At 35.1% G+C, this 57,671-nt stretch carries 54 protein-coding genes, 1 other RNA gene and 2 pseudogenes (1 of these 57 running past the window's edge); 14 read left to right on the top strand and 43 right to left on the bottom strand.

All coding sequences use genetic code 11. From position 1 onward, the window contains the following. A protein-coding gene (gene glpK / locus Q0R51_RS05100; protein WP_122025930.1) for a glycerol kinase GlpK crosses the window boundary here: on the bottom strand, window positions 1-1,166 show its 5' portion. The gene continues 349 nt to the left of window position 1, outside the view; 1,166 of the gene's 1,515 nt are visible here — the first part of the coding sequence; the start codon lies at window positions 1,164-1,166; its stop codon lies beyond the left edge, outside the window. A gap of 144 nt (window positions 1,167-1,310) precedes the next feature. Between glpK and Q0R51_RS05095 the strand changes: the two genes are divergently transcribed. Next, on the top strand, window positions 1,311-2,189 hold the full coding sequence (locus Q0R51_RS05095; protein WP_294757161.1) for a LysR family transcriptional regulator: 879 nt from the start codon (window positions 1,311-1,313) through the stop codon (window positions 2,187-2,189). 21 nt (window positions 2,190-2,210) lie between these two features. Here the strand turns inward: Q0R51_RS05095 and Q0R51_RS05090 are convergent, their stop codons facing one another. The 13 genes and pseudogenes from Q0R51_RS05090 to comGA form a co-directional block, all read right to left on the bottom strand. Further along, window positions 2,211-3,413 carry an MFS transporter gene (locus tag Q0R51_RS05090; protein ID WP_294757160.1) on the bottom strand — a complete coding sequence of 401 codons (1,203 nt, stop codon included), beginning with the start codon at window positions 3,411-3,413 and terminating at the stop codon, window positions 2,211-2,213. A 1,039-nt stretch (window positions 3,414-4,452) separates the two neighbouring features. After that, a pseudogene (locus Q0R51_RS05085) lies at window positions 4,453-5,836 on the bottom strand (IS3 family transposase). A 58-nt stretch (window positions 5,837-5,894) separates the two neighbouring features. Beyond that, a pseudogene (locus Q0R51_RS05080) lies at window positions 5,895-7,303 on the bottom strand (IS3 family transposase). 98 nt (window positions 7,304-7,401) lie between these two features. Beyond that, window positions 7,402-7,767, bottom strand: a transfer-messenger RNA (tmRNA) gene (ssrA, locus tag Q0R51_RS05075). Between the two features lie 71 nt (window positions 7,768-7,838). After that, window positions 7,839-8,645: a Cof-type HAD-IIB family hydrolase gene (locus tag Q0R51_RS05070; protein WP_294757158.1), complete on the bottom strand. Its 807-nt coding sequence runs from the start codon at window positions 8,643-8,645 to the stop codon at window positions 7,839-7,841. Window positions 8,646-9,202: 557 nt separating this feature from the next. Next, window positions 9,203-10,387, bottom strand: a complete 1,185-nt coding sequence (locus Q0R51_RS05065; RefSeq protein WP_294757157.1) for an acetate/propionate family kinase — start codon at window positions 10,385-10,387, stop codon at window positions 9,203-9,205. A 45-nt stretch (window positions 10,388-10,432) separates the two neighbouring features. Next, a complete protein-coding gene (locus Q0R51_RS05060; RefSeq protein WP_294757156.1) occupies window positions 10,433-11,434 on the bottom strand; it encodes a class I SAM-dependent methyltransferase in 1,002 nt (333 codons plus the stop codon). Between the two features lie 190 nt (window positions 11,435-11,624). Then, entirely contained in the window at window positions 11,625-12,134 is a 510-nt protein-coding gene (locus tag Q0R51_RS05055; RefSeq protein WP_122025914.1) for a ComGF family competence protein, read from the bottom strand. Beyond that, window positions 12,118-12,393: a type II secretion system protein gene (locus Q0R51_RS05050; RefSeq protein ID WP_294757155.1), complete on the bottom strand. Its 276-nt coding sequence runs from the start codon at window positions 12,391-12,393 to the stop codon at window positions 12,118-12,120. Before Q0R51_RS05050 ends, Q0R51_RS05055 begins: the two co-directional genes overlap by 17 nt. Continuing rightward, window positions 12,383-12,805, bottom strand: a complete 423-nt coding sequence (locus tag Q0R51_RS05045) for a Prepilin-type cleavage/methylation protein (RefSeq protein WP_294757154.1) — start codon at window positions 12,803-12,805, stop codon at window positions 12,383-12,385. Before Q0R51_RS05045 ends, Q0R51_RS05050 begins: the two co-directional genes overlap by 11 nt. Further along, window positions 12,795-13,133: a competence type IV pilus major pilin ComGC gene (gene comGC / locus Q0R51_RS05040; protein ID WP_294757153.1), complete on the bottom strand. Its 339-nt coding sequence runs from the start codon at window positions 13,131-13,133 to the stop codon at window positions 12,795-12,797. The genes Q0R51_RS05045 and comGC overlap by 11 nt, the downstream gene beginning before the upstream one ends. Window positions 13,134-13,142: 9 nt before the next feature. Beyond that, window positions 13,143-14,147: a type II secretion system F family protein gene (locus Q0R51_RS05035; protein WP_294757152.1), complete on the bottom strand. Its 1,005-nt coding sequence runs from the start codon at window positions 14,145-14,147 to the stop codon at window positions 13,143-13,145. Further along, a complete protein-coding gene (gene comGA / locus Q0R51_RS05030; RefSeq protein ID WP_294757151.1) occupies window positions 14,113-15,087 on the bottom strand; it encodes a competence type IV pilus ATPase ComGA in 975 nt (324 codons plus the stop codon). Before comGA ends, Q0R51_RS05035 begins: the two co-directional genes overlap by 35 nt. Before the next feature lie 1,315 nt (window positions 15,088-16,402). Between comGA and Q0R51_RS05025 the strand changes: the two genes are divergently transcribed. Next, window positions 16,403-16,735, top strand: a complete 333-nt coding sequence (locus Q0R51_RS05025) for a helix-turn-helix domain-containing protein (RefSeq protein WP_294757150.1) — start codon at window positions 16,403-16,405, stop codon at window positions 16,733-16,735. A gap of 69 nt (window positions 16,736-16,804) precedes the next feature. Here the strand turns inward: Q0R51_RS05025 and Q0R51_RS05020 are convergent, their stop codons facing one another. Next, the gene (locus Q0R51_RS05020; protein ID WP_294757149.1) at window positions 16,805-17,533 is read right to left on the bottom strand and encodes a YebC/PmpR family DNA-binding transcriptional regulator; all 729 of its coding nucleotides are present in this window, start codon (window positions 17,531-17,533) and stop codon (window positions 16,805-16,807) included. A gap of 207 nt (window positions 17,534-17,740) precedes the next feature. On the opposite strand from Q0R51_RS05020, the gene Q0R51_RS05015 reads away from it, so the two are divergent. The 7 genes from Q0R51_RS05015 to Q0R51_RS04985 all read left to right on the top strand — a co-directional run bounded on the left by Q0R51_RS05015 (window position 17,741) and on the right by Q0R51_RS04985 (window position 26,354). Beyond that, complete coding sequence (locus tag Q0R51_RS05015) at window positions 17,741-19,402, top strand: APC family permease (protein WP_294757147.1); 1,662 nt, start codon at window positions 17,741-17,743, stop codon at window positions 19,400-19,402. Between the two features lie 180 nt (window positions 19,403-19,582). Next, window positions 19,583-20,395, top strand: coding sequence for a Cof-type HAD-IIB family hydrolase (locus Q0R51_RS05010; RefSeq protein ID WP_294757146.1), 813 nt, complete (start codon window positions 19,583-19,585; stop codon window positions 20,393-20,395). A gap of 46 nt (window positions 20,396-20,441) precedes the next feature. After that, entirely contained in the window at window positions 20,442-21,143 is a 702-nt protein-coding gene (locus Q0R51_RS05005) for an ABC transporter ATP-binding protein (RefSeq protein ID WP_046324661.1), read from the top strand. Between the two features lie 12 nt (window positions 21,144-21,155). After that, a complete protein-coding gene (locus Q0R51_RS05000; RefSeq protein ID WP_294757145.1) occupies window positions 21,156-23,948 on the top strand; it encodes an FtsX-like permease family protein in 2,793 nt (930 codons plus the stop codon). 188 nt (window positions 23,949-24,136) lie between these two features. Beyond that, the gene (locus Q0R51_RS04995) at window positions 24,137-24,901 is read left to right on the top strand and encodes an ABC transporter ATP-binding protein (RefSeq protein ID WP_294757144.1); all 765 of its coding nucleotides are present in this window, start codon (window positions 24,137-24,139) and stop codon (window positions 24,899-24,901) included. Between the two features lie 2 nt (window positions 24,902-24,903). Beyond that, window positions 24,904-25,635 (top strand): multidrug ABC transporter permease, encoded by a 732-nt coding sequence (locus Q0R51_RS04990; protein WP_294757143.1) that lies wholly within the window; start codon window positions 24,904-24,906, stop codon window positions 25,633-25,635. 110 nt (window positions 25,636-25,745) lie between these two features. Further along, entirely contained in the window at window positions 25,746-26,354 is a 609-nt protein-coding gene (locus Q0R51_RS04985; RefSeq protein WP_294757141.1) for an antibiotic transporter permease, read from the top strand. Window positions 26,355-26,418: 64 nt separating this feature from the next. Here the strand turns inward: Q0R51_RS04985 and Q0R51_RS04980 are convergent, their stop codons facing one another. The 6 genes from Q0R51_RS04980 to Q0R51_RS04955 all read right to left on the bottom strand — a co-directional run bounded on the left by Q0R51_RS04980 (window position 26,419) and on the right by Q0R51_RS04955 (window position 31,713). Continuing rightward, window positions 26,419-28,326 (bottom strand): copper-translocating P-type ATPase, encoded by a 1,908-nt coding sequence (locus tag Q0R51_RS04980; protein WP_294757140.1) that lies wholly within the window; start codon window positions 28,324-28,326, stop codon window positions 26,419-26,421. A gap of 13 nt (window positions 28,327-28,339) precedes the next feature. Continuing rightward, the gene (locus Q0R51_RS04975; RefSeq protein ID WP_294757139.1) at window positions 28,340-28,711 is read right to left on the bottom strand and encodes a cupredoxin domain-containing protein; all 372 of its coding nucleotides are present in this window, start codon (window positions 28,709-28,711) and stop codon (window positions 28,340-28,342) included. Between the two features lie 136 nt (window positions 28,712-28,847). Next, window positions 28,848-29,051, bottom strand: coding sequence for a hypothetical protein (locus Q0R51_RS04970; RefSeq protein ID WP_122037448.1), 204 nt, complete (start codon window positions 29,049-29,051; stop codon window positions 28,848-28,850). Window positions 29,052-29,150: 99 nt separating this feature from the next. Further along, window positions 29,151-29,933: an ABC transporter permease gene (locus Q0R51_RS04965; RefSeq protein ID WP_294757138.1), complete on the bottom strand. Its 783-nt coding sequence runs from the start codon at window positions 29,931-29,933 to the stop codon at window positions 29,151-29,153. A gap of 2 nt (window positions 29,934-29,935) precedes the next feature. Next, on the bottom strand, window positions 29,936-30,733 hold the full coding sequence (locus Q0R51_RS04960; protein ID WP_294757136.1) for an ABC-2 family transporter protein: 798 nt from the start codon (window positions 30,731-30,733) through the stop codon (window positions 29,936-29,938). Further along, entirely contained in the window at window positions 30,727-31,713 is a 987-nt protein-coding gene (locus Q0R51_RS04955; RefSeq protein ID WP_294757135.1) for an ATP-binding cassette domain-containing protein, read from the bottom strand. The genes Q0R51_RS04960 and Q0R51_RS04955 overlap by 7 nt, the downstream gene beginning before the upstream one ends. Before the next feature lie 497 nt (window positions 31,714-32,210). On the opposite strand from Q0R51_RS04955, the gene Q0R51_RS04950 reads away from it, so the two are divergent. Then, window positions 32,211-33,356 carry an IMP dehydrogenase gene (locus Q0R51_RS04950; protein WP_046324651.1) on the top strand — a complete coding sequence of 382 codons (1,146 nt, stop codon included), beginning with the start codon at window positions 32,211-32,213 and terminating at the stop codon, window positions 33,354-33,356. 59 nt (window positions 33,357-33,415) lie between these two features. Here Q0R51_RS04950 and Q0R51_RS04945 read toward each other — a convergent pair whose 3' ends face one another. From Q0R51_RS04945 to glmS, 7 genes are all read right to left on the bottom strand, one after another. Next, window positions 33,416-33,841: a MarR family winged helix-turn-helix transcriptional regulator gene (locus Q0R51_RS04945; RefSeq protein ID WP_110445897.1), complete on the bottom strand. Its 426-nt coding sequence runs from the start codon at window positions 33,839-33,841 to the stop codon at window positions 33,416-33,418. A 4-nt stretch (window positions 33,842-33,845) separates the two neighbouring features. Then, window positions 33,846-35,243 (bottom strand): DHA2 family efflux MFS transporter permease subunit, encoded by a 1,398-nt coding sequence (locus Q0R51_RS04940; RefSeq protein WP_187156517.1) that lies wholly within the window; start codon window positions 35,241-35,243, stop codon window positions 33,846-33,848. 131 nt (window positions 35,244-35,374) lie between these two features. Beyond that, window positions 35,375-36,898 (bottom strand): glycosyltransferase, encoded by a 1,524-nt coding sequence (locus Q0R51_RS04935; protein WP_294757134.1) that lies wholly within the window; start codon window positions 36,896-36,898, stop codon window positions 35,375-35,377. 132 nt (window positions 36,899-37,030) lie between these two features. Next, complete coding sequence (locus Q0R51_RS04930; RefSeq protein WP_046324647.1) at window positions 37,031-37,741, bottom strand: hypothetical protein; 711 nt, start codon at window positions 37,739-37,741, stop codon at window positions 37,031-37,033. Window positions 37,742-37,776: 35 nt separating this feature from the next. Continuing rightward, complete coding sequence (locus Q0R51_RS04925) at window positions 37,777-38,214, bottom strand: CopY/TcrY family copper transport repressor (protein WP_294757133.1); 438 nt, start codon at window positions 38,212-38,214, stop codon at window positions 37,777-37,779. Between the two features lie 24 nt (window positions 38,215-38,238). After that, window positions 38,239-39,054, bottom strand: a complete 816-nt coding sequence (locus Q0R51_RS04920) for a Cof-type HAD-IIB family hydrolase (RefSeq protein WP_294757132.1) — start codon at window positions 39,052-39,054, stop codon at window positions 38,239-38,241. Between the two features lie 114 nt (window positions 39,055-39,168). Beyond that, a complete protein-coding gene (glmS, locus tag Q0R51_RS04915) occupies window positions 39,169-40,980 on the bottom strand; it encodes a glutamine--fructose-6-phosphate transaminase (isomerizing) (protein ID WP_294757131.1) in 1,812 nt (603 codons plus the stop codon). Between the two features lie 383 nt (window positions 40,981-41,363). Between glmS and Q0R51_RS04910 the strand changes: the two genes are divergently transcribed. Continuing rightward, window positions 41,364-42,377 carry an SLAP domain-containing protein gene (locus Q0R51_RS04910; protein WP_294757129.1) on the top strand — a complete coding sequence of 338 codons (1,014 nt, stop codon included), beginning with the start codon at window positions 41,364-41,366 and terminating at the stop codon, window positions 42,375-42,377. Between the two features lie 115 nt (window positions 42,378-42,492). On the opposite strand, the gene glmM is transcribed toward Q0R51_RS04910, so the two are convergent. The 4 genes from glmM to murB are packed head-to-tail and all read right to left on the bottom strand — an operon-like array spanning window position 42,493 to window position 46,629. Next, window positions 42,493-43,845: a phosphoglucosamine mutase gene (gene glmM / locus Q0R51_RS04905; protein ID WP_294757128.1), complete on the bottom strand. Its 1,353-nt coding sequence runs from the start codon at window positions 43,843-43,845 to the stop codon at window positions 42,493-42,495. A gap of 20 nt (window positions 43,846-43,865) precedes the next feature. Beyond that, window positions 43,866-44,843 (bottom strand): YbbR-like domain-containing protein, encoded by a 978-nt coding sequence (locus Q0R51_RS04900; protein WP_122025884.1) that lies wholly within the window; start codon window positions 44,841-44,843, stop codon window positions 43,866-43,868. After that, the gene (gene cdaA, locus Q0R51_RS04895) at window positions 44,840-45,685 is read right to left on the bottom strand and encodes a diadenylate cyclase CdaA (RefSeq protein WP_046324641.1); all 846 of its coding nucleotides are present in this window, start codon (window positions 45,683-45,685) and stop codon (window positions 44,840-44,842) included. Before cdaA ends, Q0R51_RS04900 begins: the two co-directional genes overlap by 4 nt. A gap of 44 nt (window positions 45,686-45,729) precedes the next feature. Then, on the bottom strand, window positions 45,730-46,629 hold the full coding sequence (gene murB, locus Q0R51_RS04890; RefSeq protein WP_294757127.1) for a UDP-N-acetylmuramate dehydrogenase: 900 nt from the start codon (window positions 46,627-46,629) through the stop codon (window positions 45,730-45,732). A gap of 99 nt (window positions 46,630-46,728) precedes the next feature. Between murB and Q0R51_RS04885 the strand changes: the two genes are divergently transcribed. Continuing rightward, on the top strand, window positions 46,729-47,262 hold the full coding sequence (locus tag Q0R51_RS04885) for a 3'-5' exonuclease (RefSeq protein ID WP_110445887.1): 534 nt from the start codon (window positions 46,729-46,731) through the stop codon (window positions 47,260-47,262). 32 nt (window positions 47,263-47,294) lie between these two features. Here Q0R51_RS04885 and tsaE read toward each other — a convergent pair whose 3' ends face one another. From tsaE to Q0R51_RS04870, 3 genes are read right to left on the bottom strand one after another with little or no spacing between them, the layout of a single operon-like run. Continuing rightward, entirely contained in the window at window positions 47,295-47,768 is a 474-nt protein-coding gene (tsaE, locus tag Q0R51_RS04880) for a tRNA (adenosine(37)-N6)-threonylcarbamoyltransferase complex ATPase subunit type 1 TsaE (RefSeq protein ID WP_122025887.1), read from the bottom strand. Then, window positions 47,758-48,756, bottom strand: coding sequence for a phosphate acetyltransferase (pta, locus tag Q0R51_RS04875; RefSeq protein WP_294757125.1), 999 nt, complete (start codon window positions 48,754-48,756; stop codon window positions 47,758-47,760). The genes tsaE and pta overlap by 11 nt, the downstream gene beginning before the upstream one ends. Window positions 48,757-48,767: 11 nt before the next feature. Beyond that, window positions 48,768-49,463, bottom strand: coding sequence for a uracil-DNA glycosylase (locus Q0R51_RS04870; RefSeq protein WP_294757124.1), 696 nt, complete (start codon window positions 49,461-49,463; stop codon window positions 48,768-48,770). A gap of 181 nt (window positions 49,464-49,644) precedes the next feature. Here Q0R51_RS04870 and Q0R51_RS04865 point away from each other — a divergent pair, with 181 nt between their 5' ends. Then, entirely contained in the window at window positions 49,645-50,520 is an 876-nt protein-coding gene (locus Q0R51_RS04865) for a Cof-type HAD-IIB family hydrolase (protein ID WP_294757123.1), read from the top strand. A 10-nt stretch (window positions 50,521-50,530) separates the two neighbouring features. Next, window positions 50,531-51,052, top strand: coding sequence for a hypothetical protein (locus Q0R51_RS04860; protein WP_294603086.1), 522 nt, complete (start codon window positions 50,531-50,533; stop codon window positions 51,050-51,052). Between the two features lie 70 nt (window positions 51,053-51,122). Here Q0R51_RS04860 and Q0R51_RS04855 read toward each other — a convergent pair whose 3' ends face one another. The 8 genes from Q0R51_RS04855 to pgk form a co-directional block, all read right to left on the bottom strand. After that, window positions 51,123-52,691 carry an ABC transporter ATP-binding protein gene (locus tag Q0R51_RS04855; RefSeq protein ID WP_294757121.1) on the bottom strand — a complete coding sequence of 523 codons (1,569 nt, stop codon included), beginning with the start codon at window positions 52,689-52,691 and terminating at the stop codon, window positions 51,123-51,125. A 204-nt stretch (window positions 52,692-52,895) separates the two neighbouring features. Continuing rightward, entirely contained in the window at window positions 52,896-53,288 is a 393-nt protein-coding gene (locus Q0R51_RS04850) for a MerR family transcriptional regulator (RefSeq protein WP_294757120.1), read from the bottom strand. 13 nt (window positions 53,289-53,301) lie between these two features. Further along, a complete protein-coding gene (locus Q0R51_RS04845; RefSeq protein WP_294757119.1) occupies window positions 53,302-54,156 on the bottom strand; it encodes an aldo/keto reductase in 855 nt (284 codons plus the stop codon). An 87-nt stretch (window positions 54,157-54,243) separates the two neighbouring features. Beyond that, on the bottom strand, window positions 54,244-54,813 hold the full coding sequence (locus Q0R51_RS04840) for a GDSL-type esterase/lipase family protein (RefSeq protein ID WP_294757118.1): 570 nt from the start codon (window positions 54,811-54,813) through the stop codon (window positions 54,244-54,246). A 62-nt stretch (window positions 54,814-54,875) separates the two neighbouring features. Continuing rightward, window positions 54,876-55,481 carry a hypothetical protein gene (locus tag Q0R51_RS04835; protein ID WP_294757117.1) on the bottom strand — a complete coding sequence of 202 codons (606 nt, stop codon included), beginning with the start codon at window positions 55,479-55,481 and terminating at the stop codon, window positions 54,876-54,878. A gap of 140 nt (window positions 55,482-55,621) precedes the next feature. After that, entirely contained in the window at window positions 55,622-56,254 is a 633-nt protein-coding gene (locus Q0R51_RS04830) for a hypothetical protein (RefSeq protein ID WP_294757116.1), read from the bottom strand. A gap of 136 nt (window positions 56,255-56,390) precedes the next feature. Continuing rightward, window positions 56,391-57,146: a triose-phosphate isomerase gene (gene tpiA / locus Q0R51_RS04825; protein ID WP_294757114.1), complete on the bottom strand. Its 756-nt coding sequence runs from the start codon at window positions 57,144-57,146 to the stop codon at window positions 56,391-56,393. Window positions 57,147-57,171: 25 nt separating this feature from the next. Beyond that, on the bottom strand, window positions 57,172-57,671 hold a 500-nt coding region (pgk, locus tag Q0R51_RS04820), incomplete at its 5' end, for a phosphoglycerate kinase (protein WP_294757113.1).

Genomic DNA, 57,671 nt, shown 5'->3' with positions numbered 1-57,671 from the left:
CGACTTTCATAAGCCAAAGATTGTAAAGTTGCTTTGGTAAAATCATCCCTTGTCGTACCTCTAGTTAAGCCAAAGACTGAACCACGGACATTAGAATCCCAATATGGTGCACCAAGACCGGTAAATGCTGGAACGACAAAAACTTCATTGTTATCCTTGGAACGTTTTGCGGCTTCTTCTGATTGCGGGGCATCATCAATAATGCCCAATTGATCACGCAGCCACTGAATAGCAGAACCGGCAACGTAAATACTACCTTCCAAAGCATAATTTACTTTGCCATTGATGCCATATGCCACAGTCGTTAACAAGTTATTGGCCGAGAATTTTGGCTTTTCACCCGTATTCATAACAGTGAACGCACCGGTTCCATAAGTATTTTTAACCATTCCTGGTTCAAAAGCTAATTGGCCAAACAGAGCTGATTGCTGGTCACCAGCCATTCCAGCTATTGGAACCTGACTACCGTAGAAGTGATATTCTGCTGTAGTACCGTATATTTCGGAGTTAGAACGAATTTCCGGTAAAATTTTTCTTGGAATATTTAATAATTTTAGTATCTCATCATCCCAATCAAGTTTGGTAATGTTAAAAAGCATTGTCCGGCTGGCATTAGTGTAATCAGTGACATGAACTTTGCCGCCAGTCAGTTTCCAGACGAGCCATGAATCGATGGTGCCAAATAATAATTCACCATTTTCAGCACGCTCCTGAGCGCCAGGAACATGGTCAAGTATCCAGCGAATTTTAGTTGCAGAGAAATATGCATCAGGGATTAAACCGGTTTTTTCATGGATCATATCGGAATACCCGTCAGCAATGATTTTATCTGCAATATCTGAAGTTTGCCGAGATTGCCAGACAATTGCGTGATAGATTGGCAAGCCAGTTTTCTTATCCCAAATTACAGTAGTTTCCCGTTGGTTAGTGATACCAATAGCGGCAATCTGGTTAGGCTTAATTCCTGAATTAATAAACGAATTGGCAATAGTCGATAAAACTGAATTCCAAATTTCGTTAGCATCATGTTCTACCCAGCCAGGTTTAGGAAAATATTGATTAAACTCTTTCCGTGAATCAATTACTTTTTTACCAGAATGGTCTAAAATAATTGCACGTGTACTTGTAGTACCTTCATCAATCGCTAAAATATATTTTTCAGCCATTATACTTCTCCTTTTTAGTTACAAAACTAATTTAGTAAAGGTAACTGTCGTTACAATTCAATTTTACCCTCGCTTTTTAGTAAGCGCTAACATATAATGATGATAACTTATTAGATAAAGTTATAAGTAAAAGGACAAAATGTGATGAAATATAGCCTATTAGCATATAAATATTTTATAGATGTTGTAGAAACTCAAGGATTTACTCCGGCCGCTAAGAGAAATTTTGTTTCTCAAACAGCCATTAGTAACGCAATAAAAAATTTAGAGGAAGATTTAGGCGTGCAACTGATTGATCGTTCAACCTCCCATTTTAAAGTTACTTTAGCGGGTATTAATCTGTATCACTGTGCAGTACCGGTACTTAAGAAATATTATGAATTTAATGAAAAAATTAGTCAGTTAAATGATTCATTTCAAACGTTGAGAATACATTATTTACATGGTTTTGATTATTGGGCCGTTAGCTTAGCGCGATTACTTACAAAAAACAATTCAGGCTTACAATTACAATTAGATACCGAAAATTTTGCTACTAGTATACCGAAACTTGATGCAGAGGATTACGATGTGCTGATTGGTTTCTCAACAGCGGTAAGTAAAATTAAGAATATTCATGTTAAGAAAATCGGAACTGCCAATTTTGGGATTTTACTGAGCAAAAAAGCTGTTAATCAAGATGGTAGGCTAAAAAGGAATGTTATAAAAAAGCAGCCCCTTTTCTTGCAAAAATGGACTGCTACAGATAAGAATGATGTACAAACAAAAATTAAAAATATTTTAGCAAAAAAGAATATTCACTATGACCAAATTATTTATTTAGACAGTTTCGACGCTGCATTATCGAATGTTGTTTTAGATTATGGTATAGCTATCTATCCAGATGAACTGCCATTGCCAACAATTTATGCTAAATATGTTACTTTCTTACCAAACTTACCTAAATTAAAATATGATGTTGTAGCAATTTATAAGAATCCAGCTATTTATAATATTTTAGACCATTCCTTACCTAAAAAATAAGTTTTGCATTATTTTTTGCAATTAGTGTAACTTTTCTAGCTTCCCTAATTTACTCAAACCAGTAACTAGGGAAATAAATACAGAAAGAAACATGCAAACAGAAGCTACAACAAAGATGGAGTGAACTTCTGCTTTAATTAAGAAACCACTAATTAATGACATAATGGGCCCAATTATTCGGGTAAGTGATGTAGAAATTGATGTTATTGTTCCTTTAAATTGAGGCGGTGTTTCTGCTTGAATAATGGTAAAAAAGTTTGCTTGTGACCAAACACAACCAAAGGACACTATTGCATAACCAAAGGTAACCCAAAAGAAAGACTGAACATTTAGCATTATCATAAAGCCGCACATTATTAGAAGTCCAATCATAATCATCTGTGTACCAAGTTTCATATTCTTGTTGATACGCAGGTAGATGAAATTGCCAATAATGCTGGCAACTGCAGCTACTGTGTAAAAAACACTTACTAGGTTAACTGAAACTTTCATTTCCTGTTTTAATAAAAACGTTAACATGGGAACGACTGCTTGAAAGCCAACATTAGCAACAAAAAAACTTGCAATCAGCCATTTAATGTCATGATGAGCAAACAAAAAGGAAATCCCCTTTTTAGCACTTTTGTTAAAAGAACTTTCTTTTTTCATTGCCCCATTTTCTGTTTGTAAAGGTTCATAGTCTTTAATAACATAAGTTAAATAGCCAAAACTTAAAGCATCAAATAAAAAACCACCAATATAATCGATCAAATTAATAATGACAGCTGCAATGCCTGGGCCAAAAGTTTTTTGCACAGACGAGATTAAACCAACTTGGCCCGAAACAGATGATAATTCTTCTTTTTTTACCGATTCTGCAATAAATATCTGGTAGCCTGTCCAAGTGATTAAGTCGAAACTGCCAAGTAGGAAAATTACCAATAGCAGCCAATATATTGAGACGTTTCTTATAACCAAAAATGGTGCAATTATAATTAGCACCATTTGCATAATCAGAGAAAAAAGCATGATTTTTTTACGAGAATACATGTCAAAAATTGGTCCAATTATTAGTCCAAATAATGCTGTTGGCAAATATTCGACTGCCGTTAACAGTCCCATTATTATTGATGAATGTGTTCTCGACAACATCAAAAGTGGAATTGCGAAAGTATAAAATTGATCGCCAAAACCTGAAATAGCATAACCTATTAGTAACTTGGACTTTTGTGTTAATTTTTTCATTGTTTAATCGCCTTCTTAATACGACTCATTCTATACTTAACCAATTATAGCGTAATTATTATAGTTTTTGGCTACTCTGAATTTCACAATCTTCTAACCAGTATCAAATTGGAAAAAATAAGGTAAAAAACAAAATCAATCGGTTAATTAGCGGTTTTATCCTATTTATTTACTCTTTATAAACATGAATTGACTAAGAGATTAAATCGTTCATAAGATCGTCAAATAAAGTTTAAATATAGAAGCATAAAAGCATTTAAAAAAATTATTATCCTACTTTATTCATAATTCATTATCTGTGATATTATAGAAATAAAACATAAGTAGTCTTAAAATGAAAAATATTTTACGTTTTTGATTTTAAATTTAGCTTTTATATTAAGGATGGTTATTTACCTGTGGAATCTTCAAATAAAAACAGATTAAGAAAATTAGATACATATTGTGAATGGATGATAACAGTTTCTACTATATTAGGTGTTATTGTAACAGCTTTATGGAATAAATCTGAAATCTATACTAATTACAGTGTTCTAACAATTTATGGCATTTCTATTGGACTGCTATTCATTTCATCTTTGACAAAGTATCAATTAAAAACTGAAAAAGAAACACTCACTCAAAAATTTCTTAAAATTATCAAAAGCTTGTCAAATATTAAATTAATATTTTTAAGCATTGTGATAGCAGTTCTAATTTTATTTGCGTGTCTTTTTAAGTATTTAATTACTAATAATGTTTACAACGTTTTTTTCTTATTAATAGTTTCTATAATTACAATTATGCTTTTCATATTTTTAACAGCAGACTTAATCAGTTTTAAAAACTCTAAAACTGATTATGAAACTGTATTATTTATATTTTCAATTGTAATATTTAGCTTTTCTTATCCAAGTAGATTGTGGAATATAGTAATAATTTTGATTTCTATTTTCTTGTTAGGTTATTGCATTTTTTATTTATTTCATAAGAACTAAAAAACCTAAGTAATAATTAAGAATGATGTGAACCCTAAAATTAGGACACTTTATATTAGCTATTAACTGAGGACTAACTGCCGATATTCAAGCGGAGTTAGTCCTTTTAGTTTGATCTTGATTCTTTTCTGATTGTAATACTCAATGTAGTCTCTAATCGCATCTTCCAGTTCAGTGAGATTCTTATATTGCTTTTCAAAGCCATAAAACATTTCTCGTTTGAGTATCCCGAAGAAGCCTTCCATTAACCCATCATCAAGCGAATTGCCCTTGCGTGACATTGACTGGCTAATGCCATGGTTTTTCAGCCACGCTTGAAATTGCGGGTGTTGGTACTGCCAGCCTTGATCTGTGTGAAAGATCAAACCATTTAGTGCCGGATGTTTGTCCCAGGCCTTTCTTAACATATCCATGGTCTGCTTAAGATTAGGGCTGCGGGAAATAGTATAGGAAACAATCTCTTGGGTGCAGCCATCAATGATCGGTGATAAATAGGTCTTTTGCCCCTTGAGCTTAAACTCAGTTATATCTGAATACCATTTGTGATTGGGATAAACCGCACTGAAGCTGCGTTTAATCAGGTCAGGCTTAATCGGACCCTGAGTGCCGCGATAGCTGCTGTATTTGTGCCAGCGTTTACTGACTATGCCAAACAATTTCAGCTTGTTCATTAAGCGCTGCACCTTTTTATGATTGACTAATAAACCGCGACGCCTAAGCTCTGCAGTAATGCGGCGATAGCCATAGCGGTGCTTGTGTTCTTCATAAATAGCTTTGATTTCAGCCATTATTTCTCGATTGTCCCGCTCTTTGTCCTTCTTCTTTAAAGTGTAGTAGTAATTACTACGGGATAGATGGGGCAGATTCGGATTGGCATTAATGGTATCAAGAATAAAAGTTACGCTGACTTTAAGCTCGCGCCTTAGTTGGGTAACTGCCTGGGCTATTTCCGCGGCTTGCGGTTCTTGGTCCGCTGGTCGACTAAGACGCTCAATTTTTTTACGAATTCGTTCTCGATTTTCAGCTTCAAGTTCTGCTGGCGTAAGCGCTGGATTTCTTGCTTTAACCGTGCGATTTCCGGATCTTGTTTGGGCATGAGGCGGTCGTCCTTTCTTGTGGTTAACGACATTATACCCATTTTCACGGTACTAGCGCAGCCAATTAGCCAAGATTACTTTATTTTTTTAGTCCCAGATCGAGTGCTACTTGATAAATCGCTTCGTCTTTAACCAGTACCCGTCTAATGACCTGCTCCTTAAACGCAATTGAATAGCTTGTATACGGTCAATCAAGAATAGCTGTACCATGACGAGTAATGAGAGCCAAGAGATAATTAATAGTAGACGGATTAACCTGATAGCGGCGACTTAATTCAGTAGTTCCAACCTGATAGTTTTGCCAAAGATTAAAGATTTCAATTTTGTCTTGCTTAGATAATTTAGCCATAATAATACCCCCCAAATTTGTCCTAAATTGAAGTGCAACTAAAAAGTTAGACATTTTATTATTTAGCAAGACCTAACGCACGATTCCGATATTTAATCGGAGTCGTGTATTTTAGTTTGTTTGATCTTCTGATATGGTTGAACCAGTAAACGTAATCGCGCAGTACTGCCTGCATTTCTGCTAGTGAACTGATCTTAATGCGGTTGAGCTTCTCCCGTTTCATTAGGTTGAAGATGGTTTCTCCCGGTGCATTATCGTGGCAATTACCCTTGCGCGACATGCTTTGCTTAATCTTCATCTGTCTTAGTTTGGTCTGATAGCCGCTGTGGCGGTATTGAAAACCCTGATCTGAATGCAAAATAGGCTGGGCTGTTTTAGGCAGCTTGTGCTTAAGCTCTGCCAGCATATCATAAACCAGCTTCATGTTAGGCGAATAGCTGACTTGACAAGCCAGTATTTCCAGTGAGGCCTCATCAATGACCGGTGAAATATAAACCTTTTTGCCTGTGGTCAGCTTGTATTCGGTAATATCCGTGTGTAAGACGTGGTAGGGTCTGGTTTCATTAAACCGCTGCTTTAAAATGTTTTCCTTGATTACGCCTGCAGGGCCCGCATAAGAACTGTAGCGTGCAGTGCGCCTACTGTAGACTCTGGTCTTTAGTCCCAGCTGCCGCATCAGCTTGCGCACGGTATTGGGCGCATAGCTAAAGCCTTGATCTAAGAGTGCACCATGCATACGTCGATAACCGTAAGTCTCATCACTTTCTTGGTAGAAGATAGACTTGATTACGCCTTTAACAGCAGCGTATTTATCTAATCGGTTCAATCGGTGACTGCGGTTGTCGTAATAAGTTTTGCGGTTAAGGTGCAGCTTGGCAAGCAAAAGCTTTAACGGCACCTCAGGTCGCTCAGCCCGAATCTCCACGACTATTCTGGTTTTTTGCCGGTTGGTGAGCGTGGATATCGGGCAGCCACTTTTTTTAGGATTAAGTTATCCAATTCTAAGTCGGCTTTTTGTGCCTCTAGCTCAGCAACCTGACGACGCAATTGTTCTACTTCGGTTAGCTTCTTAGTGGGTTTAAGCTTCTTCTGACGCTTCTTTTTAGTCATGGTTGGTGGTCTCCCCTTGGATTTTGGGAGCAGCCCAGAGTAGCCTGCAGCCTGATAAGCCGCCAGCCATTGTCTTACTACTGACCGCGAAAGATTAAAAACTGCAGCTACCTGGAGTACTCCCATGTGATGTTCATGATAGAAGCGTACCACATTTAGCTTGAATTCAGGCAAATAAGTTTGTCGGGTGTGAGTAACCTTTAAAGCGGCTAAGCCATGTTTACGGGCACGTTCTGCCCAGGCCCTAATCTCGGTATGATCAATGCCGTATTCGCGTTCTAGTTTAGCTAAAGAGGTTTGGTGGGATAAGTATTTACTGCAAATTTCCATTTTCAAAGCAGTTGAATATTTAGTCATGAAAAAAGTGCTCCTAATAGTCAGATTAATGTCTAACTATTATGGAGCACTTCAAATTTGAGGGTCATATCATTATTCATAGGGCTTTATTAATATATTGATGGAGGTGAGGGGAATTGAACCCCTGTCCAAACGCATTCCGTCACTGACATCTACAATTATAGTTATATTATTTGAACTTCACTAGTCCAAAACGCCATATAACAGGGCTAGTATGGACTAGCTAACCTGAAATGACTCTTTTTAACTATTCAGATGAGGTAGTTAAACGTAACTCACTAAGTTGATACTTGAATTCAGACGTGAGTAATCCGAAAACAAGCAACACATGCGCCTAAACTAGGCAGCTAATGCGTAAGAATTTTCTTTATTTGCAGTTATAAAACTGTGACGTTTTTACGTAGACGTGACCTACGAACCGCAGTCAATGCGAATCTACGCCTGTCGAATCCCAAAACACCCCCGCTTTGGGTAATACAATTATAGCATAATATAGCGAAATTGCCTAATGTCAGAGCGGAACCTTGCATTCTATCTAAAAAACAAATTGCTCAAAAGCCAAAGCAATTCCATTTTGATTATTTGATGCAGTTTCAAAGTCAGCTTGTTTTTTTGCCTCAGAAGAACCATTTGCCATAACCACGGATGTACCCGCAACTTGAAACATAGGTATGTCGTTTCGCTCATCGCCAATTGCCATCACTTCATTAGTTTCAAATCCTAGTTTTTTTGTCAAAATTTCAAGTGCTATTCCCTTGTTAACACCTGGATGCATTATTTCTAAAAAATTATCGGCTGCTCGCACCACATAATTTTCTTTACCAAAGGCTTTTACAACATCAGCTTCAATTTTGTCAAGCTCGTCCTTTTCGTCAGCAAAAACAGCCTTAATTATTTGATCATCTTTAGGTAATTCATCAGGCTTTCTGATTAGAACACCAGCACTATTTTCCCACGCCTGGACAATAGTGATTCGATTAACATTTAAATTACTTGTAATAATTGCACTGTTCTCATCGACAACATTGTAAGCCACGTCATGCTCTTTAGAATATTGGTCAATCTTTTCGTAAGTTGCTTGATCAATTCCAGATTTTTGAAGAGTCTTACCTGTCAATGTCTCAATGACAGCACCATTAAAAGTAACAACGTATTGATTGTCCTGAACTATGCCTAGTTCATTCAAAAAATGCTTTACACCAGCCAATGGTCGTCCAGAACAGAGCACTACCTTAATATCTCGCGCTACTGCCTTCTTAACTACTTCGATAGTAGATTGAAGCAGTCTTCCCTTACTATTTAGTAGTGTATCGTCAACATCAATTGCAACTAATTTAATCATTTATTTTTCCTTTACTATTTTTCAGGTTTTCAGTTATTTTCCAAAGTAAACAACTAATCATTTTGATAGTCAGAATCAGACCGATAATGCACATACTATAATCAAAATAGTTTGACTAATCTTTCCGTCTTTTCTCTTTGATATCTTGGAAAAACACCTACATGTAGCAGGTTATCGGTATTGCCTAAAATATCATAATTAACTCTTTGCGGCTGACAGGCCTGTATAATTACAGTCCTAATATTGTCATCTCTTTAAAAAAATGTTCTTTCCTCCATTTTTAAATCATTCAATGACGACACATTTCTTTCAGGCAACAACACATAGTACCATGGCAAAAACTGTGTACCACCAAAAACTACTAACCCCCGTCTAACTGCACCATCACCATTAGATTTGTCTCGAAATTTTTGAGCTAAACCTGTCTTTTTGCCAATCAGATATATTATTTCATTATTATTATGTATTATTTTTCCAATACTATAATATCAAAAATAAGTAAAAAAAATCGCTAAGTTCTTCTTAGCGACCTCTCTATTTAATTAAATATTCTACCATTAACTCAAGTGAGCTAAACGAACAACATCACGTTCAATCATTAATTCCTCATCAGTTGGGATAACTAAAGCTTTTATTTTTGAATCTGGCTCGGTAATGAATTTTTCACCATTTGATTTATTGGCTTCTAAATCAGGCTTTAAACCAATAAATTCAAATGATTTCATGACATTTTCACGAATACCAGAATCATGCTCTCCTACTCCAGCAGTGAAAATAATCGCATCTGCACCTTTCATTTCAACCATGTAAGAACCAATATATTGAATGACACGATTTACAAAAATAGCTCTAGCAAGATCAGCTTTTTTATCAGAATTATTCTCTAAGTCACGCATATCTGAGGAAATTTCAGAAATACCTAATAGACCAGATTTATCATTTAAAATATCAATCATTTCGTTAATATCAATATGGTCTTTATTCATGATATATTGCAAAACAGATGGATCGACATCACCTGAGCGAGTACCCATGGTGATGCCTGCTAATGGAGTGAATCCCATAGATGTATCAAAAGACTTGCCACCTTTAACTGCAGTTATTGATGCTCCTGAACCAAGATGACAAACAATCAGTCTCAAGTCCTTAGCATCTTTACCAAGCATTTCAGCGGCACGACCAACTATATAACGAACTGAAGTACCATGGGCTCCATATTTACGAACACCGTATTTTTCATAATAATGATAAGGAATTGAATACATATAGTGAACAGGATCCAAAGTTTGGTGAAATGATGTATCAAACACGCCTACTTCAGGAACACCTGGTAGTAATTTCATAAAGGCTTCAATGCCTTTGCCTTCTGCAGGATTATGAAGGGGAGCATATTCTTTTAACTCATAAATTTTTTGTAATTTATTCTTGTCGATTAGTGCCGAATCGGTAAATTCCTCGCCACCCGCAACTATTCTATGACCTACACCAACGATTTCACTTAAATCATTAACAACATGGTATTTCTTCAAAGCCGCAAGCAATAAATTAACAGCAGTTTCCTGATCTGGAATTGCTACTTTCTCAGTATGCTTTTCGCCATTTGCCAGGTCAATTTGGAAAGAGGAGCCATTAATACCAACTCTGTCGGCAATTCCTTCTGCCAAAACCTTTTCTTCTGGTAAAGCAAACAACTTATATTTAAAAGAAGAACTGCCTGAGTTGATTGCTAAAACTTTTTTCATAAATTTGATTCCCTCCATAAACTTGAAATTTAAACTTTTCACAAATCAATTAATATTTTTAGTATACCACTCATTTAGTTTAACATTAAGCTTTATTAGGTCTTCTTCCTTTTTAAACGAGTCTAACTTTGTGAGAAATACTTCACTATTTCTGGTATTTTTTCCATGATTTTGAAAAATTAAAATTGATCTCTGGTTAAATTTGTTTTGAAAAGCATTGTCAGGCAATTCAATTATGGATCGTAAAAAAACTTTTTCTGACAGCCAAGGCATGAAGTCACTGCCGCCTTTACCAGAAAGAATTGTCTGTGGTACGAGTAGAAAAGCATACCCCGCTGGCCTAAGGTTCTTAATAATCTGTTCAATAAATAAAAGGTGAGCAAGCGAATGACCTTTCACAGATTTAGTAGCAAAATTAGTAGCGTTTTCATCAACTGGATAATAACCTACAGGCAAATCACTTACAACAACATCTGGGCTGGGAAACATCCAAGGAGTTAAACCATCCTGACAAAACATTTCAATATCAATTTTATTCAAATGGGCTGCAATATCCGCAAAGCTTAGCATTTCTTCATCATTATCGATACCAAAGAGTTCAAAATCCGCCTTAGAATGGTTAGAATTTTTTAGTTGTCTGACTACAGAAAATAGCAAATTACCAGTGCCAATTGCTGGATCAGCAATAATTAGTTTTTCTTTTGGCAAAAGCTTGAGCATAAACATAGCGATAACAGTAGCAATAGCAGGTGGAGTCGGCATTTGATTAACATCTAGCCCATCTTCATTAACAGCTTTTAAAACTAACAAAGTGAAGATTTGTATCTTAATTTTTGGTGAAAGCTGATCGTAGTGCAAATTAGCATACTTTTGACTCAATTTTTGAACAGTTTCTTTGTCTGGAGCTCCCAACTCAACTTTTATCTGATTATTTTCTAAATTGTCAAAGGTTTCAACCAGAGCATCACCCAAAGAGACATTCAATGCTTCTTGTAAACACTTAACACAATCCAAAAAATTATTAAAAAGTTTTTCTATATTATCCATAATTTCTTCCCCTTATCTCCTAAACATTTTAATTTTAATAGAAACAAGGTTATAAGAGCAAGCAAATCAATTATTAATCAGATATTCAATCAATAAAAAATTATTTTCCATACTTTCCTGATAAACTTCTAAATAAAATTGAATAAAAATTAAACAGGTAGTCAAAACTAAGACACTACTTAAAAGTGCGTTACCTCTTATTTTCCAACTTTTGCTTTTTATCATTTACTACCTTCTTCTTCAAATTGGGACGAGAATTAAATTTAAAGTATAATTCAGACTTTCTACCATCTTTTTCCATTACATTTATTTTAATCAACCTATCTTTTGTAAGAAAATCAGCTTTTTCAACATTCAGTAATAAAGGCATGTGCCCTCCTTTAGGTGTTGTCACACGTACCATATCTTTGTATAGCGTCAAATAATAGGTAGTTGTCTCATTCTTCTTATTTGTTTTTACAAACACTGCTTTTGAGAAATTTGAATCTTTAGGTAAGGTATAAGCCTTTATACCCTTTTCTTCATTTATAAACCGATTTAATTGCACATATGAAAAAACAACATCATCTGTTTTATGGTGTGCTTTATTAGCTAATGTCAATGTCTTTAACAAATTTTGTAACATCAATACTACAATTAAGGTAATAAGAACTGAGAGCATTGCTTCAGCTAAAATAAAGCCTTTACTTTTTAATTTCATATTTTTTATTATTTTTTACATCGAGAATTTTTTTATTATCTACAAAGCGATAAAGGCGGTCATGTACCATTACCTGTTTAACGTTGGTTTTTTTCATCACGTTCCAAGCGTAAGTACGGTCAGTTTTTCGTTCAATTTTCCTTTCAATAAGTCTACTTTCCCCAATTATTAATTCTACAGTGGTAATTCCAATACATGCGATTATTAATCCAATCATGCTCTCCATTACTAAAAAGCCACACATTTTTTTATGAATCATTTATAGCACGTCCCCAAGTCATTTGTAATTTTATCTTTCGTGCATTCTTATCGTCACTGATGGTAATAGTATGAGGCGCCATCGAACCGGTAGTTGATATTCTTAAAATAGACAAATTATAAACATGTATTGGCTGGCTTATTTTTATCGATTTAAAATAATTTTCTCCGACAAATTCTATTTCTTTTGCATTCGGAAAATACCTAATAACACATGCTTTTTTGCTTGTTGCTGAAACACGAGCAGCTTGTTCTACTGCACTCCTAATTTCTGCAACTGTATTCTCTAAAATTAATTTTTCTTTATAAGCTTTTAACTCTATTGCACCTATACCGGTAATGATTATTGCTATAGTCAAAGTAATGACCACTTCAATTATAGTAAATCCTTTTAAATTAGCTTTATTTAGCATTCTTTTCAACGATACCATCTTTTACAGCATAGTCCTTCGACTTTGTTAGTTGCTTCTTAGTTAAATAACCATCTTCAAACATATTCTGAAAACTGATTGTCTTACCATTACGATCTTTATCATCTTCATATAAAGTTACTTGAGTTTGTAAAGTTGATTTAAAGGCATCATCCGTTTTTTTATTTGCATTGTTTTTCTGTTTGGCTAAGTTCGGGGCAATAATCACTAAAAGCATCATAATTATTGCAACTACAACTACCATTTCTATTAAAGTAAATCCCTTAACTTTACTCTTTTTCGATATCAAATTTAGTATTTTTTTCTTCATCATTATTCCTCAAATTTTTTGCATCATTGCATACATTGGTAATAATAGCTTCAAATATAAGCCAATAATGCATAATCCAATTAAAATAAAACAAAAAGGTTGTATATTTACAATTAACTTTTCTATTCTTTGTGCTAATTCATTAAAAAGTGCGTGTCCTAGAAGCATGAATTTTTTACTTAAATCTATTTTCTTTGAACCGGTTTGTAATAACAAAAGTAATTCATTCGGTAAAAAATCCTCTTTTTTGATTATTAAGTCAGGACTTATTCCCTGAGCCAACTGCTTACCCACACTCAAGCCAATTTGTTGTTGTAATGAGCCCTCCACCTGCATAGCAGCATAATCACAAATTTTTTGTAAAGAGAACCCACTCGCAAGCAAAAGTCCAACATCGTAAATTAAAATATATTCCACGTATATTTGAACTAAGGGCCCAATAATGGGAAAATGCCTCAGTTTACGTAGAGAAGCATAATCTTGCTTTTTTAGTAAAAGTAACACTTTACTCATAAAATAAATTATTACTAAGCAGGAAAATAATAAAATTAACAACATATAATCGCCAGTATGTTCACCAGATTCAGCAAATTGATTTGCGACAAAAGTTTGCATAAATAGTAAAAGGAAAATCATCATCAAAACTAAAACAAATGGATAGGTCAGCTCAGATTTTAGTTTTTTAAGCTGATCATTTTTCAAGCGATTCAATGTGGCAATTTGAGTCAAGCAATCAATTAAATTTCCTTGTGCCATTGATAATTCGATTTGAGTTGCTATTGTTTTAGAAAAACCTAACTTTAACATTTCTGAACTCAATTTCTTTCCGGCATGAATTTCAGTACACAATTTATTAAAAATATTTTTTCTATTGGGCCATATTACAGGCATCATTTCTAAACTCGCATTAAGGGAAAAGCCGTTAGATAAACTATTTTGTAAATATTCTAAAAACTCTAGTCGTTCTTTACTCGTTAATTTATCCTTGTTGATATTGCTCAAATATTTGCGCACTTATTTTTCCTCTTTCTTTGAGCTCACTTAAATTTTCTAACCAGGAGACAAAATCTGCCCTTTTTTCTTGGCTAATATCTTCTTGCAACTGTGAGCCGCTATCAATATCCATCAAACAGGCAAAACCATCTGCTGTAGGTAAAAGGCGTTGATAACATACAGCCGTCAAACAGTTATACAAATCTGCTGTACTAACGTGTAAACTTTCTAATCTAGAAATAGTTTGTAAAGTGCTTTTGGCATGAACCGTAGCAAAGACAAGGTGGCCACTTAAAGCTGCATCTACAGCTAATCTTGCAGTGACTTTATTTCTAATTTCTCCAATAATCAGAATGTCTGGTCGATGGCGCAAAGATGCTTCAAGTAGTCCCTCATAGCTAATATCAGCTGCTAAATTAACCTGTGTTTGTAAGAAATCCGCCTCTTGAATTTCAACAGGATCTTCAATAGTCATTACCATTTGGTTTTTACCTACTATTTTTGCCAAATTATACATAGTAGTTGTTTTACCCGATCCTGTTGGCCCACTGGTAATTATCAATCCCCTTCTTCTAGTTAAGTCTGTTAACTTTTCAATTTGCCTATTAAAAAAATATTTGCCAGAATCAATTTGATAAATAATCCTAACAACTAAAGATTCATTATCATTAAAATCCCCAATGCTGGAAAGTCTTAAATAGTACACAACATTTTTATACTCATATTCAAAAGCTCCCACTTGAGGTCTGCGATGTTCAGCTATATCCATTTGAGCACCAAATTTCAAAAAATTAATTATTTCTTTCCCTTCATTCACTGGATAGTGAGCTTGATTTTTGATTCCTGCAATTGTTTTAAAATTAACCGCTAACTTATTTCTCTGCAATAAGAAAAAAATATCACTTGTACGTTTATTTATTGCTTCTTCAATCAAATTGTTAACTGTATCTTTGATTCTCATCAATTCACTCCTTTTCTTTGTACTAATATTAAATACGCAAAAAAATAAATTTTTACTTTTTATTTACCAAAAACTAAAATTTTGCATATACTAATTTTATAAAATAGTTAAGGTTTATCTTTTATTCTTTTTATTAAAAGTAATATTTGAAGTGATTTGGACCCTGTTTTATATTATTAAGCACAACAAAAAAGTAGCACTTTCGTGCTACTTTTACCCATTAAATACATTACTAAACTGCGATTAAAACATACTTATTTAGATAGAAAAAATTATATTAATATGAATAAACACTAAAAACAATAAAAATTAAATATTCACAGTAGAAGAGGTAGTATTTAAGGGTTCATCTTATTAAAATCACTCTCCTTTCTGTTTACAAATAATGAAGCACCTAGACTTTAAAAAATTAGTGCTATAACGATCATAAAAGAAGTTTCTGCTGCCTTTGAGGTCAGTATTAATTTAATAGCTTTTTAATGATCGTTAGTGATATTTATTTTTTTATTGTTTTGATAAAGTTTTTGTAAAACCTCTTGGACTTTTTTAATCTGAACTTTTAATTTTTATAATAGGATTAATATATTAAATAATATTGCTAGAATAATCATTTCTAGTATAGATAAAAGAATTACCGGTAATTCGGTTTAACAAACTAAATTACTACAGTAAAATTTAGTGTTTGACTACCCAACTTATCTACTTTAAATTCATTCTTATCGATTGTTTAATCCTGAAACAACTTTAATTCTTATGTATTACTCATAAATAAAAATTTTTTAAAAGTACATTGATTAGCAACCTAGGTGATAATCAGATTAGAATAGTTATCACTTAACCAACTAATTGAATTACTTACATTCATAAAGATTTTATATGCTACACATTTATATTGTGTAAAGATAATTAGCTGTGATTGCTAACCAATATAATGCAATAAAAACAGTTTTTTATTGCGATTTTGCTTCTTTGTATATATCATTAATAAGGAAGCAAAATGATAAATGGCTTTTTCTTTTTGCTCTAAAACTACCAAATAATTTTATTTAATAGTTTAATTTTATGTCTATACCTACCCCCAATCTCATTTTTAAGTGCATTACTATGGAATATTGAATTTTCTTTTGCCACAAGTGATACTACATAGGTATACAAAAAAGTAGCCAAGTTCAAATTGAGGCTACCATATTAACTAACACAAAAATGAAAATTTTGTGCTTACCACTATGTGGATAATTTTATTATATTACCATATTTGATAGCGGTCAAGAACAAAAGCAATCATTTGTAATACTTTTTTAAGGACGAAAATAGCATGAATGTTTATTCTCGTATTTACAACTCCGCTAAAGAACAAGGAATGTCAATAAAGGAACTGGCTAGGAAAGCCAAAATTGGTGAAAATAGTATTTATCGTTGGAAGACAATCAAACCTTCAATCCAGTCTTTGACTAAAGTAGCTCGACAATTGCACGTATCTACTGATTATTTATTAGGTCAGAAAGAAGAAAGTTCGAAAAGCTTTCGTTTGGACATAGCCGATAAGAACACTCAGTTATTGTATCAAGGACAAGAAGTACCAGAAAAATATATTAAAATGCTCCGTTTTATTATGGAAGAAGATAAAGCAGAGAAACAAAAAAATTAGTTTTAATATAAAAAAATTCTCTAGAACCGCATCTTCGATTCTAGAGAATCCATTAAAATGAATATTTTATTATTCTTCGTCAGTTGCAGCCGTATAGACATTCTGAACATCATCATCATCTTCCAGAGCATCTACCAAATGATCGAATTGTTCTTTTTTATCATCTGGAACTGGAGTGGTTGTTTCAGGTATCATTGTCAATTCTGCATTGGCCAACTTATAGCCCGCTTTTTCAAGTGCATCGCGTACTTGAGCAAATTGCTTAGGGTCGGTGTAAATTTCATATGCATCATCGCTAGTTTGCAAGTCATCACCGCCAGCATCCATTACATCAAGTAACATTTGATCTTCATCAGCATCAGTTGTTGAGCGGTCAATAACAATGTAGCCCCTACGATTGAACATATATGCAACAGAACCCGTAGCACCAAGAGAGCCACCATTTCTGGTAAAAGCAACTCTAACAGCAGAAGCTGTTCGGTTCTTATTATCAGTTAATGCCTCGACAAAGATAGCTACACCACCAGGCGCATAACCTTCGTAAGTAATTTCATCGTAATGTTCGTCTGAATTGCCTTCAGCCTTTTTAATAGCCCGGTCGATATTAGATTTTGGCATATTATTGGCATGAGCCTTATCCATTACCATACGCAAATTAGGATTTCCGGAAGGATCAGGACCACCATTCTTTGCAGCCATATATATTTCACGAGATAATTTTTGGAAAATTTTACCCCTCTTTGCGTCTTGCGCATTCTTGCGGCCTTGAATATTGTGCCATTTTGAATGTCCTGACATTTAAGAATCCTTCTTTCTTTTGATAGCGTATTAACGATATTATCTTACCGCATAGCACCACAAATTTCAATACTAGCAATTATTTAGCTTCACTTTTTAACATAAATTAATACGCTTTCATTAAAATAAGTTTATCTTGACTCTGGTCAATTTTTTATTTAATTAGTAAAATAAAAACATTAATTGTTTTCAAAGGAGAGAGTTTTAGTGGAGGAAATAAATTCAAACAAGAAATACATATCTTGGCCAGTCTTAACCCTGATGGCTTTTTGTACCGTGATCGGGCTGGACGATATTATGTACAACTTTCAAAATCAGGGAATGCCGGTTGTTACTTCATGGATTATCATGTGCTTGTTTTATGTCATTCCCTATTCATTAATGGTGGGCCAGCTGGGATCCGTTTTCAATAATGAAGGTGGCGGCTTATCATCCTGGGTTCGTGGAACTAACGGAGAATTTTTGGGCTATTTCACAGCTTGGACTTACTGGGCAGCTTCAATTCCTTATGCAGTTGATTCAGCTAACGAAATAATCGTTGATATTGGCTGGGCTTTGACCGGTTCTGAAAAGTTTCAAAGTCAAATTTCTAATACCAAATTCGCCTTGATGACTTTTGCTATGTTCATTATTTTTATTATTGTTGAACATTATTTTTCTCATTCAATGGAAGTTCTGTCTACTATTGGTGGTGGATTAATGCTCATCATGACCCTGATGTTTGTTTTCCTAGCCTTCTTGGGACTAGCAAAATCAGGCGGTCACATGGCAACACAGCCGTTTACCTGGCGGACACTTATTCCCAAGTTTGACATGCATTATTGGACAACTATTGCAATGCTTATTTATGCACTGAACGGTTGTGAATTGGTGGCACCTTATGTGACTAAGATGAAAAAGCCTAAGTCTGATTTTCCTAAAGCAATGATTGCTTTGGCATTAATGACTATTTTTCTAACAGTCTTTGGCTCTTTTGCTTTGGGAATATATTTTAACAGCTACCATATTCCTAATGATTTAAAAATGAACGGTGCTTATTACGTTTTTGATATGGTAGGACACCAATATGGTATGGGCAAAACCTTACTTTATGTTTGGGCGTGGACTTCTGTCTTTTATAACGCCGCTTTGTTGGCTGTACTACTTGACGCTATGACTAGGATGCTCATTTCTGACACTGGCGATAAATATATGCCTAAGTTCTTACAGAAAAAAGACAAAAATGGTCTACCTATTAATGGCTATGTTTTAACTGTTTCTTTATCAGCTTTTATCATGCTGTTAGGTATCTTCCTACCAGATATGAACGATATCTTTAATTGGCTGCTGAATTTGAATGGAATTATTTCTCCTGGAGTAACCTGCTGGATCTTCTTCTCGTTCATGCAGATCAGGAAAAACTCGCAAAAGTTTACCTCAGACTACGTTTTTATTAAGAACGACAGGCTGGGATACCTTGCCGGTTTATTTTTACTCATAGTGACTGCTGCCGCAACTATTTTAGGAATTGCACCCCAAGATATCAAGAAGTTTAGTGGTTATTGGTGGTACGAATTAATAATTAATATTGTCGCTATTATCGTGTTAATTGGTTTAGGTGTTATTCTTCCAAGTATCAGACGGCGTGAAGAAGAATATGGTATTGCATTTAACAAAAAGCAATGGGCTACTATTTTTATTTTGATAATCGGTTCTATTGTTTTTGATCTATACCTTGGTGAGAAAAATACACTATTTCACAACGCTGCAATTAATTTTGGTCAAATTAAAATTGGTGTTAATATTGTCATGATTATTATTGAAACAATTTTGGCAATCCTGGTTTGTTGGCTTGTCGGAAGAAGAAAGCCTACTCAAGTTAGTAACTAAATTTTAATTTAACTCCATTCTCCGAAACTATTTTGGTTTCGGAGTTTTTATATATCAAAAATTTAGTTAAAATGCTTTCAAAAATAGCAGTACTCAATATTATTTCACTAGCAATAGTTAAAATATCCGAATATCTACTATATAATAGTAGTAACTAAAAAATAAATTGAGGAGATCTATATGACAAATATTCCCTTTAAAGCTGTAGCCGTTGACATGGATGGAACCTTTGAAAATGATGAAAAACAGTTTGATCATGAGCGCTTCGAAAAAGTCTTAACTAAATTGCGTCAAAGACATATCCACTTTATCGTCTCCAGTGGCAGACCATTATCACGTTTACGTCAAGATTTTTATGAATTTTTAGATCGGATTGATATTGTCGCTGATAATGGTTCAATTTTAACGAAAGACAATCAAATAATAGTTCGCCATGTGTTTACTTATAAAACTGGCATAAAATTAATTAATTTTATTCAAACCAATTATCCTTATGTTCAAATTGCTGCCAGTGGCTTGAACAACTCATATCTGAGTAAAAAGGCATTAAGTAACTTTAAAAATTTGATGCATTATTTTTATCCTAACGCCTGTGAAATTGGCGATCTTATTAATATTCCAACAAGTGATAGCCTAACCAAATTGACCTTAGAGTGCTCTGCTGAACTTGCGCATGAATTAGAACTAAAATTCAATCAGACGAATCCAGAAAGAATTCATTGCACTACCAGTGGTTTTAATAATATAGATGTAATGCCGAATGGAGTTAATAAGGGACAGGGTTTAAAATATTTTCTGCGTTACTTTAACGTAAAACCTGAAGAATTAATTGCTTTTGGCGATGGTTTAAACGATCAAGAAATGATCGAATTAGCGGGATATAGTTATGCAATGAAAAATGGACATGAAGACCTTAAAAAAATTGCTAAATATGAGGCACCGTCTAATAACGAAATGGGCGTATTGCAAGTATTAGAGAGCTATTTAGATTAGAATAAGAATATGAATATTGTTTTAAAAATGATAAGGACAAATTTTCATGAGTTATATTGACGTACGACACAACTTTAAGCGTTACCATACAGGAGATACAGAAATATTAGCTAATAATGATGTTAGTTTTACTGTTGAAAAAGGTGAACTGGCCATTATTTTGGGTGCATCCGGTGCTGGTAAGTCAACTATTCTAAATATTTTAGGTGGAATGGATACTAACAGTTCCGGTGATGTCATTATCGATGGTAATAATATTGCTAAATATAATAAGCGGCAGCTGACAAGTTACCGCCGGACTGATATTGGCTTTGTATTTCAATTTTATAACTTAATTCAAAACCTCACAGCAAGAGAAAACGTTGAGCTGGCATCAGAAATCGTTCCTGACGCACTTGATCCGGTAAAAACTTTGGTTGATGTTGGTCTCAAAAACCGCATTAATAACTTTCCGGCAGAATTATCTGGTGGTGAACAGCAAAGAGTAGCAATCGCTCGGGCGATAGCCAAAAATCCAAAAATTCTACTTTGCGATGAGCCCACTGGCGCACTTGATTACCAAACGGGAAAAAGCGTTTTACAAACGATTATTAATATGAGCCGCAATAACGGAACTACAGTAGTTATAGTTACACATAATAGTGCTCTGGCTCCTCTTGCTAACCGGGTAATTCACTTCCATGATGGCAAGGTTACGCAAATTGAAGAAAATTCACACCCCGATAGTGTTGCAAATGTTAAATGGTAGAAAAGGCTAATCATGAATAAAGTTATTCTAAAAGATTTTTGGCGATCAATTAAGCATACCAAGGGCCAATTTGTTTCTATCATGGGACTCATGATGATCGGTGCGTTTGCTTTAGTTGGTTTAATGGTTACTGGCCCAGATATGCGCGATACTGGAAATCATTATGCACAAAAGCTCAATACTGCTGATTTAACGGTTATTTGCAATTACGGCTTAGATCAGAAAGATACGCAAAAAATCAAGAAAACTAAGGGCCTGCAGGCTGTTGAATTTGGTTATATGACGGATACTGTAATCAAAAACAGTCAGGAAAGCTTTCGCATTTTTTCTAAGCCCAATTTTGTGGGCAAATATGAAGTTCGCAAAGGTCACCTGCCCACTAAGTCAAACGAAATTGCTTTAGCAGACCATTATTCTGATAAATATCAAATTGGTCAAAAAATCACTTTCACTGAAAAGAAAAATGTTTTAGGTACGACTCTTTTAAAACGAAAAAGTTTTAAAATTGTGGGCTTTGTGCGCTCTAGCCAGATTTTATCAAATGTCAATTTAGGTCAAAGCAATAGTGGTACCGGAGAATTAAAAGGTTACGCAGTAGTTGATCCTAACGCATTTAACCATACTGTCTATACGACTGCCAACTTAAGATATAAAGATTTGAGAGGCCTTGATTCTTATGGCAAGACTTATACCAGCAAGGTTAAGAATCATAAAAGAGTTTTACAGGATGACTTAAAGGACACTGCTTATCAAAGAAAAGAAAGAATTCTATCCGCTGCTACCAAAAAGCTTGCACCGCAAGAAAAGAAGATACATGAAGCTGAGCAAAAATTAAAAGCTGCCAGTCAGCAAATTAACGCTGCCGAAAAGCAATTAGCCACTCAAAAAGAAAAATTAAATGCAAAAGTAGCTCAAGCTAAAGCTGCTGGTATAAATTTGCCACCAGCTGCTCAAGCTCAAATGGAGCAGGCTGAACGAGAAATAGCTGCTGGTGAGCAAAAACTCCAACAAGAGAAAAAAGTATTTGCGCAAAAATCGCGTAATGCAGCCCCAAAAATAAAAACTGGTAAAGAGCAAATTAACAAGGCGAAAAAGCAATTAAAAAAGTTAGCTCTGCCCAGTTATAGCGTGTATAACCGAAGGGAAGTTCCTGGCGGTGAAGGTAATTTAGTTTATACAACTGTAGCACAAGTTGTTGAAGATTTAGCAAAAGTATTCCCGATTTTTCTCTATTTTGTTGCCGCTCTAGTTACATTTACCACCATGAATCGTTTTATTGACGAAGAGAGAATTAATTCCGGCACAATGAAAGCACTTGGTTATGATGATTATGTCATTATCAATAAATTTCTGGCATATGGCTTTATCTCAGGTACCATCGGTACCATTTTAGGAATTTATTTGGGCCACACTTTGATGCCGCAGATTGTTTACCATGCATATTACAAGTCATTAACGATCCCACCAATTGAATTACACTTTCACTGGCAGATCAGTCTGGTAGCTCTCCTATTGTCTTGGATTAGTTCAGTTTTACCGGCATATTTAACTGCGAAGAATGAATTTAGAGAAAAGCCAGCTGCCCTCTTGTTACCAAAAGCTCCGGCTGCAGGATCAACAATCCTTTTAGAAAAAATTCCTTTCATTTGGAACCATCTCAGTTTTACCCATAAAGTTACTGCCCGTAATATTTTTCGTTATAAGAAACGCATGCTGATGACCATCTTTGGCGTTTGTGGTGCTGCTACTATGCTTTTTGCAGGTTTCGCTGTCAAAAATTCAATTACTAACATGAATAACAGGCAGTTCAACGATCTAATTCATTACAACATGATTGTCGCCCAAAAGCCTGGTATTTCAGTTAACCAGCAAAAGACTCTCAATAATAAGTTAAACGAAAACAATATTAAATCGGAGACTCCAATTTATTACGAATCTATGTCTAAAATTGCCGGTAAAACTGGTGACACTCAAGACATTACGTTAATTGCACCGTCTTCTGACAAGGTATTAAAAGATTACGTTCAGCTAACTAATCGGAAAACCAAGCAGACTCTGCATTTAACTAATAATGGCGTCATCATATCGGAACGGTTGGCAACTCTGCTTAAAGTAAGCAAAGGCGGATATCTAACGCTCACGGACAAAGATAATAAGTCTAGAAGAATGAAAGTAGCTGGTATTACAGAAATGTACATGGGACATTTTGTCTTCATGAATAAGAATCAATATCAAGATATTTTTAAACGCGACTTCAAATCTAACGCCTATTTAGTTAATTTAACTAATCCTAGTCGCAAAAACACTAGAAATATAGCTGCCCAATTTATGGCTTTATCCGGAGTGGCTGGTGTCGTACAAAACACGGCTGTTAGCCAGGAATTAGATGTCGTGGTCCAATCTTTAAATTTAATTATGCTAGTGCTAATAGTAGTTGCTGGACTTTTAGCAATTGTAATTCAGTATAACCTTACTAATATTAATATTGCTGAAAGAATACGAGAACTCTCAACAATCAAAGTTTTAGGATTTTATGATAATGAAGTTACAATGTATATTTATCGTGAAACTATTCTTTTAACAGGCATTGGTATTTTGGTAGGCTATCTGACCGGAGATTTGCTCTATCGCTATATTCTTTACGTAGTACCACCTGATAATGTCATGTTTAATCCGGCATTATCTGCTCCAAGTTTTCTGTGGCCATTAGGTGTAATTGGTGTGATTACTATTATTTTAGGCTTTATCGTTAATAAAAAGTTAAAAGACCTTGATATGTTAGAAGCTTTAAAATCAGTCGATTAACTAAAACCTGCTCGCAAGGAGCAGGTTTTTTATTCATAATAAATTAAGAAATAAATAAAGTTGTGCTATAATTTTCTTATTAGATTTAATGTTCATGAAAAGATCTTCAAATTAACCTGTATACGAAATATTTATCATCCTTCCTTTTTAAATGATAAAGTTACTACAAATTAATTTTGGAGAAAAAATTGAATAATATTTTACAAGTTAAACATTTAAAAGAAACCTATAAGGATAAAAAGCAGGCATTTCAAGCTTTAGATGATGTTTCTTTTACAATTGACCAAGGAGAGATTTTGGCGCTTTTAGGACCTAATGGTGCTGGCAAAACTACTATTGTTTCAATCATTGGCGGTTATTTAATCCCTACTTCTGGCCAAGTGATTTTGAATGGTCAAGATATTACCACTGCACGAAAGAGACCAAACATTGGCGTTTCTTTTGGTGGTGATTTAGGTTTTTACCGTAACGCTACAGCCAAGCAAAATTTACAGTTTTTTGCTGACTTGGCTAAAGTCCCCTTTCGCAGGCAAAATAAAGAAATTGAACGTGTTTTGTCCATTGTTGACCTTCTGAATGTTGCCAATAAAAAAGTGGGAGAATTTTCTAAAGGAATGACGCAAAGACTGCATATAGCACGCTCTTTGCTCAATAATCCTAATCTATTACTCTTGGATGAACCCACAAGTGGTCTTGATGTTGAAATTGCACAAAGTGTGCAAAAGACAATTAAAAATTTGTCTGACTCGGGTATTAGTATTTTATTAACCAGTCATACAATGTCCGAAGTTGAAAAATTGGCTAAACGGGTAGTCATTTTAGGTGCAGGGAAAGTATTTTTTACCGGCACCATCAATGCTGTTTTTGGCTTAGCCGAAAAAGAAATAAACAAAAAACCTAAGAATTTAGAAGAAGCTTACTTAGCTTTAGCGCCTAAATTAAGGAGGAAATAAAAATGCGTTTTATTCGTCTTTTCCTCTTTCATGTTAAAGATTATCTTTCAGACCAATATTTTGTCTGGTTGACGATTACAAGTACTACTTCTATCTTTTTAATGCAATATATTATGGCCTATGCTTCTCACGATTTGAATAATCCACAATTGTGGCTGCAAAGTGGTATTTTTGGCATGTGGACTTCGTGTACAACCGTTGCCGGTTGTATTGGTTTTGAACGTTACAAAGGCACGCTACCATATTTGCTAAACAGTCAATATGACGAGCGAGCTTCTTTAATTACTTTACTTTTACCTGCTTCGAGCTATGGTTTATTTTCGTTTCCTATTGCATTTATTCTGGCAAAAATATTAGGAGCAGCTACTGGTAAAATTTCTCTGGACCAGATTTTGCTAATTTTTCTAATGTGGATCGGGTGCTCAGTAATGGGCATCTTAATTTCATCTTTTCTAACTCTGTCACCAAATGCAATGGTCTATGAGAGTTTAATCGGAACCCCAATATTATTATTAGCAGGATTATTCGGCAATAATACCATTTTAGGACCATTAACCAACGTATCACAATGGTTTATTCCAATCACGGCACCAATTGCTGCCTTATCCCATAATAAAAGCCTCAACTGGTCTTCTTATTTCTGCAGTTTGCTTCTTTGGATTGTATTAATTGTGGTTATTGTCAGAAAAATTAACGACCTAGTAAGAAGGAAAGGAGCTCTGAAAATTATCTAATGTTTGCTACACAGTTATCGAGCCTTTCATTTCTGAATAATTGGCGGACAAAACTGACCTAATTTTTCATCACACCTATGATTAATTTGGCCCTGTTAGTATTAATCAATATGCAGTATTCTAATCAGTTTAATTGGGATGTTGCCATTAGCTCCATTGAAATAGACGCGGCGGTACTTGCCCTTGAAACATTTTGTTCTGCTGTGATTACCGATGCTAATTTAAAGATTGACTTTGAGTTAATTGCCAAAAAGCCTTTCAGTTTCAGATATTGGCTTACTAAGTGCATTGTTGCCATTATTATAGGCTGCACTTTAGCACTAATTAACCTATTTTTATTGTACTTAGTCGGTGCTCCCATAGTCATTATTGAACGAGCTTTGCTCATGCTACCGCTTTTATGTCTTTATGGCTGCGCTTTAGGTTTTGTATCTTGGGCCATCTCATGGCAAATGAATGATCCCTACTTTTTGGAGAATATTTTTAGCAGTTTAGCCCAATTAGTATCAGGAGTACTAGTGGTAATTTCAGCTTATCCTGAATGGTTAAAAGCAATTGCTTTATTATTCCCTTTTGCAGAACCTGTTACTTATATCAAAACAGGTAGCGCCAACCTAACTTATAGTGTATTTATTACCTTCATCTGGCTGATAGTTGGCATTTTAGCTTATATTTTTCAAATCAAACCTGTTTTAGCCAAAGGAAAACATCATTATTAAAGTTCACACAGTGAAAGGACAGTCGAAACCAATTCGACTGTCCTTTTGATTGATATTATTTATCTTAAATTTTGGCTTTTCCTAACATAACTGAACTGATAACAACCGATAATGAACTAAAGGCCATTGCTAATCCTGCTATTTCCGGACTAAGTGTGAGACCCACACCTGCAAAAACACCAGCGGCAACTGGAATCCCCAGTACATTATAAATGAATGCCCAAAACAAATTTAACTTTATCCTATTAAAAGTCTTGCGACTCAGTTTCAAAGCGCGTACAACATCTTCTAAATCGTTTTTAATAAGTACGATGCCACCTGCATCAATGGCAACATCCGTACCAGAACCCATTGCAATACCAACATCTGCTTGGGTTAGAGCTGGCGCATCGTTGATCCCATCACCAACAAAGGCGACATGATGTTTTTCCTGCAACTTTTTAATAACTGCTGCTTTATCAACTGGCAAAACTCCAGCTATTACCTGATCGATACCCACTTGCTTTGCAATAGCCTCAGCTACCTGCTGGTTATCACCGGTGAGCATAACGGTTTTAAGTCCTAATTGATGTAAATCGGAAATTGCTTTTTGAGCGTTTTCTTTAGGTGCATCTTGAATTGCGATTAGACCCAGCACTTGATTATCTTGAACAACAGACACTACTGTTTTAGCTTCATTTTGCAATGCCACTATTTGCTCTTCTAATTCTGGAGCAATTTTAATATCTTTATGTTTTTTGGGGCTGCCGACCGCAACATTTGTACCAGAAATTTTACCAGTGACACCCCATCCTTCAATTACAGTAAAATTTTCTACCGTTTTTAACTGCAACTTTTGCTTTTTAGCCGCAGCTAAGATAGCTGGAGCGAGAGGATGTTCAGACAATTTCTCTAAACTAGCAGCATATTGTAGGACATTTTCTTTATCTCCAACAATATCTGTTACTTGTGGTTGACCTTTGGTAATCGTTCCCGTTTTATCAAAAACTATAGTATCAATGCTATTGGCAGCCTCTAAAATTTCGCCGTTTTTAATTAAAATGCCCATTTTGGCACCACGACCAGTTCCAACCATTAATGCAGTTGGTGTTGCCAGCCCTAAAGCACAAGGACAGGCAATCACCATAACCGCAACGGCAAAAACTAATGCAGTTGCTATGCTTTTACCGAGAAAAATATACCAAACTAAAAATGTTACAATTGCAATAATCAAAACTGTTGGAACAAAAATATTAGCAACTTTATCGGTTAATTTTTGAATTGGTGCATGACTGTTCTGCGCCTTTTTTACAATATCTACTATCTGAGCCAGCATGGTATCGTTGCCAACTTTTTGAGCTTCCATTACAAATGAACCAGTTTGATTAATTGTTGCACCTATAACTTGATCGCCACTAATCTTTTTAACCGGCATGCTTTCACCGGTTACCATAGATTCGTCAACACTGGAATTGCCGGAAACAATTTTGCCATCGACTGGAACTTTTTGTCCAGGCATCACTTGAATTAAGTCGCCCTTAACTACCTGAGTGATGGGAGTACTGACAAAATGATCACCTTTTTTAACCAGAGCATCTTTTGCGCCTAAATTAAGTAACTTTCCCATAGCATCTGAAGCCGTAGACCGCATTTTTTCTTCTAAAACCTGCCCTAGTAAAACAAAAGTAATGACTAAAGCCGCACTTTCGAAAAATACGGGTTTGCCGTTAAACATGGCATAAATGCTATAAACATAAGTTATTGCTGTACCTAAAGCAACCAGGGTGTCCATATTTGAATGATGTTTTTTAAATGCAGACCAAGCACTGGAAACAAACGGGCCAGCTGAAATCAACATAATAATCGTAGTTGCTATCAGCATAGTCCATTCTCCACCAGGCAACATCCAGCCAGTAAAAGGATGAATGATCATTTCAACTAGCATCGGTAGTGATAATATTAGCGACGTCCAAAAACGTGTTGTTATTTTCATTCTTTTACCCTATCTATTTGACAATAACCTTACCATGAAACATATTCATACTGCATGCCCATTCATATTCGCCGGCTTTGGAGGTATCTATTTTAATCGGTTCAGTTTTACCTTGAGGCAATTTTTGATTTATACCAAAATCTGAGAAGATAACATGGTCTAAGCAACTGGAAGAATCGGTTCTTTTAAAGTTTAAGGTAGCCGGTACTCCTCTTTTTAAGATAACTTTTTCTGGAGAATATCCGCCTTTGACCTCAATATCAACACTTTGCTTATTCGAACTAACAGACGCATTTTCTGTTGCTACTTGGTGCTTACCAAAGAACCACCATGCGATAAAAGCGATAAGTGCGACTCCTAAGCTTAAAATAATAATCCTATTCATGATAATTCCTCCTAATTGAAGCTTATTATTAATGTCTACATTCGTAAACTAAGTTTAGTATAAATTGTGTATCTACAATTGTAAACATTAATGCTTTAAAAAAACTTACTGAGAACATCAGTAAGTTTCAGCACTATTAATCGGCATCTAATCGCTTTAACCATTGAGTGAGGTCATTTTTATCTAACATTATTTGCTTAAGTTCTGTTTTATTTTCCGCAGCCAGTAGCACCATTAACTGGAGATATTTACCAACTGAAATACCATATTTTTCCAAATTAAACTTAGCATTTTTTACTACTGCATTATCTAAACTAACTGTAACTAGTTCGTCTTTCACCGCTTATCCCTTTTCCCATATTTTAAAATAAAAACTGACAGGAATATTCTAAAAAAATTTATACGGCTGTGCAAGCTTTATGGAAAACAGTTTACTTAGCTATCTACCAGCTCCATCATACTTCTTGAGGCCTAAATTCCAGATTACATGATCCAGTACTACAAATATTAAAGCAACTAAAAGCTGTAGTAGCAAAATATGCCATTCTTCTGGCCTTAATAGAATAGTTGTTGCGGGGCATGCAACTAGGCCAAAAGGCAAAATAAAATTAAATATTATATTGCCCAGGCCACGATAAATACTTGCAGGATAACGACTCATTTGTATCATACTTAAAAATAAATCATTTCTGCCAAAATTAGTTGGAAACCAAAAGGCTGAAATTGTCCAGAGATACCACAATGAATAATACAATATGCAGCCTAATACACAGGAAAATAAGAAACAAACTAGTTGGATAAGACTAATTTTTATTCCTTGACACGCATAAATAATTACTACCAGTCCCAAAACGGAATTTATTAGTTGAGTAAATTCAATGGAACTGAAAAAATAAAATAGTTTAGTATTAATTGGTTTTAGGAGCACCGAATCAAGCGTACCCTCTCTAATATCAGCTTCCATTTTAGGCATCGATTTGACTAAGAAGGCCATCAGGAAGCCATCTAGCATAGTATAAACCCCAACTAATAAGAGGCATTCCTTAAAACTCCAGCCTCCAACAGTGTCAACATTTAAATAAATGACTTTAAAGAAAGCAATTGGGATACCCAACCAAAGTACTGAAGAAATAATACCAAATACAGTATCCAGCCTAAAACTAATAGTCTCTAAAAAGGCTATCTTGATTAAAGAACCGATCAGTTTAAATTTATTTTTCATATCTAACCCATTACATCAGAATATCTCTGAAGCCCTTTTCTATTAACTATTTGTACAATTACATAAAAGATAACTGCCCAAGCAATCTCAATACCCGTATTTTTAAGCCAAGATTGTAAGGAGAGCCCTTTTACCAAAGTATCTATGGGAAAAGAACTAAAATACTGAAAAGGTAAGCATTTGGTTATTTTTACCAAAAAAGGCGGCAAGATTTCTAAGGGAAAATAAAAACCAGCCAGCAAGTTTACCAACACTTCTTTTACTAGTAAAACAAAGAAAAGGTTATCAAACCAATAAGCAACACTACCTATGATGTAAGAGAAAAGAAACCAAAGCACCGCTGACATAATAATGCTAAAAGCAAATTCCAACAGCACTATCGGTGATATCTGCAATAAATTTTTTACTAGAATGTATAATATTCCAATTATCAGTATTGGAGCCAGTAAAAGTAGATTTGCTAATCGGTCGCCAACCATTTTAGCAAAATAATATTTTTCAATTGCTATTGGTCGATGAATAATGTTTGACAATTCACCCGAATGAATATCATCATTTAATTCCCAGTCAATTGCATACCAAACAAAGGAATTGATAAAGTTAACGCCAATGTAGTAAATGACAATTTGATTTTTAGTAAATCCGCCCACTGTTTGCCCGTGATTTAATATTAAAGACCACAGATAAAACATTACGATACTTGGTACGAGAGCTTGCAGTAGCAAAATCACCACACTGCTTTTATTCGCTAAAATAGACTTGAGGGAAATTTTACTTACTGCACGGTATGTTTTTAACATTTTTGATTCTCCTCGGCAAATAATTCTAAGATAATGTCTTCCAGTTTCAGTTCATTTATTTGATAATTTGAACCCTGTTTGTTTTTGGCAAGGAATGCAATCATATCATCAACTTCTTCATTTGGAACTTTGATGGTAATTGTTAAATCATCCTGATTGATTATTTTGCCCTCAATATTCTTCTCAGCAAAACTTTCTGATTTATCAAATGTGATGTACTTATTACTACTGAATTTATCTAGTAGATCCTGTTTTTGACCATTCCACATAATTTCTCCGTGATTAACAATTATTAAGCGGCCGCAGATAGTCGCAATATCTTCCATATCATGGGAAGTCAAGAAGACGGTCAGTTTTTCTTCTTTATTTAGTTGCAAAAGAAATTTACGGATATCTCTTTTTGCCAAAACATCAAGCCCTATTGTGGGCTCATCTAGAAAGAGCACTTTAGGTCTGGTGGCTACACCCGCTAAAAATTCAATTTTCATCCTCTCTCCCAGTGATAATTTACGCGTTTGAGTATCTAATTTTTCCGCAACGTTTAATATTCGCGCTAGATTATTAACTGTTTCTTGAAAAGATGTTTCAGAAATATCATACATTGATTGCAAGAGCTTTAAATAATCTCTGGGAGTTAAATCGGGAAAAAGTTGTGACCTGTTTCCCATCACCACCGAAATTGATTTTTTAAAATCATTAGTCCTTTTGGTAGGATCAAAGCCATTGACCCTGCAGTAACCTGAAGATGGAAAAAGAGTACCGGTTAACATCTTTATAGTAGTAGTTTTACCTGCACCATTTTGTCCAATAAAACCTACTTTCTCTCCTGGTTTAATGTTAAAGTTTAAGGATTTAACGGCATTAACAACCGTTCTTTCTGGCTTAAAAATATTTTTTGCTATAGCATGCCAAGTCTCGCCTCTGGTGGCCACCGCATATTTTTTTGACAGATCATGTACTTCAATTGCATTTTCGCCCATGTTTCAAACTCCATTTTTTATCGAATCCGGCACAAAAAGGCAATTACCAAAGGAAGTACCCCTTTGATAATTGCTCATATTGAACATATTTACCATACTTTGCTAATGCCATTGGTTTAACCTCATTATCCGATAGATATTTAATCAACAACATTAGACTCAATTTTAGCACAGTCTTAATTGTTTTTAAATAATATTTAATTTCTTTATTAATTTTATTTTAAACCCGAACATTATCTAGCTATCATAAATTACTCACCAATAACTAACACTTATCAATCATTGACGTAGGATGTAAAAAATCTTAATATTTTTACTTTATTACTTACAATATAAACTAATATGGTATATTTGTTCGCCTTTAAGGTTGAAATATATTCAAAGTAATATTATACTTTTATCAATATAGCTTTTGATTTTAACTTGACCAAGATCAAAATCACTAGTAAAGTGTAATCAATTTAACTTTAATAATTTTAAAAAGGAGAGTGCATTAAATGTCAAATTGGACAACAAAATTTGTTAAAGAAGGTCTAACTTTTGATGATGTTTTATTAATTCCAGCCGAAAGCCACGTATTACCCAATGAAGTAGATTTACATACTCAACTGGCACCTAATCTGAAACTAAATATTCCTATAATAAGTGCGGGAATGGACACTGTGACTGAAGGTGCAATGGCCATAGCTATTGCACTGCAAGGCGGCTTAGGAGTGATCCATAAAAATATGTCAATTACTGCTCAAGCTGGCGAAGTTGCAAATGTCAAAAATGTTGTTGTCCCAAGTAATATTACGAAAGCCGCTGTTGATGATCACAACCACTTATTGGTTGCAGCTGCTATTGGCGTTACCAGTGATACATTTGAACGGGCTGAAGCACTTATAGAAAAGGGAGCAGACGCAATTGTCATTGATACTGCACATGGTCATTCAGCTGGAGTTTTACGTAAGATAAAAGAAATTAGAGCACATTTCCCTGATATTACCCTTATTGCCGGCAATATCGCTACTGGTGATGCTGCTAGAGCACTCTTCGATGCTGGGGTTGATATTGTCAAAGTTGGAATTGGGCCGGGTTCTATTTGCACCACACGTGTCGTAGCTGGTGTTGGAGTTCCACAAATTACTGCAATTTATGATGCGGCTACAGCTGCTAGAGAATACCACAAACCAATAATTGCCGATGGCGGTATGAAGTATTCCGGTGATATTGTTAAGGCTCTAGCTGCTGGTGGTAATGCTGTTATGCTTGGTAGCATGCTTTCAGGGACTACTGAGGCACCGGGCGAAATTTTCGAAAGTGACGGTCACAAATTTAAGACTTATCGCGGAATGGGTTCTGTCGGTGCAATGGCTCAAGCCCATGGCTCTTCAGACAGATACTTCCAAGGCGGAGTAAACGAGGCTAACAAGTTAGTACCTGAAGGCGTAGAAGCCCGCGTTGAATATAAAGGTGATGTTTCTGATATTGTCTTCCAGATTATTGGCGGTCTGCGCTCAGGCATGGGTTATGTCGGTGCCGCTACAATTGCTGACTTACGAGAAAATGCACAATTTGTCAAAATTACTAATGCTGGTTTACGAGAATCTCACCCACATGACGTACAAATTACCAAGAAAGCACCTAATTACGAAAGATAATAAAAATTAAGAAAAAAACTAGTTATTGCCTCAAAACAATAACTAGTTTTTAATTTATCCTATTTTTCCGAAATAGCGTCATTCAGTTTCTGTAAATTCTCTACTAACTCATTTTTAGTTTCAGTTCCAAGAATTGCAGCGTAACTATTCTCAGACTGAAAAACATAGTTAGAAATTTTTTGTTCTAAATTAACAGCTTTAGGGGTTAGGATGATTGCTTTTAATCGAGTGTCATGTGGATCGACTTTTTTCGTAATTAGGTCTTTTTCTGCCATTAAATGTAAAACATTGGTAGCAGTTGACTTTCTAATATTGAATTCATGCTCAATGTCTTTTTGATAAATTGGCTTATTTTGGGCAAAGGAAGATAAGTATTCGATAATCAACATTTGCGTTCCAGTAAGACCTATTTTTCTGGCATAGTGATCAGCGTTGCGGTTAAACGTATTTTGTACTCTCTGCAATGCCAATCCTAATCTTTTCATTATTTCATTCCTTTGCTTTTACTGGTTTTGTAGCCTGATAAAGTAAGTATACACCAATAAGGACAATAATTAGAATAAAAATTAGACCGACTTGTGCGGCATCAATGTATTTTCCAGAAGTAGAATTTTGACTACTCATCTGCTCTACGAATTGCATGATGGCTGAAATAACTGCAGTGCCAACCGCACCAGCAAATTGCTGTGCCATATTGAACAGACCGTTACCATCAGTACTTTCTTTTTCGTCAAGTTGACCAATAGAAGCCGTCATAGTATCACCCATTACTAAACCTATTCCCAGCATCGTAATGGTATAAAACAAGATTATCTTGCCAGAGGTTAACGATGAAGCAAATAAACAATATAATATGCCACCAATTATTTCAAAAACAGCTCCAGTCATAATTGGCTTTTTTGGTCCGTAGTTATCAAGTAACCTGCCACTAATTGGTGACATAATTGCTCCTACGAGCCCACCGGTTAGTAGTAATAGCCCCGCAGTCATCGCAGTAGAATGGTTGACAATTTGGACATAATTAGGCAAGATGAAAGACAAACCCAAGGTATTTACCTGGAAAATAAAGTAGGCTGTAATTCCTTGAGTGAATCTGATGTTTTTAAAAACACGAATATTAATCAATGGATTAGTAGTTTTCAATGAGTGCTTAATAAAAATGATTAAACTGATTATTCCTAATGCTAAAGGTAAAATAAACATGAGCGGTTTTTGTAAAATTGTAGACAAGTTGCTAAAAGCAAAAATTAAACCAATAAACGTTAAAGCAATGCTCAGAAAGCCGGTAGTATCAAGCCTAGTATGCTTAATGCTCTCGGTTTGACTTGTTATTGAAGTTAAGCCCATGATCAAAGATATTACCATCACGGGGATAATAAAGATAAAAATATAACGCCAGCCTAAATTATTAACAACCAACCCGCCAAAACTTGGCCCTAAAGCTGGAGCTACAGCAGTAATCATTGTTCCTATTCCCATAAGGAGGCCGAGTTTATCAAGCGGTGTCCTTTCCAAAATGATATTAAACATTAAGGGAATAGCTATTCCTGCGCCCGCGCCCTGAATTACGCGACCAATAACTAAAAAAATAAATTGGTTAGCAACTGCGTCGATCACCAATCCGCAAATAAATAAAGAAGCGGCTATTACAAAAAGCTTTTTCGAACTAAAGTTTCTTTTTAAATATGCTGATAGTAGCATAATAATGGAAGCAACCAGTAAATAGCCCGTTGTCATCCATTGTACTGTGGCCATATTAACATGAAAATCATTCATTAAAACTGGAAAAGTAACGTTCCCTGCCGTTTCAATTAGCACACCTGAAAATGACATCAGTCCAGCTGCGAAAATTGAACAAATTAATTTTGCATCTAATTTTCTTTCCATTCGAATTCCTCCTGGTTATTTAGTTAGCAAGCTAACTAAATAACCATAGTAACTCACATTTTTTTGAAATGCAATAAATTAAAAGCAAAGAAAAACCACCTTGAATTTCAAAGTGACTTTTTAAATGCTATTTATTTATCTGTATTAATCACATATTTTTGCCAGTAACGCCAAACATTATCACTGGAAAAGCGCTTAGCATTTTGATAAGCACCCTCATTCATTTTCCTGCGTAATTTTGGACTAGCAAAGAATTCACTAATTTTAGCTGCTAAGTCATCTATATGACCACTTGGCACAACAAAACCGCTCTGACCATCAGCAATCAAGTCTGCTGGACCATAATTGATATCATATGCAAATACCGGAACGCCGTGTGATTGAGCTTCAACTATTGAAAGCGGGGCTCCTTCGTATCTTGAAGAAAGAATTGAAAGTTGAGCATTGTCATAAACATAATCCATATCTTGGGTGTAACCCATAAAGTGAACTACATTTTCCAACTCGAGATCTCGCACCAGTTTCTTTAGCATGTTTTCTTCTTTGAAATTATCCGCGCCATTGCCATAACCATAAATATCTAGAGTAAGTGTATCATTATTTTGATAAGCTTGATTAAAGGCTTTGATCGCGTCATCAATTCGTTTTTCATGGAATAAACGAGCTACAATTATTATTTTCCCTTTTATACGCTCACTCATTGGGATATGCTCTGCATGTAACTGCTCATCTGGTACTATTCCCACAGGTATAGCTACTATCGGCACTTGCGTTCTTAGTCTTTCACGCATGTCATCCGCTTGATGTTTTCCAGGAGTGACTACTAAGTCGGTTTTACTGAGTAATTCGTTATTAGAAATTGAGTTGTAAGTAAGAGGTGAAGTAGGATCCCAGTAGTCTCTGAAGTGAATATTATGAAAATGTTCGATTTTTCTGGCAGGCGTTTTCATATTAATCATTGGCACGTTGGTAATATTACTGCGATCAGAGATAAAGGTTGACCTTTCAGCCCCATCCTGCTGGTTTAATTCATCAAGCATAATAGTAAAGGCTTGACCACTATTCATAAGTGAGTGTACAACACCTTGAATATCAGTCAATTGAATGTTAGTTGCTGGATATGAATTCGGTCTTTTTTCATATGAAATCTCGTAATATATGGTATTGTCGGGACGGAAAAACAATTCACAGACTAAATGTCCATCCACTGTATCATAAATTTGTGTTAGGCTTTTAAACCCACGAGTATCATAAAAGTCCTGCTTAATGCAGTTGACATCTCCGTTATAATATTTAATCGTGTCCACACTACCATTAGGCAACATATTAATAGTCATGGTTTTACGATTGTCTTCGTACACTTCATAACCATTATTGATTTTCTTCACCTTATTAAAGTTTGGTATCGGTAAATCTTTTATCGTGACAACGCGACTGGCAAACTTTACCGTACCGGCAAAGAAGTCAAACATATTAACATAATCATCATCAGTCATGCCATATAAAGTTAAATTACGATGTGCAAAGCGATTAAACTCTGACATAACAATTTTTGCCTTAACGTGATTGCGTTTAAAAAGCATTAATCTTTTTACTTCTGCGTGCTCTATCCCTGAACTATTTGCGTCTAATCTATTGTTTAAAAAGTAGTACATTAATTTGTCCTTTATTTATACATTCGAATCACTATTAATTTTAGCACACATTTAACAAGTATTTACGTTACGTTAAAATAAATAAGCATTAACCTAATTTTTTAGGTAATGCTTAATTTTAAAATTAATATTTTATTCTTTTTTTGTTAGCTTTAAAACTAATGGCCAAATCAATGCTGTTATCACACCTACTGCCAATCCTGCCCACAGCACTGGAGAAACAGTTAACGAAATTCCTTGAGCAACATTACTTTCCAGCCATTGTACTAATTGGTTAGCTAAGAATTGTAATGCTCCAAAGGATCCCACAGATGCAATTAACAAAATAATTGCAGCCCAATATTTACCAAATAATATTAACAAAGCGGATAGGATAAAAATTAGTATTGCGGCAAAAAAGCAATAATGGAAAATAGTGATACTTTGATTAACCTGATTCTGGTTTTCTTTCAAACCGTCGTTAATTTTGTTTAGTAACAATTTGCTGACTGCTTTTTGCACATCATTATTCTCTGGAAAAGATAAACTTTTAGCCGTCACTTCACCATTTTCCTGGTAACTTGCACCTAAATTGTACAAACTGGTATAAGACATATCATGATGATATTTTTTAGGTAATTGTTCGAGAATTTTGTCTTCAACACCAAAGTCCTTAGCCAGTTTCAATGTACTCTTTAGTCTTGAGTCACCTGTATTGTTAACACTCTTTTTGATCACTGTTTGAGCCAGACCACGAACATTTTGCACATTCACTGTTATCGGGGACTCTATCATTAGAAAACCGGAAACACCAACCGCTGCAACAAAAATTAGCCGTAACAAAATACTAGCGAATTTTCTCATTTAATTAACCTCCTAAAAAATATTAACTGTTTAATCTAACAGACATGTTGACCCGAAGCCAGACAGTTACAATTAACCATTTCAGGAGCATGCTCCTTTTTTAGAGCAAGTTCTTTTTCAATCTGGGTAATATCACCTTGAGAAAGAGGCATATCCTTCAGAATTGCTATCATTACCTGACCTTTATGCATATCACACATGTGGCACATCATTTCATTAGTGACTTGAATCATCATCTCTATCTGCGTAACAGTAGCGGAGTATACAAAACGGCGACCGTCCTTACGGGTTTTTAGCAGACCCTTTTTGACTAAGCGACCCATCAGAGTTTTAATAGTTGACTCAGACCAATCCTTTTTTGCTTGCAGTTGCTGAATTACATCACCAGTGTGAATTTCTCCTAAAGTCCACACTATTCTCATAACTTCCCACTCAGCTTCGGAAATATTATGTTCTTTATTTTTTTCTACCATAATAATCAACCTAGTTTTATTTTACTACAGAACAAACTTTTTTAGTGCTTTGGCAATTCCATCATTGTCATTATCTGCAGTCACATAATCTGCATAGTCTTTGATCATTCCCACAGCATTACCCATGGCTACTTTTTTGAAATCAGGATTAGTAAACATCGAAATATCGTTGCCCTGATCGCCAAAAACCATAACTTGACTTGACTTAATTTTCAGTCTCTCGGCTAATTGCAGGACTGCATTACCCTTAGAAGCATCTTTAATGTTAATTTCAACAATAGAAGAAAAGCTGCGGACAATATCATACTTGGCAAAGGCCCATTGAGGGATATTATTCCACAATTTATCAACTTCACGTTCATCATCAAGAACACTAAGCCCCACTTTATTAAAAGTAAAATCTTGTGGTATCTCTTCTGCTTTCCTAACTTTAATCACATTTTTATTATAGGTAGCATTTCTAGCTAAATTTACTCCTATATCACGATCACATGTCCAGTAACACTCAGGAGTTTCAAAATGAAGGTTGACATGGGCTAATCTTTGCAAGCGACGCATATTAGAGAAATCACGGTAGTTCATTTCTTCATTCATTAAAATATTTCCCGCCAGATCCTGGATTACTGCACCATTGAAAACAATGTCATATTGTCTTGCGCCTTGTAAACCTAATTGTTTATTAAATTCAATTGTACCAGACAATGGTCGACCTGTGGCTAAAACCACCTTAATGCCCTGACTGTCAGCTTGTTTCAGTACCCTTTCAGTTTCCGGTGAAATTTGTTTAGAAGTAGTAAGTAAAGTACCATCTAAATCAACCGCAATCAATTTTATTGCCAAAATAATATCCTCCTACACTTTTTCACTATCTTCTTTATTATACAAAAAGTCGTAATTACTTACGACTTTTTAAAAAAATATTCTCTTTTAAAACAAAACAGAAACTCAAAAAGTTTATTCTACAGTAACGCTTTTCGCCAAATTACGCGGCTTATCAACATCTAGTCCTTTATCTTTAGCTGCAAAATATGCAAATAATTGTGCTGCTACTACACTAACAAGTGGCGAAAGATAATAATTAACTTCAGGTAAAACAATATCATCACTAGGTTTAGCTAATGATTTACGCGCAATAGTAATAACAGTTGCTCCACGTGCAATTACCTCCTGAATGTTTCCCCGCATCAAATCCGCCGTGACAGGGTCATTAATTAAAGCGACTACAGGCGTGCCTTTTTCAATCAATGAAATTGTGCCATGCTTTAATTCTGCTGCCGCAAAACCTTCTGTTTGAATATAAGATACTTCTTTAAGCTTAAGGGCAGCTTCCAAAGCGACCGGATAATCAATACCCCTGCCAATATAAAATGCATTGCGACTAGGTATTAAATCTTTTTGTGCTAGTTGCTCTATTTTGGCTTGACTGGAAATCACTTGTTCTATTCCTTCTGCAGCTAAAGCGAAATTCTTTTTCAAGTCAAAAGCTGCAGCATCTTTAACACCTAATTTTTCTCCTAATGCCTTGGCAACTATAGCTTGAACGGCAACTTGGGCAGTATAAGCTTTAGTTGAAGCTACAGCAATTTCGGGCCCAGCTTCAAGTGACATGGCATAATTAGCTTCGCGCGCCAAAGTAGAATTGGGAACATTCGTCAAAGTTAGACTAGGAATACCACGTTTAATCGCTTGTTGCAAGACAACGCGTGAATCAGCCGTTTCACCTGATTGCGATAAGAAAATAAAGAATGGGTGTTTTGACATCATTGGAAAATGGTAACCTGCTTCAGATGCAAATCCTACTTCAGTTGGAATCTTAGTCAGCTTTTCAAAAAGTTGTTTACCAATTAAGCCCGCATGATAACTGGTACCAGCAGCAAAGATATACAGTCTATCTGTCTGAGATAGAGCATTAATAATTTTAGCATCTACTTTAGGGTCACCATTTTGATCAAGATAATGTTGATCTAAGTGCCGTAAAACACTCGGCTGTTCACAAATTTCTTTAGGCATGTAAAATTCATAAGTACCCTTAGAAGCAGCATTTTCATCAATATTTAACTCATAGTGCTGATGATCAACCTTTTGACCAGCAACAGTTTCAAGCCGATACCCATTTTGCGTAATGTCTCCGACTTCACCATCTTGTAGATCAACGAAAGTTTTGGTTTGATCCAATACTGATAAGGCATCAGATGCGATAACATTAAAGCCATTACCCAGTCCCAGCATCAAAGGAGATTTATTTTTAGCAATAAAAATATGATCTGGATTTTGATTGTCAACTAATAAAAGAGCATATGATCCCTTAATCACTTGTAGAGCCTGCTTTAGAGCCGTAAAGGCATCTTCATTTTTTTCACGAGCAAATTTACTAACTAATTGAACTATTACCTCGGTATCAGTGTCAGACTTAAAGGTAACATCATTTAAGTATTGCTTTTTTATTTCTTGGTAATTTTCAATTACGCCATTATGAACCAGATAAAAGCGTTCAGTTTCATCAAATTGGGGATGAGCATTAGTTTCAGTGGGCTTACCATGTGTTGCCCAACGAGTATGACCAATCCCAATCATACCCTGCTCTTCTGGAGTCATTTTGTTCTTCAAGTCCTCAATACGACCAGCAGTTTTAGTTAAATATTCTTTTCCTGCCAAATCATTGAGGTAAATTCCTGCAGAATCATATCCGCGATATTCAAGCTTAGACAACCCATTTAAAACAATTTCTCTAGCAGACTTTCCAACTATGCCAACAATTCCACACATATTCTTCTCCTTTGGTCTAGTAAAAATAATTAATTTGGATTAATTAGTTAATTCAACTTACGTATGGAATATTAGCCTTTTTTAATAAATTGGTCAAGCAATATTTTAAAAATTGGTCTATACAATAATGTAAAATTACTATTACTAACACAAAAGTTTGCCCAAAATAATTGATGAAAATCTTAAATGGAGGCCAGTTAAACAGTTATACATTTAAATAAGCATATGCTTAAGCTGTTGTGTAAAATGCAAAAGTGATATTTAAGTATTATTCAAAAAAAGCGGGCTTCTTGCTATCTTTTTTGTTTTACGTGAAGTTGCCCATTCTTAATAGACAATTTAATAGCTAGCTATTAGAATTTAAGGATAAAGGGGTAATTACAATGAAAATTAACAAAAAATTGTTTATTAGCTTAGTAGCTGGAATATTGACAATAGCATCAATAGCAGCTACTACGACTAATATTGCTCAAGCTCAAACTACTACGTCAAATGTAAATTCTGAGCAAGGCAAGCTAACCTTAAATCATAAGACTCGTGTTTATAACAAAAAGGGTAAGAAAAAATATTCTTATCTTAAAACGAATGGGCTGCTAAAAAAGGGTGCTTTAGTAAGATACGTTGGCAAAATTAAAGCCTTATCTGATCCAAATACTAAGCGTTATTCGTTTAGTGACGAAGATATGAACTGGTATTATCTACCATATAAGACAATTAAGGGGAAGCAATACTACAATATCGGTCATGGTGGGTATATTAAAGCTGTGAATGTTGACAGTATCAATGGAAATAGACTAGTTACTAATTATGTTACTGTTACAATAGCTTCCTGGCCGTTTTCTTCTGATAAAGATTTTACAAAAGCCAGACTTGTTAATAATAAAGGTGAATTTACCGATAAATATGTTAAAAAAGGAACGAAACTGGTAGTTGATCGTTTTAGTAATAGAGAAGAGTTAGCGGGTACGAATAAAATTGATATGCTTGATAATGGTGTAGTTCTAGAAGTATACCGCATAAAAAACAATAAAAACTTGTTTGTTTTAAGAGACGACCTTAAAACACCGCCTCGTCAAAGGCTAATACCGTATACCAATATTATGACTGTAAAATTTGTGAATGACGCATATCTTTATAATACAAAAGGAGAATTGGGAGACGAATCAAGATTTAGACCTGGTGATACGGTTTCGGTTACAAGTTTAAGATATATATGGGTTCCAGAAGATAAAAAAGCAGAGCTGTTTTATGAAGTTTTAGATTCACCTTCATCAGTGTTAAACTGTAATTTTGTAAAGGTTTCTACTGCTAAATATATTTTTGGTAAACATTTAAAGCCAGTGAATACAGCAGCTGATGTCACGTCAGCCAACACAGAAAAAGATGTAAAAGAATAATACAAATATTTTTGAGTAAAGTTTGTATAATAAGACCCCAAAATTGAAGTCAATTTTGGGGTCTTATTATTATTTACCTGCTTTTTAGCTCAAAAATGCAATGGGTTTATTTTACTTACACGCCCATTTCCTTTTCAACTACATCAGTTATTCTCTTCACATAGGCATCAGTTTCCTCTTGGGTTGGTCCTTCAGCCATTACACGCAAAAGTGACTGTGTTCCGGAAGGTCGCACTAATACTCTACCATCGTCACCCATATCGTTTTCAACCTCTTTTATTACATCTAAAATAGGTTGATGTTCTTTCCAGGAGTTCTTATCTTTTACCGGAACATTTACCAGACACTGTGGATATTCTTTAAAATCAGTTAGTAACTCAGTTAGAGTTTTGCCAGTTCTTTTCATCACTAACATCAAATGTAAACCTGTTAGCATTCCGTCACCGGTATTATGATAATCACTCATAATCACGTGACCCGATTGTTCTCCACCTAAATTATAGCCATGCGCACGCATTTCTTCTGAAACATAGCGGTCGCCTACCTGAGTCCGGACATTTTTAATGCCACGCCTTTGCAAAGCTTTAGTGAATCCCAGATTACTCATTACAGTGGTAACGATTGTATCTTTTTTCAAACGACCACCATCTTCCATATAGCTGCCAAGTATATACATAATGTGGTCGCCATCAACTTCATGACCATTTTCATCGACAGCGATACAACGATCAGCATCACCGTCAAATGCAAGACCAAGTTGTGCACCCTGTTTCACTACTTCTTCCTGCAGTTTTTCAGTATGAGTGGCTCCAACGTGATCATTAATGTTAAGGCCATCGGGATGAATAGCAATAGTAGTGAAGTCAACACCACAATCAGCAAATAACCGTGAAATTAGGCTGCTGGCCGCACCATTAGCACCATCAATCACAACCTTAATGCCACTAAGGTCTTCGGGAATAGTATTTTCAATAAACTGTAAATATTTGGCACTACCTTCATGAAAATCGGTAACAGAACCCAATCCTTTGGCAGAAGGTCGAGGTAAACTATCTTCAGGGGCATCAATCAATTTTTCAATTTCGCCTTCCATTTCGTCAGACAATTTCAAACCATCGCTGCCAAAGAACTTAATACCATTGTCTTCCACAGGATTATGGGAAGCAGAAATTTGAACACCTGCATCAGCGCCTTGAGCACGAACTAGGTACGATAATCCCGGTGTAGTAATTACACCTACCTCCAAGACCTCAATTCCAACAGAAAGAAGTCCAGCTATCAAAGCATATTCTAACATCTGGCCAGAAATCCTGGTATCACGAGAAACCAAAACTTTGGCCTGTTCTTCTTTAGACTTGTTTTTAGTTAAGACGTAACCACCGTCTCGCCCTAGTTTAAATGCCAATTCAGGAGATAAATCTTGATTAGCTACCCCACGTACACCATCAGTGCCAAAATATTTTAACATTACTAAACAACCTTTCTTATTTATTTATCAACATTTTGTGTGTCTTTTGTATTTTCTACCTTTATATCAACATTGATTTGCCTTGGATTCGATTTAACTACACCGTCAGGTAAATTGAAAGTAATAGTTTTGGTAGCAGAAACATTAACAGAACCTAAATCAACCGGAACTTTCAAGTGCTTAACTTTAGCCAGAGCATCTTCATTGCCATATAAAGTTACATATTTGGTTTTAGCAGTCAGTGAATAAATTTTATTTGTTTTTTCATGTTCAGGCTCAAGCTGAACTTTTACTACCTTTTTTGCCGTTGTAATAGGTATTGTTACTTTAGCAGTTGCAGGATCAATTATTACATTCAACTGTCTGCCCTTATTATCTACTGCAATCAGGTTTACCTGGCGCTCATAAGTGTGATCAATACCATTAGGTAAAACCACCCTGGCAACAATCTGATCGATTTGATCAACTTCTGAGCGAGCCCCAGTTACCTCCACCTGTTGTGGATAAACACTGGAATGACCTCTCTGATAACCAGGGGCTACAGCACCCTTATTATACTCTATTTGTACAGGCATTGTAGTTGACTTACGTCGCTGAATGTCAACAGTAATATTTCGCGGCTTGACTGAATAAGAAATTTGCTTATTAATGCCATTAATATGAATTTTGACATTATGCTTACCAATGCTTTTTTTCGTCAAGTCAATGTAAGCTCTAAAATTTTGGGTATTGATCGTAGAAGTAACAAGTGCCGTAGACCCTTCCAAAGTAACACTAACTCTTTCGGGATAGCCTACAACGTAATACTTATCCGTATCAACTGAAACCTGCAAAGGTACTTTGATAGTTTCAGTCTTATTAGCAGTTTGCTTTGTCTTTTCAGTTTGTCCCTGAGATAAAAATCCTTCTTGGGTAGAATTGACATAAATAACTAATAAAACTGCAATTAAAAGGGAAACCAGCCTGATAAACCAAGATTTTTTCCAAAACTCTTTCATCGGTCAGCACCCCATTTCCATATTTTACGGATAATTTTTTGATACCATTTATCATTATCATTTTTCTTTGGTACCAATTCAGCAGTAAGATATTTTAGATATTCATCCCGAGTCATATCGACCATAAAGCGACCGTTACGGGTAATTGTTACCCCACCTGTTTCCTCCGACACAACGACGGTAATTGCATCTGTTACTTCGGAAATACCAACAGCAGCTCGGTGACGAGTTCCCAACCTTTTAGGAATCATACTATTATCAGATAATGGTAAATAAGCTGCTGCCACTGCAATTTTGTGATCCTTGTTAATAATCACGGCACCATCGTGTAATGGAGTATTAGGAATAAAAATGTTAATTAATAATTCTCCTGTAACATCGGCGTTAAGCTTGATCCCAGTTTCAATATAATCTTCCAGGCCAGTTTCTTGCTGGATAGTAATGAGTGCCCCAATTCTTCTTTTTGACATATATTGAATAGCTTTGTCAATTTCATTAATAAACTTAATTGATTCGCTTCGAGCACTGTCCTCGCGACCGCCAAAAATTGGCAGGCGTCCTAAATGTTCAAGACCACGTCTAATTTCTGGTTGAAAAATCACAATAATTCCAACTACAGACCAAGAAACAATTTGGTCAATCAGCCAAGTCGTGGTATGTAGTTGCAGTATCCCTGCAATAATACGCACGATAAAAATCAGCACAATTCCCTTCGCTAGTTGAACAGCCTTAGTTCCCCTGATTAAAATAACTAAGTGATAAACTACAAACCAGATAATCAGGACATCAAGAATCGTAGATAAGTTGCCCCAAGTAAAAATATGTGCTCCGCTAGTTTGCATAAATACTCCTTTCTCTAATGTGTGAACATAATAATTGTAGCAGTTTATTCATCAGGTTCGCCAATTATTCTAACTTCAGTTTGTAAATCCAAACCAAATTGAGACTTAATTTTTGCCTGTATCAGATGAATTAAATTGAGGTAATCAGTCGCAGTAGCATTACCCTTATTTACAATAAATCCGGCGTGCTTGGTGGAATCTTGAGCGCCACCAATTTGCTTACCTTGTAATCCTGCCTTAATAATCATTGGACCAACATAGTGACCGGCCGGTCGTTTAAAAACACTGCCACATGAGGGGTATTCAAGCGGCTGTTTATACTTACGCAAAGCATTAAGATAATTCATTTCTGCTAAAATACGACTTTTGGCAGATCTTTTTAATGCAAAAACAGCCTCTATAACGATATCACCATTATCCTGGACTAATGAATGTCTATAAGAAAAATTCATTTCAGACAAAGAATATTGCTTTATTTTTCCCTTCCGCGTCATCACCTTGACACTTTGAATAACGTTACTAGTTTCACCTCCATAAGCACCAGCGTTCATGAAAACTGCACCACCAACACTTCCTGGTATCCCAGCTGCGAATTCTAACCCACTTAGGCCATGATGTGCAGCTGTAAAAGCCGTATCCACAATAGTCGCTCCTGATTGAGCAACAACTTGATTACCTTCAACCTTAATTTGGTTCATCGCGGTTAATATTAAAACCAGACCTGAAATACCACCATCACGTATAATTAGGTTAGAAGCATTGCCTATTACAGTTAAGGGAATCTGGTTATCATAAGCAGCAAGGACTAAATCTCTTAATTCACTTTCACTGTGAGGAAAAGCAAGTAATTCAGCTGGACCTCCTGTTTTCGTAAATGTGTATTTACTAAGTGGAACCTGTTTTTTTATTTCTAAACCTTTTTCGGTTAAATCTGATAACTTCAAAACCAAAATCCCCTTTTATCTAATCTTTTTCTATTTTACCTCATTCAGTTAAGAGCTTCATCATATGTTATACTAAAATTAAAATTTAAAGGAGATAACATGAATTTTATTGCGATGGATTTCGAAACAGCCAACAGACATCCTGAAAGTGCCTGCTCTTTGGCCTTGGTAATGGTTCGCAACAACCAAATTGTAGATCGCTTTTATACGGTCATTAATCCGCAAATGCCTTTTGATGCACGCAATATTCAAATCCACGATATCACTGCAGAAGACGTTAAGGATGCCCCGACTATGGCTGAAGTCTGGCCTAAAATTAAGGCACTTTATCAGCCTGGGATGTTGGTTACAGCTCATAATGCCCGTTTTGATACTAATGTAATGCGACAAAGCTTAGCTCGCTATGATATTCCTGAACCGCATTATTTCGTCATCGATACCTTGCAGACCAGCAAATTATTTGAACCCCAGCTGCCTAATCACAAACTGGATACAGTTTCTAAAGCTCTTAACGTGGAATTATGGCATCATCATAATGCTCTCAGTGATAGTGAAGCCTGCGCAGGAATTTTGATAGCACAAAATGAAAAATATGGAGACGAAGCTCTTAAAGGTTTGGTCTACCAAATATAAGCAAAAAAAGCAGGGTTTAAAAACCCTACTTTTTAAGTTAGAAGCCGCAAAATATTTTTGACCCATTGTTTATATCTTTCACCCTTTGCCTCAAATTCAACTACTCGTTTAGTTGAAGACCAGCTATCATCTACTCTTTTAATGGTCAGTTGTAAAAATTGCTCAGGAAGTTCTTTTTGAATTACGTCTGGCCATTCAATTACCACTATTCCCGGTTCAGACAAATAGTTAGTCAAATCGATGGAAGATAAATCATCATTTTCTAAGCGATAAAAATCCATATGAAATAATGGCAGTTTGGCTTCAGGATATTCTCTCACAATAGTAAACGTGGGACTTTTTACTGGTCGTTTAATTCCCAGTGCCCTGCCAATTCCCTGAGTTAAAGTCGTTTTACCAGCACCGAGATCGCCATTTAACAGTAATAAGTCATGTGCCTGGGCAGTCTGAGCAATAGCTGCACCAAGTTCCTGCATTTTCTGAGCAGAATCAATACTAAGCTTCATTGTTCTCATCCCTTAATAACGCCTGTGCAGCAGTTAAAATCGCAATATTATAGACATCCTGTGTACTGGCACCGCGTGACAAGTCGTTAACAGGTTTTTGTAATCCCTGCAAAATAGGACCAATAGCTGCAAAATTCCCCAAACGCTGAGCAATTTTATAAGAAATATTGCCAGATTGCAGTTCAGGAAATATGAAGATATTTGCTTGGCCCTTTATTGCGGAAGCAGGAGCCTTTTTAGCCGCCACAGCTGGCACAAAAGCGGCATCAAATTGCAGTTCACCATCTGCTGAAATTTCAGGGTGCTCTTTATGAAAAATTTCAGCTGCTTCCTTAACTTTAGTAACCATATCGCCTTTAGCTGAGCCTTTAGTTGAAAAACTCAAAAATGCAACTTTAGGATTAATATCAATCATTTTGGCAGTTTGAACGGATTGATAGGCAATTTCAGCTAATGTTTCACTATCTGGCTCTAAATTGATAGCACAGTCTGCAAAAATATATTTCTCATCTTGGCGTTCCATAATGAAACTGCCAGAAACGCGTTTCATCCCTTCAGCGGTATGAATCAACTGTAGAGCAGGTCTAACTGTTTCAGCGGTTGAATGAGTCGCTCCAGATACCATGCCAGCAGCAAGACCCATTTCCACCAACATAGTACCAAAATAATTGGGCTCATTTAATATTTCAGCAATATCAGCCTGCGGGACATTTTTTCTACGTGCCTTTATAAAACTCTGGACCATCGCTTTTTTGCTTTTATAGTGAATCGGATCAACTATTGCTAATTCGTTAAAAGCTAAATTGTTTTTGCGGATTGTATTAGTTATTACTCCGGCATTACCTAATAAAATAGGTTTAATAATATTTGCCAGGGATAACTGACTGGCTGCATTTAAAATACGTAAGTCGTTTCCTTCTGGAAAAACTATTTGATATACTTTTTTCGAATTTTGCACCTTATTTTTTAATAGATCAAAAACGCTCATTTATCTCCTACCTATGCTAAATCTGCTTGTGTAATTTTTGCCGGTAATTGCCAATCAATTGGGGTTTCTTCGAAATTTTTCAGCGCTTCATTGCAACGCGAAAACGGTCTTGAACCAAAGAATCCCCTATCAGCTGAATATGGACTTGGATGAGCTGATTTAATCACAAAATTTTTGTCTTGGTCAATTAAAACGATTTTGTTTTGAGCAAAGCGCCCCCATAAAATAAAGACTACTTTACCACGATCACTCAAAGCTTTGATAGCGGCGTCGGTCACGGCTTCCCAGCCCTTTCCCTGATGACCGTTAGCATGACCGTAAGGAACTGTCAAAACAGCATTTAACAATAATACTCCCTGATCTGCCCATTTTTTTAAGTAGCCGTGATTAACTGGACGACAACCAACATCGTCGTATAATTCTTTATAAATATTTTGAAGAGAAGGAGGCAATTTCACTCCCGGATTAACCGAAAAACTCATTCCAGTTGCCTGACCAGGATTATGATATGGATCTTGTCCTAAAATCACAACTTTCGTATTTGCAAACGAGGTAAGTTTGAAAGCAGTAAAAATATGATACATATCAGGATAAATTTTCTTTGTAGCATATTCTGTTTTTAAAAATTCACGTAATTGCTGATATTCTTTGCTTGCGAAAACGGGAGCTAATATTTCATCCCAGTCGTTACCAATAAACTTTTTCATTACTTCAACAGGCCTCTCTTTCACTAACTTTTATGGTATCATGAAATTAATTATCGATGTGGTGAAATTTAATACATTTTAGCTCTTTTTATTATCTAAAATTATAAAAGTAAGAATTTCTTCATATATGGTAATATGGTAGATAAAGAAATGATCTGTAACTAGGAGGAGTTAATTATCTGTGATTAAATTAGTAGCTTGTGATTTAGACGGAACCCTTTTTAACAGCGATATGAGAATTTCAGACGAAAACGTGTCTGCAATTCGGGCAGCACAAAGAAATGGAATTGAATTTTTAGTAGCTACAGGGCGTGCACCACGGCAATCACGGAAAACTATTAGAGATTATGGCTTAAAAACGGGTTTTATTAATATCAATGGTGCCTTAGTATATGATGAAAATGATAATTTGCAGATTAAGCATAAATTGCCTAATGAGAAAGCACGTGTAATCGCAAATATTCTTGAACAAAACAATATTTATTTTGAATTAGTTACCGCCGAGCAAATATATTCAAGTGATATCAGTAAACGTGTAGTCAACTTGGCTCGTGCACTAATGACTCTGAACCCAGGAGTAACTTTTAAAAAAGCAGTTGCAACTGCGGCTGGTAGTAACGCCATGTTTAGTATGACTTTGGAAAAAGACTTTGATAAGTTATTAACTAACCCCAAAACCGAAATTATGAAAATAATTGCTTTTGATCCACATGGACCTGCTGCTTTTACCAAAGTTAAAAAAGAAATCAAGGATGTAGACGGTGTTGTTGTAACATCAAGCTCTGCAGCTAACATTGAGATTAACGATATTAAAGCACAGAAAGGCCCTGCTCTTTTAGATTATGCCAGAAAAAAAGGTATCAAAACAGAGGAAGTAGCCGCAATCGGGGATAATCTCAATGATGCCAGTATGATTAGGGATGCAGGTGTTGGAGTAGCAATGGCAAATGCAGTACCCGCTATTAAGAAATTGGCGCAAGTCAGAACTAAATCAAACAATGATAATGGAGTTGCTTATATTTTAAGGAAATTTATTAAAAATAACGCAAAAGAATAGAGGTGCTTAAATGCGCTACTTATTGGAATTAACTCAAAAGCAGGAATATGGTCAAATACCTGTCGCAAATGAAAAAGACAAAATTGAATATATTATTCAAGGTAATTTAGATAATCCCAATCATACACTGTACTTAAAAAAGTTTACTGGCAAAGAAATAGGAAGGCTGTACACTGATGGTAATGGCATCATCTCTTCTTACACCATTGATGTGGTTAATCACTCTTTGGTTAAAGTTAAAAGGTTAAACAATAAGATAGCTAACCTTTTCTATGTTACTCGCTTAAACTACATAGTTACTGGCAGCATTAAAAAAGGAAGCTATAAATTTCTTTTTGGTGTCAAAAAAGTTGCCACAGTTAGGACTGTTGTTCGCAGTGAGGGTGTCGTTTTAATTTGTGATATTGATCGTCCTGAAGATGTACCCTTTATCTTATTGTGTGCCACACTTTTTACTCAATGGCATACCACCCCGTTACGACTGCCAACTTTTCCACCCGTTGGTCGTAAATATAATGTTAATTTTAATTAAAAAGGCGCTACTTGCATGATAGCTTAGCTAAACTGCTAGTAACGCTTTTTTTAGGCTAGTTTACAAAATATTATTTTAATACCAAATTTTTGAAGGAAAAGTTAGCAACTTCTGCACTTCGATGTGAAACAACAATTACGCTTTTCACCCTATTTAATAATTTTTGCAATAAATCTTGTGCTGTTTTCAGGTCAATACTGGAAAAGCTCTCATCCAGTAAAATTAATTTACCCTTAGTATCGATTAGTCTAGCTAACGCAATACGTTGAGTTTGACCGCCAGATAAGGAATTATAATGCCAATTTTCATTAACTTCAAAATCTTGTTTTACCCTATCTAGACTTGCTTTATTATAGTTTCGTCCCAGCAAGATATTATAATTAATACTGCGAGGAAACACTGTCACTGTCTGGGGCAGATAGATAATTATTGAGTTTATTACGTTACGGGGTATAACAGTAATATTGATCCCATTTAGTAAAATTTCGCCTTTAGTAGGAGTAAGTTGACCCGTTGCCAATTTAAGTAACGTGGATTTACCCCGGCCAGAAATCCCATTTAATTTATAAAAATCACCTTTTTTAAAGACATAAGAAAAATTATGCAGAATTTTTTCTTTTGCATTAGGATATGAAAAGGTGACATTTTTAAATTCCAGTGACTGAAACTCCATTGAAAAATTAGTTTTAACAAAATTGCCATTTTCACTTTCCTCTTGTCCTTTCAGCTCATTAAATTTAGCAAAAATACTGGAAGTAGAAAGCAATTGTGCAAAGTAACGATTAATAATTCCGGCAGAGTCAAAAACCTTAGTAGCTAATTCAGCAGTGGACAAAATAGCACCTGCACTAATTTTTCCTTGAAAATGAAGAAGTCCTGTAATACCTAGAATAAGAAGTTGACTACCAATATTGATTACACCTGTAATAATATCCACAGCGGAACGTCTGACAGTGTTATGTACATTTGCCTGCTTTAAACTTTGTGATCCCGTCGCGACTAACTTCTTGATTTCACCCAAAGCGTTAAAAGCATATAGAGTATCATAGCCGTGTAAACCGCTACTAGTAAATTTTAAAAAATTTTCGTTAGCCTGAGAAATTTTAGTAACCCCTGCTGTCAGAAATCTTTTGCAGAAACGCGGGACTAATATAATCACTAAAACTAATAAAATAGCTGCAAGAAATAGAATATTGCTATAAAGGTATAAAGCTATTAACGCAAAAATTGCATTACCACTAAAACGTACTATTAGAAAAAAGGTATTCAGACCTTCTTTTTGAATTAAATTGACATCATTTTGCAGGTAAGACTCATAATAATCCACTGGATTTTGTTTAAATTCATTTTGAGAAAGTTTAATTAGACTAGTAACAATGTCATTGCGAATATTGCTAAGAATATCTTGTATAACTGTTTCTTGAATATAACTTTCTAGAAAAGAAATAAGAAACGTGAGAAACCAAAGTAAAAAGATCACTACCAACATGCTAACAAAAGGCCTAATTTTGCCGGCAATTAAATAATTTGCCAGTACGGCCATTTTGGTAGCAGCCAAAACTTGCAATACAGAATTTACTAAAAGTAATAGACAAGATGTTATAACTGCAAATGCATGTTTTTTGAGATAATGATACATTTTGGCCCTCCTTTATTAGTTCACATGGCAGTAAAATAATTTCAGCAAAAGATTTAATTATTTTTTAATTTATTAGTAATATTAACAAATTAAATTATGCTAAACAAGATATAATTGTAATTGTTCCAAATTTAACTTCTAACCAATAACAAAAACACTCCTAAAATTACTAATTAGTTTTAAGAGCGTTTATCGTGGCAAGGCTTAAATGCGTTTTTCATATGCCAGTTTTTCTTTTTCAAAACTTAACAATTGATCATCAAAATGATCAATTTTATAATCAATATAATTAACTGTTTTTTTAATATTTATAATTTCCTTATTCAGCTGGCTTCGCTGCACAATTAGCAAATGCTTCCGTATTTCTGCAGTTGAAGAGTATTTCATATATAAATTGACAAACTTTTTTAATTTTTTGATAGACATACCTGCTTTACGTAAAACCATAATGTAAAAAACCCAGTTTTGTTCTTTTGTGTCATACACGCGATAGCCATTTTTGTCTCTTTTAACAGTAGGTATCAGCTTTTCTTTTTCCCAGTAACGTAAGGTATCTTTAGATAAGCTAAATTTTTTACTGATTTCGTTTATTGTCAAAATTCGTTTTCCTTTAATCTACGTTTCTAATTAAATCATGAATATTTTTCACAGATGCTGGATCACGATGATCAAAAAACTGACTTTCATTTTTATCCAGATTTTTTATTTGTGCCATTTCTACTTGATTTAATTCAAAGTCAAAAATTTTACTGTTTTCTACCAAGCGATCGTGATGAATTGATTTTGGAATGACTACTATTCCTCTTTGAACTAACCAGCGTAAGATAACTTGACCAGTTGTTTTATGATGATCTGCAGCTATTTGCCTAATTAGTGAATTAGTAAACATATGATGCTTTCCTTCCGCGAAAGGTGCCCAAGCTTCGGGTTGAATTTTATTTTTTTGGAGGAAAGAAACTTCTTTTGCTTCTTGCATCCAAGGATTAATTTCAATTTGGTCAACAACAGGACGGATATCATTATACAAACTTAAATCGAGAACACGGTCTGGTGAAAAATTAGAAACTCCAATTGCTCTGATAATTCCGGCCTTATATGCTTCTTCCATTGCACGCCAGGAACCATAAACATCACCATAAGGTTGGTGTATTAGATACAGATCTAAATAATCAAGCTGTAATTTTCTTAGAGAATTGGTAATTGCCCGTTTGGTTGCCTCATAACCTGTATCAGATACCCACAATTTAGTGGTGATAAACAAATCGGTTCTATCAACTCCACTGTTTTTAATGGCCTTTCCTACAGCCTCTTCATTACCATATGATGAAGCTGTGTCAATTAGACGATATCCTATTCGGATTGCATCCTCAACTACATTTTCAGCCATAGTCAGGTCAGTTATTTGAAAAACGCCTATACCTAGAGTAGGCATTGATATACCATTATTTAGTGTTGTTTCTATCATTTTGGTACTCCTTTATCATTTTGAAATAAAGTGTATACCTTAGAGTTAGCTCCATAGCAAGGATTTTTCTAATACTGAGCTTGATTCCTATTCTTGCAGTTTTTTAACTATTAAATTTGCTAATAGGTTATATCCTTCTTTTCCAAAATGTAAGCCGTCATCCAATTGCCCTTTACAGAGTGTTGTCAAATTGCCATGATCAATCATAGCTTGGAATAGATTAATAAAATTTAAATTGTAGGTTTCTGCTAACTTAATCAGCTCAGCAGTATAAACAGCAATTTCACGGTTGGTCCGCTTATTTTGCCTATTTTGATCAACAGCAGGAGGGGAAATTAAAATTACATTTTGAGGATAATATAAACAAATTATGCTAGATATAATGAGAGCCATGTTTCTCTTGAATTGAGCGATAGGTACCCGCTTGTGTTTTGCTATATCGTTTGTTCCCAAAAGCAATACCAACTTATCGCAGCGTTCAACTTTTAGGACCAAATCTGGCAATAATGCATAAAAAGCTCCCGAATTTACTCCGGAAACTGCAGTATTGGCAATCTCAATATCAGGTATTTTTGCTTTTATTGCATTATTAATACGAGGTGATTTTAAACCTTCTTTACGGGCAATAATGCTATCTCCTGTTAATAGTAGTTTCACTTTTTCTCCTTTTTAAAACTAAAAACTGTAATCACAATTAGTTGAGACTACAGTTTCAATAATTAACGTGGATTAACTTTACTATATTTCACATTTTTAAATTCATAAGCACTATATTTATCAGTTAAAGATTTTGTTTTAAAAAATTGGTTAGTTACTAAACCATCTTCTGGATTACTTTGAAATAAAACTTTATGTTTTTTACCAGCTATTTTTTCAGTCTTAACTGTGAAAGCATTTCCGTTTTTAGTTGTCTTTTCCTGTACCGGACTTAGTATGATCCACTTACTCCCATGCATTTTTTTACTAGATACTCGTAAATATTTTGCTAAAATGCTCTGATTTTCCTCTTGCCAAGCTGAAGGCATTTCCCAAGGATATTTCTTTGTGCCTTTGACCATTCCGACTTTTATTACTTTAAAATAATCATTAGTTAGAGGCATATTGATCGCAGACGCATGAATACTCATTGGATTGGGGGTAAAATTGTTATTGCTATACCATTTGCCACGCCAAGTTTTGGGAAATCTAAATTGTTTTGCAAAACCATATTTGTTTTTCTGGGTTTGCGCAGCCTGCACGGTTTTTGGTTGAACACTTGCAAGTGGCACTGTCATAGGTATAGCTAAGCCTGCTAATGCAAATATAGTAATAAATTTTTTAGCCATGTTTCTCTCCTGTAAAACAATATTGTGTTTTTATTTATAGTAATAATTATAAACTGGTTGGTTGTATAAAGTAATTCAATTTATTAAAAAAACTAATTCCTTAATTGAGAATTAGTTTTAAAATCTGATATTTACTTTACTTAATACTGGTTAAATGAAGGGGCATAAGTTTCACCCTTAAAATTATAGTGTTGATATTTTTGCGCTAATTTTGGTGAACGGAAGAACTGGTCAACGATTTCACCGGTTTTGGGATTAGCTTCAAATATTACTTTTTGAGTTTTACCAGCAACTTTTTCATTCCTTAATCTAAAAGCGAAGCCAATTTCAATATTGTTTTCATCTATTGGACTAAAGACAAGCCATTTTTTGTTGCTAATCTTATTAGTGGTTAATCTACCTAAATGTTTAAAAATTTTATCATGCTTGGTAAACCAACTTTGCGGCATTTGCCACAAGTATTTATTAGTACCTTTTACTTTACCTGCAGATACCAATTCGACATATTCTCCGGTCCAAGGCGTATTGAAACCATTCTTTTTAATGGTCATTTTGCTTAATTTATCATGAGTATTACTATACCATTTGCCACGCCACGATTTAGGAAACTTAAAGTCTCTCTTAAAACCATATTTTGTTTTATTAGTAGTAATTTTGGCATTTTTTGAAGTACTTGCCGCCCGAATCAAATTCGTCTGATTAACACTAATTCCACTTGCTGCAGCTAAGGCAGCCACAACAACTGACCAAGTAATTGTTTTACGTAATTTCATAGTCTTTACCTCCCATATTGGAATTATTTCATCCTATTATGGACACGCACTATGATAAAAGCAAGCGATAGTGGAAATATTAAACAAAAAAAGTCTCTGAAAAATCAGAGACTCTTTTATTATATACAGTTAAAAATTAATCTTGGTAATTTACTAATTCTAAGAATGAATCAGGTTTAAGTGAAGCACCACCGACTAAACCACCATCAATATCAGGTTTAGCCATTAATTCCTTAACATTACCTGGATTTACTGAACCACCATATTGAATTCTAACATTCTCAGCAGTTTTTTCGTTGTACAGATCTTTAACAGTATCACGAATAGTCTTGCACATTTCTTCAGCTTGGTCAGAACTGGCAGTCTTACCGGTACCAATAGCCCAGATAGGTTCATAAGCAATAACTAAACTTGAAACTTGATCAGCTGACAAACCAGCAAGTGCAGCCTTAATTTGACTAACTACCCAATCTTCTTGCTTGTTAGCTTCACGTGTTTCAAGTGATTCACCACAGCAAATAATTGGAGTAACGCCATTAGCAAATAAAGCTTTAGCTTTCTTGTTAATGTCTTCGTCTGTTTCGTGGAAGTAACCGCGACGTTCGGAGTGACCAATAATACAATAGTTCATGCCCATTTCTTTTAAAACTTTAGGTGAAGTTTCACCAGTGAAGGCACCTTCATCTTCAAAATAAGCATTTTCTGCACCGACGCGCAGGTTTGTGCCAGCAGCTGCGTTCGCTAAACTTTCAAGATCGACGGCAGGAGCACAAATTAGTGCTTCAACCTTACTTGCTTCTGGCAATTTATCCTTTACAGCAGCAACAAATTCAGTTGTTTGCTTAGGATTCATATGTAATTTCCAGTTACCAGCAATAATTGGTGTACGCATGTAAATAATGTCCTTTCCTTAAAGTTTACTTGTCTGAAATGCAGGCAATTCCTGGTAATTCCTTACCTTCAAGATATTGCAAAGAAGCACCACCACCAGTTGAAATGTGGGTGATCTTTGGAGCGATACCAAGTTGTTTAGCGGCTGCAGTTGAGTCACCACCACCGATAATAGTAGTAGCATCAGTTAAATCAGCAAGAGCCTTACCAACTTCTAGAGTACCTTCAGCAAAGTTAGACATTTCAAAGGCACCCATTGGTCCATTCCAAACAACAGTCTTGGCATCTTTTAAAACATCCTTGAACTTGGCAACAGTCTTAGGACCGATATCAAGACCCATCATGTTTTCTGGAATGTCATCGCCCACAACTTTACGGGCAGCATCGTTTGAAAACTCTGTTGCTGCAACGTTATCAACAGGTAATACAATCTTGCCATCAGCGTCTTTTAACAATTTTTTAGCAAGGTCAACTTTATCTGGTTCAAACAAAGATTTACCAATTTCATGGCCTTGAGCTGCTAAGA

The sequence above is a fragment of the uncultured Lactobacillus sp. genome (assembly GCF_946477725.1).
In the GTDB taxonomy this organism is placed as follows: Bacteria; Bacillota; Bacilli; order Lactobacillales; family Lactobacillaceae; genus Lactobacillus.
The sequence above is the reverse complement of the archived record's forward strand: the minus strand, read 5'-3'. Positions and strand labels throughout refer to the sequence as shown.

Bases quoted from the DNA above. Each gene is read 5' to 3' on its own strand.
- Q0R51_RS05095 (WP_294757161.1), top strand. From the start codon at position 1,311: ATGAAATATAGCCTATTAGCATATAAATATTTTATAGATGTTGTAGAA.
- Q0R51_RS05090 (WP_294757160.1), bottom strand. From the start codon at position 3,413: ATGAAAAAATTAACACAAAAGTCCAAGTTACTAATAGGTTATGCTATT.
- Q0R51_RS05070 (WP_294757158.1), bottom strand. From the start codon at position 8,645: ATGATTAAATTAGTTGCAATTGATGTTGACGATACACTACTAAATAGT.
- Q0R51_RS05065 (WP_294757157.1), bottom strand. From the start codon at position 10,387: ATGAAAAAAGTTTTAGCAATCAACTCAGGCAGTTCTTCTTTTAAATAT.
- Q0R51_RS05060 (WP_294757156.1), bottom strand. From the start codon at position 11,434: ATGGATAATATAGAAAAACTTTTTAATAATTTTTTGGATTGTGTTAAG.
- Q0R51_RS05055 (WP_122025914.1), bottom strand. From the start codon at position 12,134: ATGAAATTAAAAAGTAAAGGCTTTATTTTAGCTGAAGCAATGCTCTCA.
- Q0R51_RS05050 (WP_294757155.1), bottom strand. From the start codon at position 12,393: ATGATTCATAAAAAAATGTGTGGCTTTTTAGTAATGGAGAGCATGATT.
- Q0R51_RS05045 (WP_294757154.1), bottom strand. From the start codon at position 12,805: ATGCTAAATAAAGCTAATTTAAAAGGATTTACTATAATTGAAGTGGTC.
- comGC (WP_294757153.1), bottom strand. From the start codon at position 13,133: ATGAAGAAAAAAATACTAAATTTGATATCGAAAAAGAGTAAAGTTAAG.
- comGA (WP_294757151.1), bottom strand. From the start codon at position 15,087: ATGAGAATCAAAGATACAGTTAACAATTTGATTGAAGAAGCAATAAAT.
- Q0R51_RS05025 (WP_294757150.1), top strand. From the start codon at position 16,403: ATGAATGTTTATTCTCGTATTTACAACTCCGCTAAAGAACAAGGAATG.
- Q0R51_RS05020 (WP_294757149.1), bottom strand. From the start codon at position 17,533: ATGTCAGGACATTCAAAATGGCACAATATTCAAGGCCGCAAGAATGCG.
- Q0R51_RS05010 (WP_294757146.1), top strand. From the start codon at position 19,583: ATGACAAATATTCCCTTTAAAGCTGTAGCCGTTGACATGGATGGAACC.
- Q0R51_RS05005 (WP_046324661.1), top strand. From the start codon at position 20,442: ATGAGTTATATTGACGTACGACACAACTTTAAGCGTTACCATACAGGA.
- Q0R51_RS05000 (WP_294757145.1), top strand. From the start codon at position 21,156: ATGAATAAAGTTATTCTAAAAGATTTTTGGCGATCAATTAAGCATACC.
- Q0R51_RS04990 (WP_294757143.1), top strand. From the start codon at position 24,904: ATGCGTTTTATTCGTCTTTTCCTCTTTCATGTTAAAGATTATCTTTCA.
- Q0R51_RS04985 (WP_294757141.1), top strand. From the start codon at position 25,746: ATGCAGTATTCTAATCAGTTTAATTGGGATGTTGCCATTAGCTCCATT.
- Q0R51_RS04980 (WP_294757140.1), bottom strand. From the start codon at position 28,326: ATGAAAATAACAACACGTTTTTGGACGTCGCTAATATTATCACTACCG.
- Q0R51_RS04975 (WP_294757139.1), bottom strand. From the start codon at position 28,711: ATGAATAGGATTATTATTTTAAGCTTAGGAGTCGCACTTATCGCTTTT.
- Q0R51_RS04965 (WP_294757138.1), bottom strand. From the start codon at position 29,933: ATGAAAAATAAATTTAAACTGATCGGTTCTTTAATCAAGATAGCCTTT.
- Q0R51_RS04960 (WP_294757136.1), bottom strand. From the start codon at position 30,733: ATGTTAAAAACATACCGTGCAGTAAGTAAAATTTCCCTCAAGTCTATT.
- Q0R51_RS04955 (WP_294757135.1), bottom strand. From the start codon at position 31,713: ATGGGCGAAAATGCAATTGAAGTACATGATCTGTCAAAAAAATATGCG.
- Q0R51_RS04950 (WP_046324651.1), top strand. From the start codon at position 32,211: ATGTCAAATTGGACAACAAAATTTGTTAAAGAAGGTCTAACTTTTGAT.
- Q0R51_RS04945 (WP_110445897.1), bottom strand. From the start codon at position 33,841: ATGAAAAGATTAGGATTGGCATTGCAGAGAGTACAAAATACGTTTAAC.
- Q0R51_RS04940 (WP_187156517.1), bottom strand. From the start codon at position 35,243: ATGGAAAGAAAATTAGATGCAAAATTAATTTGTTCAATTTTCGCAGCT.
- Q0R51_RS04935 (WP_294757134.1), bottom strand. From the start codon at position 36,898: ATGTACTACTTTTTAAACAATAGATTAGACGCAAATAGTTCAGGGATA.
- Q0R51_RS04930 (WP_046324647.1), bottom strand. From the start codon at position 37,741: ATGAGAAAATTCGCTAGTATTTTGTTACGGCTAATTTTTGTTGCAGCG.
- Q0R51_RS04925 (WP_294757133.1), bottom strand. From the start codon at position 38,214: ATGGTAGAAAAAAATAAAGAACATAATATTTCCGAAGCTGAGTGGGAA.
- glmS (WP_294757131.1), bottom strand. From the start codon at position 40,980: ATGTGTGGAATTGTTGGCATAGTTGGAAAGTCTGCTAGAGAAATTGTT.
- Q0R51_RS04910 (WP_294757129.1), top strand. From the start codon at position 41,364: ATGAAAATTAACAAAAAATTGTTTATTAGCTTAGTAGCTGGAATATTG.
- glmM (WP_294757128.1), bottom strand. From the start codon at position 43,845: ATGTTAAAATATTTTGGCACTGATGGTGTACGTGGGGTAGCTAATCAA.
- Q0R51_RS04900 (WP_122025884.1), bottom strand. From the start codon at position 44,843: ATGAAAGAGTTTTGGAAAAAATCTTGGTTTATCAGGCTGGTTTCCCTT.
- cdaA (WP_046324641.1), bottom strand. From the start codon at position 45,685: ATGCAAACTAGCGGAGCACATATTTTTACTTGGGGCAACTTATCTACG.
- Q0R51_RS04885 (WP_110445887.1), top strand. From the start codon at position 46,729: ATGAATTTTATTGCGATGGATTTCGAAACAGCCAACAGACATCCTGAA.
- tsaE (WP_122025887.1), bottom strand. From the start codon at position 47,768: ATGAAGCTTAGTATTGATTCTGCTCAGAAAATGCAGGAACTTGGTGCA.
- pta (WP_294757125.1), bottom strand. From the start codon at position 48,756: ATGAGCGTTTTTGATCTATTAAAAAATAAGGTGCAAAATTCGAAAAAA.
- Q0R51_RS04870 (WP_294757124.1), bottom strand. From the start codon at position 49,463: ATGAAAAAGTTTATTGGTAACGACTGGGATGAAATATTAGCTCCCGTT.
- Q0R51_RS04860 (WP_294603086.1), top strand. From the start codon at position 50,531: ATGCGCTACTTATTGGAATTAACTCAAAAGCAGGAATATGGTCAAATA.
- Q0R51_RS04855 (WP_294757121.1), bottom strand. From the start codon at position 52,691: ATGTATCATTATCTCAAAAAACATGCATTTGCAGTTATAACATCTTGT.
- Q0R51_RS04845 (WP_294757119.1), bottom strand. From the start codon at position 54,156: ATGATAGAAACAACACTAAATAATGGTATATCAATGCCTACTCTAGGT.
- Q0R51_RS04835 (WP_294757117.1), bottom strand. From the start codon at position 55,481: ATGGCTAAAAAATTTATTACTATATTTGCATTAGCAGGCTTAGCTATA.
- Q0R51_RS04830 (WP_294757116.1), bottom strand. From the start codon at position 56,254: ATGAAATTACGTAAAACAATTACTTGGTCAGTTGTTGTGGCTGCCTTA.
- tpiA (WP_294757114.1), bottom strand. From the start codon at position 57,146: ATGCGTACACCAATTATTGCTGGTAACTGGAAATTACATATGAATCCT.